The organism is Lacticaseibacillus sp. 22, from assembly GCF_055413445.1.
On record NZ_JBVAYD010000014.1, the window covers coordinates 1 to 57671 of the forward strand.

The following is a 57671-nucleotide window of genomic DNA, read 5'->3' on the forward strand; positions in this document are numbered from 1 at the left end:
TTTAGGTACTTCTTCTGAATTAATCACAACATTCCTCGAATACTAGTTACTTGCAATCCAAGGTTAAGAAAGTTTAATCAAAGTAAATAAAAAGACACCACATAGGGGACTTGTCTGTTGAACAAACTAAACAATATCCAGAAAGAACGCATTCTTTTCCCAAGCTTCTACCGGATAAAAGTTTCGGTGGGTTACCTGTTCTTCAATATATGCGATATACGCAAAAACTAGCAAACAAATGCCACAGTATCGATATTGTTCACTGAATATCAAATTAAGTGTCGACATCTAGGGTAAATTCATTACTCGTCTCTACCTTACTGTATGGTGGCAACATTCGTGAGAAAAAAGGATAAGTGCGGCAGTGGTGACATCCAGTGGCTGGCTTCACTCAGTTTGGAGTTTAGGTTAAACACCGATTTTTTCTAATTTCTCTTCTATGACTAATACAATTAGCGACAGTATCCTAGTCCAACTCCCCGTTTGTCAATTTATTGATTAAGTCATGAACCTCCTGTTCACTCGTAGCCATTCGATAGTAAACACCTGACTCTTTAAGGTGATCAAAGTACTTTTTTTGGATAATACGGATCTCTTCATCACCCAAGCGCATATTTTCAGCTTTTGTTTCAATTACCAGATAGATTGGTTTAGCACCATGCTCAATCTTAAAGATAAAGTCAGGTGTCGTCGTTCCACTGTCAAAGCGAGGGATCTTGATGGCCTTCTTGGGTAATTTACCGAACACACTGATCTTCGGACCATATGAGCGTTGCAAAATCTTTAATTCTGGATCGGCACTATCATAACGAAGCGGTGGGCGATCATATAAATAAGTAGGATCAGAAGTTGAATTAGATTGATAAACGCCAAGTACACTAGCAGGCACTGAGTTAACAAACTCTTTCTTCTCAGCATTATAAATGGATGTAGATGCTGCAAAGTCTAGTGGTTCATAACTATAAGAGGTCTTAATTCTTTCGTTAAACTGATTGTTAAAGCTGCGAACAAGGTTTTCTAACGTCTTTTCATTAATATAGTTAGTGTTGTTTTGCAGGCGCCTGATAGACTTAATCATCAGGTTATTGAGAAGGTTAAGAGGCAAATCAGTCTGCTTAGCTAAGCCCTTGAGAAACTTACCATAATTCATCGTTAGATATTCATTATTATAATCTAACTGAGTTTCTTGAACTGAAGCAATGTTTTTATCAGTGACAACCTCTTGGTGCACCACTTGAGGACGTTGCAAAACAAAGATTTTATTGTCATTATCATTAAAGACATCGCGTGCAACAGCTTCGGCATCCCGATTAACTGAGGGATCAAACTTAACCATTTGTCGTTTAGCAAGTTGTAACCAGAGGTTCTTCAACTGTAACCAATTTTTCTTCCGCAATTTAACAGTTGTGCTATCTTTAGAATACTTATCTCGAACCTTGCCCTTAGCAATTTTCGTTTGTTGTTCTAATTCTGGGTAGAGGCGGCATAATGCATCATAGCCAGTCATGGCCTCACCATCGAGATTAACATCTTGTTTAAACTTATTAGAACGACTAATCACATTATGTCTATCTAAATCATCAAGCAGCTGATCCTCATCAAACTTAGGATCTGTTTTCTGTTTAGCTTTAACGATTAACTTGATCATGTCATCAGTCAACTCTTCTTTGTTCAACTTCACTGGGGAATCTTCATTGATTTCACCCACCAATTTCTGAGCGAAATCCCGTTCATCATAACCAATCAAGAAGGACAGTCGGCTCTGCCATTCATCCTGATTTAAGCGATGCCCCGTTTCATCTACCGGCAGCCGCAAGCCACGGCCAACTTCCTGAATCTTACTAATCTCAGAACCCGAAGTTCGTAATTTAGCAATCGTAAAAACATTTGGATTATCCCAACCTTCACGTAAGGTCCACTTAGAAAAGAGGAAACGCCGGGTTAACCAGTTACCGTCTTCGTCTTTAAAACTAAGTAGTTTTTCCTTGTTGCTTAAAATATCTTCAACTTCGGCCTGGATATCTGCGTTCGAGCTACCTCGGTCTTCACTAAAGTAACCAGCATAAACGTCTTGATGTTCTGATTGCAGGCTCTTTAGGGTGGCCTGCAAGAAAGAACGATATTCTTTTTCGCGATCATCAATGGCCAATTCGTATCGATCAATTAGTTTTGTGAGTTTTTTCTTTAGAATTTCCTCAAAGTGCTTTGCTAGCCAGCCTTTGCTGCTGTTTTCGCCACGGAAACTAGAAATACTATCAATAAAGAATAGGGAAAGGGTCTTAATCTTTGGCGTGTGACTTCCCGAATTCAAGCGCAAAAAGTTTTCCCTTTCAGCCTTAAAGTGACAATCGATTGCTTGGGAGAGTATTTCATCCTGGTAATTTTTTGCAAAAGTCCCAGGGATCAGTTTCATATCTTTTGATACGGCAAGACCATTGGAAAGTTCACGATCAGTTCCACCGACATAGGTGATATTGCCTTCAAAACCAGAGTCCACATCAGCCAAGCTTTCACCTACATTTAATAAGTAGTCCTTGCCATCTTTGAACAGAATTAATTCTTTAGCCTTAACTTGTTTAACCTTGTACAAGTTATTGGCTTGCTCTTTCGACATATCAGGATAATCAATATCGATTCCTTTAACCAAGCCTTGGTTAAAACTATCTACGGCATTGAGGTTAAATTGTGGCTCGCCTCGAAAATAATCGACTTTGGTGACTTTGTTTTTACCGCGACCGGTTGTGGTTTCTGGAAAGGTAGCACCGAAACGTACAATTAATTGCGGCTTCATATCTTCAATATCGTCATAAAACTTCTTGCCTCGTGGAAAGCGTTGTGGTTCATCAATGATCACTACTGGTCGAGTTGCAGCAATAGCCCTAATAGGAGATGTTTCACCTCCTAATAAAGTTTGGTCGTAGTCATCATTGTGCATGGACTTGGAATGCAACATCCCTTGGTTAACCAGCAATACTTCAATTTGGTTAGTATTTTGCCTGGTTGCTTCCACAAATTCAGATAGTTGAGCAGGGAAGTTGCGTCGCCCCGAACGTATAACAAAATCACCCGCGTTAATCACATTTAGCTGAACTCGGGTATTCTCATAAAATTCGCTGAAATGCTGTTTTGCGTAATCACTACTTATAAAACTACGTGTACCTTCCTTAATGCTGGGACTAGGCACAGCAATAACAAACTTAAACAATCCATACTTTTGGTGAAGGTCATACATCATTCTAGTGTAAACATAGGTTTTACCAGTTCCAGTCTCCATCTTAATGTCGATATTTGCTTTATCGTTATACCGATATTTAATCAAAGGATTGGCATAGATATAGTCAGCATTTGGATCATTGCTCGTGGTATCTAAGCCTGGGAAAGCCTTATTAATGGCCGTAAGAGCATCAGTTTGGTGTTGCAAAGTTTCTAGTTTAATCTTCATAACATTAGTACCTCTTGATTAAAGTGACTTTGTTGTCTAACTGCTTCAAACCAATCTCTAATTCGTGCAATGCGGCTAGTTTAAAGGAGTATCCAAAGATAACGACGCTTTGCACTTCTAAATGATGAGTACCAAGCTGATTCAGCAATTCTTTAGTCTGTTTTGCACCCCAGTTTTCCTCAATCAAATAAAGACGGTTATCATCAATAATATATGCTGTATAATTACCAAAATTTACGCCCTGAACACAGGCATCAAAGGGATAACCATCTTTTGCCAGCCAAGTCGTCAAAATAGTCTTTGTACCAGATGCATCTCCAGCCACACCTAAACTCTCACTTGAAAAGCTATCAACCATGTCAGTAAAAAGATTGAGGTTGTTTGGATCGAATCCACCTATTTCTTCTAGTGTCTGTTTAACAGGTTCAACGACCCGATAGTGTTTAAAACTACCATCAAAGTCTTCTGGCAAGGTCAGCTCGTTATCTTCCCTAATTTTCTTGGCAGCACGACGAATGCGCTCACGGGAAACTTCGTCAATAGATTTAAAGCCAGATTCATATGCTGCTTTGCCACCCTTGGTAGGGACCTCCTTACCATTTTTATTGATGTGGTAAGTCTTCTCAGGAAGTTGGGCCATGATGAACTTTCGGTGACCGCCGTCTTCGACATTTAATTGCATAACAGCTTCAGCGGTTGTTGAAGACCCTGCAAAAAAATCAAGTACAGTAGCGTCATCGTCATTTTGTAACTCTAAAAATCTCTTAATTAATTCCACCGGCTTGGGTGTCCCAAAAGGAGAAACACCATCAAACAAGGCTTTCAATAAAGAAGTGGCACTTCTAGTAGTTCCGGCTTCTCCATTCGCCCAAATATTTTCGGGAGTTCTTCCCTTTTGACTTGATAAATAAATTTTTCTGATGATTCCAGAATTATCAGGCTTAAAAACAACTTCTCCAGATTTGATTTTTTCATTAATTGTATCTTTAGACCATCTCCACCCATTTTTAGGTGGAAAAATGGTCTTTCCATTGGGAGCAGTAATATTATATCGTAATGTTGCCCTTAGGTTTGGGCTCCTAACATCTCCTGCTCTCCACGCTCCATTTGAGTCGTTGTCTGGATTTGAATAGTTTATATTATCCTTTGATGTTCTCTTTAAAAAGAACGGGTTCAATTTATTTATGTTCTTAGCATAAGCCAATGTATGGTTATACATTCTAGCAAAGAAAGGCTCATCGTTCTTACTTTGCTGCGTATGCTTCCAAATAACATCAGCCAGAAAATTAATTTCGCCGAATATGTCATCACATAACAACTTTAACTGTGCTTGCTCATTATCATCAATCGAAACATAAATTACTCCGCTATCAGATAACAAACCTTTAGCGAGTATTAACCTTGGGAGCATAAAGGTCAGCCAGGCTGAATGACTAGATTTACCCTGGATACTTTTCAACCGTTCCACCTGATCATCGTCAATATCAAACATTCTTTCCAATTGATCATCACTATATTCAAAAGAATCCGGGTAAACAAAGCCATCACTACCAGTATTATATGGTGGATCGATATATATGACGTCAATCTTATTCTGGTAATTGTTCTGCAAATGCCGCAGTACCTCAAGATTGTCGCCAGTAAAAAAAAGGTTTTTACTGTTCTTACCCTCATTTTTATTTTGCTGTTCATCGGGAACAATCACCGTCCTTGGCATTTCACCGGCCTGACGACGTGCATAGTTCTTACCAATAAAAACTAGCTGATACCCTTCACTGAGTTCATCAACATTCTTGTCTTTTAACTGTCCCACAAATTTTTCCAAATCAAAAGAGCCATCCTTCGTAAAAAACTCTGGCAGTTTATTCTTCAGTTCATTCATAAAGGCAGTATTAGGCTGTGCCTTTTCATTGTACTTTTCATTATCAGTTTGCATTAACTTTCTCCTATTTCGAATTAAGTCGTATGGCTTTACGGATTTTCAAAAGATTGCACACTATGGCTCTGTGAAACCCTCCTCAAAACATCAGTAGCAACATCCGCGCCTTTTTGCGCAAGCAAGTTCTTAAACTCTTGCCAATTAATAGAATCAATTATTATTGATGCTCCGTATTATTTTTTAGGATAATATTATGATTAATCCATCTTCTTTTCGTTAGTTATATATTGTGGTTTTCTTTCCTTCAATGTGATGTATCTTGTTATAGCCATTTTTGTTTAGTTATTATTAGGCGAAAAATCTACTGATTTAATAGAGGCTGCTGAAAAACTAAATCTCGTAAAAACGGGCCCTCCAAATACCTTGATAACAGATCGATTTGCGAGTGGTGTTCCCCACTGGACGGACGATTATTGGAGATAATTGGGATTTGGGATTATCAAATTTACGATTTGGGACTTTTCAGCAACCTCGGTTTAATAACTTCGATCTACACTTGCTGTATCAGTATTTAACGTGACTTCTATCGCATCCATTTTCTGGAATAATTAAATGAAATGCTAACCCACTCAAAGTACTATTCTAATTCATCGTATACTAAAGAAAAAAGGAAACGTAAAATTATACTGATCATGATTATCATATGAGCTTTTTATACTTAAAATCATCCTTAGCCACTGTTATATCAACACTTGTTGGTTATTCTCTCATACTTTCGAGTAATGTCACACTTTCAATATGCTGCGTCTGCGGAAACATATCCACCGGCTGAGTTTCTTTGGCTGTATAACCAAACGCTGCCAGCAACTGCAAGTCACGCGCTAGGGTAGCGGGATTACAGGAAATGTAGACGATCTTTGGCGGCTTCATATACCCCACCGCGTCAATAAAGGTTTTATCCAAGCCTTTGCGCGGCGGATCCACCATTAGGACATCGACAGGTAGATCCGCGTCCTTCCACTTCTGCATGACGTCCTCTGCTTTACCAACCTCAAACGTCACATTTTTGATGTGATTACGCGCCGCATTTGCCTCGGCATCATGCACTGCCGACTCAACGACTTCGACACCATAGACCTGTTTTGCGTGCCGCGCCATGGTTAAGGAAATCGTCCCAATGCCAGAATACGCATCAATCACGGTTTCTTTACCGGTTAACCCCGCTGCTTCAATGGCTTTCGTATAAAGCACCTCAGTTTGAATCGGATTAACCTGATAAAAACTGACTGGCGAAATCTGAAACTCACTACCTAATAGTTTGTCTAAAAGATAGTCGCGACCGTAAATTGTTTTTGACTTACGCCCGAGAATCACATTGGTACGTTTATCATTCAGGTTAACCACCACACTGGTGACTTCCGGAAGAGCCAACGTGATTTCTTTGACAATATCATTCAGATGCGGTACTTGCCATGTGCGCGCCACCAACACGATCATCATCTGGTGCGTTGCCCGCCCACGCCGCACCATGATATTACGAATCACGCCGCGGTTCGTACGTTCATCATAAGGCGGCACCCGGTATTTACGTAACAAGTCGCGAACCACAACGATTGCCTGATCGATTTTAGGATTCTGAATCAGAAAGTCCTCAATCGGCACTAAGTCATGGCTGTGTTTTTTATAAAAACCAGTCTGAAGTTCGCCACGAACCAACCGCACTGGCACTTGCGCTTTATTGCGATAACCTAGTGGATGCTTCATTCCGATTGTCGGCAACACTTTGATCGCCAAGTGGGCCTTTTTATAGAGTTCCTGGATCTGATGTTGTTTGAATTTTAATTGTGCTGGATAAGCCAAAATCGACAACGGGGCAATCCCGGTGCGAATGTAAGTACTATCAGCGCCGGCCACGCGATCGGGCGAGTCGGTCAGTCGCTTCACCACTTTGGCAAAACCGTATTGCTTCTGGGTCTTAAGCACATGTACCTGCATCTTTTCGCCAGGTAGCGCATCTTCGATAAATAGCGGAAAACCCGCGACTTTCGCAACGCCCATGCCTTCATAAGTGAGATCCTCAATCGTAACTTCCAGATCCTGATTCTTGGTAACAGCTGGTTGGGCCAAATTAGTCATCCTTTTCATCTTGTGCGCCGATTTGACCATCGCCATCAATGTCGCGGTGGGAGATCGATTCGACTTCTGCCATGTAGTCTCTTTGCTTCTGGGCATCCGTCCCTAAATTCTTGGTTGGGATCTCGTCTACATTAGCATACATCGCGATATGTTGCTTTAAATTAACAAAAGTCATCGGTGCATCGCCGCCATATTCGCCATCCAGGTTGATCTTAAGCGTGTCTTGGCCGCTGGTTTTGACTTTCAACTTTTTGGTCTTGGTATAGACAATATTGGGATCGTCAACATGGCGTCCACCGTTGAAGACAAGCGCCATCAATTTCAACAAATTGGCCATGTTGGCAGTCTTGACAATAATCAGCGAGAACTTACCGTCACCCAACTCGGCATCCGGCACAATTTGTTCAAACCCACCCACCGAATTGGTCAAACCAAGAAAGAACATGCTGGCTGGCCCGTCATAGACACCACCATCATATTCAAGCTTCATCGGCATCGTCCGGACCGCTGGTAACATTTCGGCGCCCTTAATGACATAAGCAAAATACCCAAAAATGGACTTGACTTCGGATGGGACCGAATAAGTCAATTCGCTTAACAAACCACCTGCTGCGATGTTCATAAAATAATGATGGTTCGCCTGCCCGATGTCCATCGCCAAAGTTTGCCCTTTTAAAATAACCCGTGCCGCTTCAACCGGATCATCACGGGAAATCCGCAGTGCCCGCGCATAATCATTCGTTGTACCGGCAGGGATGATCGCCATTTTAGGCCGTTTTTTGGCTGGCGCAATCCCATTGACAACTTCATTGATCGTCCCATCGCCGCCTGCTGCCACAATGAGCTCAAAGCCGGCTTCGGTTGCCCGCTTTGCTTCTTCACGCGCGGAAAAAGGCTTTGGCGTTGTTTGAAAGGTCGAACTTTCATAGCCTGCCTGTTCCATGATGTTTAAAATGTCAGGAACGAAACGTTTTAATCCTTCGTTCCCGGATGTCGGGTTGTAAATCAAGCGCGCCCGTTTTCTCATGACTCTCTGCTCCTTCAATGCACAAGCCAATTCCAAATCCAACTGACTTGCGGGTTCTTTTCACGTGGTCTAAGGTCATCACATTCTAAGCATGCTTAACCTGACCAATACCCGAAAAACGGCGGCCCAATGGTGTACCACGGACCGCCGTCAATCGGTTGCAATCGTATGTGGTCAATGAATACCGTACCACAATTTTCAATAAATGCCTTTAACGCTTTTTGATTTCTGTCATCAAAATCTGATTGACAACTTTAGGGTTCGCCTGACCATGGGTTTGCTTCATGATCTGCCCGACCAGGAAGCCAATTGCACGATCTTTCCCGGCTTTAAAGTCATCGATACTTTGCTGATTGTTGTCCAATACCGTGGTAATGATCGGGGTCAACTTAGCCGGATCGGAAAGCTGGATCAGCCCTTTTTCGTGAACCCACTGATCCGGATCGGTGTCATGCTGAATGATTTCCTTGAAGACCTTCTTAGCCATTTTACTGGAAATCGTGCCATCGCCAATGAGTTTGATCATGCCGGCTAAGTGTTCCGGTGTCAGCGCAACGTCACCAAGCTCCGTGTGTTTGGCATTGAGGTAACCGGAAACTTCACCCATTAACCAGTTAGACGCTTGCTTGGCGTCCGCACCTTGGGCAACGGTGGCCTCGAAGAAGTCAGACATTTCCTTGGTTTGCGTCAAGACGCCAGCATCATAGGCCGGAATGCCCCAGTCCTTAATGTAGTGCTCACGCCGTTCTGCCGGTGGCTGTGGCAACGTTGCCTGCACTTCATCAATCCACTGCTGGGAAACCGTAACTGGCGGTAAATCCGGTTCCGGGAAATAGCGATAGTCATCGGCGCCTTCTTTAACCCGCATCAAAATGGTCTCTTTAGTATCCGGATCCCAACGCCGCGTTTCCTGACGTACTTCACCGCCGCTAAGTAAAACTGCTTGCTGGCGCTTTTCTTCATATGCCAAACCATCACGAACATGGACAAAGGAGTTTAAATTTTTAATTTCGGTTTTCGTTCCAAAATGCTTTTGTCCGATTGGGCGAACGGATAGGTTGGTGTCGACCCGCATGGAGCCTTCTTCCATCTTGACATCAGAAGCGCCGGTAAACTGCACGATTTGGCGCAGGGTTTCAAGGTAGGCGTATGCTTCTTCCGGGCTTGTGATATCCGGCTTGGAGACGATTTCAACCAACGGCGTGCCTTGCCGGTTTAAGTCGACATAAGAGTAACCATCGTCTTCATGTTGGTTCTTGCCGGCATCTTCTTCAACGTGTAGTTCCGCGATGCCGACCTTTTTCTTCTTACCGCCGACTTCAATTTCAACCCAACCGTTAGTGCCAAGTGGTTTTTCACTTTGCGTAATTTGGTAAGCTTTGGGGTTATCCGGATAGAAGTAGTTTTTACGGTCAAAATGCGTCTGCCGAGTGATATCTGCATGCAACGCTAAGGCCAACATGATGCCAAGTTGGTATGCACCGCGGTTGATGCTTGGCAAAACGCCCGGAAAGCCCCAGTCAATGACATTGGTCTCGGTATTCGGCTCTTGCCCGTAAGTGACTGGCGCTGGTGAGAACATTTTGGATTTGGTTTTTAATTCAACGTGGACTTCAAGCCCGATTGTCGTTTCAAAATTCATCTTACTTGCCTCCCGGGATCTGTGCTAAGTAGTCGTTTTGCGCTTCAAAAGCTGCGGCAACTTGGAAGATCGTACTTTCATCGAAATGTTTGCCAATCAGTTGCAAGCCCACAGGCAAACCATCAACAAATCCAGCCGGAACAGAGGCAGCCGGTAAGCCAGCTAAGTTGACCGGGATCGTCAAAATATCATTCATGTACATGGTAACCGGATCGGTTACTTTTTCCCCAATCTTGAAGGCAACAGTTGGCGTGGTCGGTCCAATGATTAAATCATAATCCTCGAAGACAGCTTCAAAATCCCGAGTGATTAACGTGCGGACCTGACCGGCTTTTTTGAAGTACGCGTCATAAAAACCAGCGGACAAGCTGAAGGTTCCTAACATGATCCGCCGCTTTACTTCGGGTCCAAAGCCTTCGGAACGGGAACGAACATAGACATCTTCAATGTTGTGGACATCTTTGGCGCGGAAGCCGTAACGAATCCCGTCAAAACGTTGTAAGTTGGAACTGGCTTCGGAACTGGCGATGATGTAATAAGACGGTACGGCATATTGGGTGTGTGGCAAGGAAACTTCTGACACGGTTGCGCCTAAAGCTTCAAGTTGCTTAGCTGCAGCTTTGATTTTAGCTGCCACTTCAGGGTCAACCCCTTCACCTAGATATTCTTTAGGCAACGCAATCTTCATGCCTTTGATCGATTGTCCGATTTTGGCCGTGAAGTCTGGTACCGGCGTATCGGCAGTGGTGCTGTCGCGTTCATCATGTCCGGCAATCACATTCAGAATCTGAGCGGCATCTTTAACCCCGCGCGTCAAAGTTCCAATCTGATCCAGACTGGAACTAAACGCGATGAGCCCCCACCGGGAAACCCGACCATACGTTGGTTTAAAGCCGACAATGCCGTTGAAAGCAGCAGGCTGGCGAATCGAACCGCCCGTGTCACTACCCAAAGCGGCAATCACTTCACCGGCCGCCACAGCCGCTGCTGATCCACCTGAAGAGCCACCGGGAACGCGGCTGTGATCCCAAGCATTTTTAGTCGTTTTGAAAGCAGAGTTTTCAGTTGAAGACCCCATCGCAAATTCATCCAGATTGGTTTTACCCACATTAATCGCACCGGCAGCGGCCAGCTTCTGCATCACCGTTGCATCATAAATGGGATTAAAGTTTTCCAGAATTTTCGAAGCGGCGGTTGTCACAACGCCTTTAGTCACGATGTTATCTTTAATCGCGATCGGCACCCCGGATAACGGCTGATCATCGGCAATACCGGCTTCGTCAATTACGGCTGCCTGCTTCTTGGCACCGTCCGCATTTATGGCAAGGAAAGCGGCCACTTCCGGATCGATTTTATCGATACCGGCCAGCGTCTCATCAACCAACTGGCGACTGGTCAGCTTGCCAGAACGTAACTGTTCATGAAGTTGATCAAGATTCGTTTTAAAATAATCCACGCCCTAGTCCTCCTCCTTGTCAATAATCGCCGGCACTTGAATATAGGTTCCTTTTTTAGTCGGAACGTTCTTAAGCAATTCGGCGACTGGTTCGCTCGGCTTAGCAACATCCGGACGCATCACGTTCTCAAGATGAATGCTTTGGGTGGTGACTGGTACATCCTTGGTTGAAACACTTTCCAATTGTTCAACCATATCCAAAATTTCAGAAAGCTGACCGGTATACTTCTCCAAATCGGCTTCGGAAAATTGCAGCTTAGCCAGACTGGCCACGTGTGCCACACTGTCTTTTGAAATCATGCTATCCCCGCTTTCATTTTCATTATCATTCGTAGTTTACCATAGTTTCCTTTAATAACTTCCAAATACATGCGTATAAAAGCCTTTGTCCCCAGAACTTCGCGAGACAAATGCCTGGATGCCTTGGGTACTTTGAATGGTAATTTCAATTGGCACACCGGATGGCAAATACTTATTGGCGGCAGTTGAAATGTACTGCGTGAAACTTTGGATTTCCGTCAAGCCATAGAACTGAGTGTTAACGGTAATCTTCATGCCGCTTAAATTGCCATCTTCATACTGCGCCTGAGCCGTGATCCCTGCTAAAGTCGGGAAGAAGCCTTTTACCTGATTTGTAAAACTCGAAAAGTCATTGGCAACCGTACTGTTAATCGCTTTATGGTCACTGACAACCGGCAGAATTTCATTTTGCTGATTAAGTTTCTTCCAGGAACCGAGATCCGTTCCACTCTTGCTGGTCGCGTGTTCGACATAAACGCCGCCAACCAGACTATCTTGTTCGGCGTTTTTGTAAATACCTACCAAAATCGGTACATCACTCGGCACCTTTTCCATTTTGCGTAGTCGCGCGACAACTTTTGCTGCCATGGCCTCACCTTGTTTCTTCAGCGTTGCTTCGGAAATTTCGGTTTGATATTGCGCACCATATTCGGTCTTGGTGTAGTAATCGACCTGATTCATGCCAAGCGCAATCGCAATCCCGCCTAGTTTCATGCTGTTGCCGTCTTGCACCATGAAGTCCTGTTCCAGAATCTGCTGTAGATACATCGGATTACGGGTATCAGGATCTTTCTTCCCGTTATCAACCGGATTTAAGCCATCGGGATTGCTCTTTGACTCCCGCTTAAGCCAACTTCTTGCTGTTGCCGTGCTCAATAACTGCCCTTCTTCAAACGAATATTTATCCGTTGAAAATTGGGCTTTGGCCAAACTCTCCAAGCCACTTTCCATACTCTTGATGTTAAAAGTATTTTCGCCTTGATCGTTTTGTTGCAGCATCAAACCACGTGCACTGCTGGTCTGATAGCGGCCATTCTTGATCACGCCTTGGTACATACTATTATCAACCGTTCCAGTCGTTTGGTAGCTGCCGGTTTTGGTTCCACCGGTGCTACTGCTGCCGCTGTCAAGATTTAGCTTGCCGCACGCCGCCAACAGCACAATGGCGCCTGTCAGTAAGGTTAACGTAAAAAATTTCTTCATTGATGAAGTTCCTCAATTCTTCAAGTTCGTCAACAACGCTGTCTCATCCATAATTGGAACATTCAAATCCTGTGCTTTGGTCAGTTTGCTACCAGCTGCATCCCCGGCAATGACGAGATCGGTTTTCTTCGACACTGAACCAGTCACTTTTGCACCCAACTGCTCTAAGCGTTTTGTCAATTCCGGACGGGAGAACTCGGCAAACTTGCCGGTGATCACCACGGTCTTGCCAGAAACAAAACTATCGCTTACTGCCGGACGGGTTGGACCGGTATAACGCAGGTTGACACCGGCAGAGCGCAATTGTTCAACCAATTTCTTCACCGTATCCGTTTTAAAATAGGTGACAACCGCTTCAGCAATGGTTGGCCCGATATTCGGAATTGCCGCAACTTGGTCTTGGTCGGCTGCCATGAGCTCATCCAAACTGCCAAAATGCTCGGCCAGAATACGTGCCGCTTTGCCACCGACATGGCGAATGCCCAACCCAAAGATTAGGCGTTCGACAGAATTTTGCCGACTATTATTAATCGCATTTAACAAATTATTAATTGATTTTTCTTTGAACTTATCCAACTTTTCCAAGTCAGTGGCCGTGAGTCGATAAAGATCGGCGACATCCGTCACGAGCTTCTTAGCCTGGAGTTGAGCAATGATTTTCGGACCTAATCCATCAATATTCATTGCATTACGCGAGGCAAAATGGGTCAACTGTTCTTGTACTTGCGCCGGGCACATCGGATTGATGCAGCGTAACGCCACTTCATCATCAAGGTGAACCAGTTTTTGGCCGCATGATGGGCATTTTTCCGGAATCGGCGCTGGTGGGGTATTGGCTGGCCGTTTTTTAACCAGGACGCGTGAAACTTCCGGGATAATATCGCCGGCTTTATGCAACATGACAGTGTCGCCGATGCGGATATCCTTATCCCGAATCATGTCGGCATTGTGCAACGTTGCCCGTGCGACTGTTGTCCCAGCCAACTGAACCGGATCCATCACCGCAGTCGGCGTCACAACCCCAGTTCGACCCACTGTCCACACGATATCGTGAATCACCGTTTTGGCTTCTTCCGGGGGAAACTTATAGGCAATTTCCCACCGCGGTACTTTGACGGTGTTTCCGAGTTGGGCCTGCAAAGCCAAGTCATTGACCTTTAGCACAATCCCATCAATTCCATACGGCAAAGCATCCCGATCGCTGGTGTATTTCGTGATATAGGCATCAATCGCTTGCATATCGCTAGCCACTTCGGAACTTGGATTGGTTGTGAACCCAAGATCCTGCATAAATGCGATCGCCTCATGCTGGGTTTTGACATTAAACCGATCGGCGTCAATTAACGTATAAATAAACGTGTCCAATTCCCGTCCGGCAGTGATTTTAGGATTGAGCTGTCGTAGCGAGCCGGCCGCAGCATTACGCGGGTTGGCAAATGGCGTGTCCCCATCTGCCTCCTTGCGTGCGTTTAATTTGGCAAACGCAGCTTTAGGCATATAGCACTCACCGCGCACTTCAAGCGATAGTGGCCGCTTCAAGGTCTTAGGCACCGAAGCAATGGTTAAAACATTCTTTGTCACATCTTCGCCGACATTACCGTCACCACGAGTGGAGCCTTGCACTAAGCGGCCATTTTCATAAATAAGCGACAAAGCAAGGCCGTCAATCTTCAATTCAACATTGTAATCAACCGCATGCCCCACATTAGCCTGCATCCGCGCATCCCATTCGCTAAGTTCTTCAAATGAAAAGACATCGCCCATTGACAGCATGGGAATCGGGTGCTGAACTTTGGCAAAATCCGAATTAATGACATCGCCAACTTGCTGCGTCGGTGAATCAGGCGTCACCAGTTTTGGAAAAGCGGCTTCTAACGCTTGCAAGTCACGATAATGATCATCATAAACATTATCTGTGACCGTTGGAGCGTCTTTGGTGTAATACTCCAAGCGCCATTGATTTAACTGTTTTCGAAGCTTGGCAATCTCGGCTTCGGCTTCTTCAAGTGTAAATTGAGCAGCTGGTTTACTTAACACGGCGAACCTCCTTATTCACTACGCGGTTAACAACCTTTCATGCATCATTAGGCTTCAACTTTTTTAATCGGGGCAAACGCAGCTAATAACCGTTTAATTCCCATCGCTTTAAAGGCTATATCTAGTTCCTGATCGTCACCGGTGCCGGTTACTTTGACCACGGTACCGATTCCCCATTTACGGTGTTCGACTTTATCGCCGGCTTCCCAGCTTGTCTTGCCGGCACCAGTGGTTGGAGCCGGTTTAACGGTTACCGGCGTCCCAGTGGTTTCAGGATGACGGCTATAAGGCGAACTAAAGGCGCGATCGGTGCGGTTGATGAACGGTATATCACTTTTCGGCTGGGCAGCACCGGAAATATCAAGCAATTCAGGATCAATTTCTTCAATAAAACGGCTCGCCGGATTATTTTGACGCTGGCCATACAACATCCGGGCATAGGCATTGGTCAAATATAACTTTTGTTTTGCTCGGGTGATCCCGACGTAAGCCAACCGCCGCTCTTCCTCAAGCTCGCCTTCATCCATAGCGGCGCGACTCAACGGGAAAAGTCCTTCTTCCATGCCCACCAGAAAGACCACTGGAAATTCCAGCCCTTTAGCCGCATGTAACGTCATCAACGTCACTTCCTGGGCATCTTCTTCAACTTCATCTTGATCAGACAACAGCGCCAATTCAGCTAAAAAGTCGACAAAAATATCACTGTCTTCATTTTCCGGCTGGTAGCGCGCATCAAATCCTTGGGTCACTGACAAAAGTTCTTCAAGGTTTTCCACTCGCGTTTCGGCTTCCAAGGTGTTGGCGGCACGTAACGTCCCTAAATAACCGCTATCATCCAGAATTGCCTGCATCATTTCCGTAACGTTCAAATCTTTCCGCCGCTGACCAAGTCGTTGAATCATTTTACCGAATTTGGCTAGATTGCCGCGGGCTTTGCCTGAAATCGGACTAAGCTCAGCATTTGCCGCTGCTTCCAAGAGTGACCAATCATGCTGATTAGCAAAGGCTTCCAGTTTAGCAACACTTGTATTGCCAATCCCGCGCTTAGGTTCATTAACGATCCGGTTAAAGCTCATATCATCAGCTGGATTGACGACCAACCGGAAATAAGCCAAGGCATCGCGAATTTCCTTACGATCATAGAATTTATGTCCGCCCACCATTTTATAAGGAATGTTGGACTTCACGAACGCTTCTTCAATCGCACGGGATTGGGCGTTTGTCCGATATAAAATCGCAAAATCCCCGTACTTGCGGTGATGTTCTGCCATTTCCGCTTCAATGCGGCGAATCACAAAAATGGCTTCATCGGTTTCGCTTTGAGCCCGATAATAAGTGATTTTGTCGCCGGTGGCATTTTCCGTCCATAGCGTTTTAGCCTGCCGATTCAAGTTGTTTTTAATCACATCATTGGCAGCACTCAGGATTGTCTTGGTTGAGCGATAATTCTGCTCAAGCAAAATGACTTGGGCTTTAGGGTAGTCCTTTTTAAAGTCCAGAATGTTTTGCATATTAGCGCCACGCCAACCGTAAATACTCTGATCGGCATCCCCGACCACGCACAGATTGTGATAACCTTCCGCCAGCATATGCACGAGGCGATATTGGGCTTCGTTCGTATCCTGATACTCATCAACGTGAATATACCGGAATTTACGCTGATAAAAGCCAAGCGTTTCGGGATCCTTTTCAAATAACACAATGGTCTGCATGATGAGATCATCAAAGTCCAATGCTTGATCACTGCGCAGGCGTTTTTGATATTCCGCATAAACTTGGGCCACAGTTTTGGTAAATGGGCTGTTGGCCTGCTCGTCTGAATAAGTTTGCGGGTCGATTAGTTCGTTTTTGGCACCCGAAATCGCGCCAAGAATCGACTTGGGATCATAACGTTTGGGATCCAGATTGAAGTCGGCCAAAATGTGCTTAACCAAAGTGAGTTGTTCGGCTGGATCAGCAATCATAAACGCCCGATTGTAACCGAGTTTGTCAATGTCGCGCCGCAAAATACGAACACACAATGCGTGGAACGTTGAAACCCAAATATCGCGGGCAATCTCAGGATCGACCAGTTTACCTACCCGTTCCCGCATTTCCCGCGCAGCCTTGTTCGTAAACGTAATGGCAAGAATGTTCCATGGATTAACGTTTTTTTCTTCAACTAAATAAGCAATTCGGTGGGTCAAAACCCGCGTCTTGCCAGAACCGGCCCCTGCCATAATCAAAACCGGTCCTTCAGTGGCTAACACCGCCTCTGCCTGCTTATCATTCATACCCTTTAATGCGGCATCCATTACCATTTAACGAATCGTCCTTTCAGAAAAGCCAAGTGAAAAATTCCTTGACCTATTGTACCAAACTTTGGCGTTAAGCGTGAGACAGACAATCACGATAACGCGTTCTCCGGCGCAAGGGCTTGCGTGTAAGTAGGGCTTTTGGTCGCAATGGCCACGCCCAAGGCCACTAGTTCTCCTTTACGCCCATAACGCGCTCCCCGGCGCAGGAGTCTGCGTGTAAGGACCTTGGGCGCAATGACCAAGACCGGGTCATCACGCCCAAGGCCACTAGTTCTCCTTTATGCCCATAACGCGCTCCCCGGCGCAGGAGTCTGCGTGTAAGGACCTTGGGCGCAATGACCAAGACCGGGTCATCACGCCCAAGGCCACTTACACTCCGACTCCTAACCGCGCCGGCTCGCGCTCACTATAGCGCATATTCATTGCGTTGCCCGATGACTCTGATACACTTAAGTAAAGAAGTTGGAGGATGCAACGATTATGGAAATGAGAAATGGACGAAATTCTTTTTTCGATGGCGGCTTATTGGCCTATATTGGCTGGGCGATTCTCGGTGCGGTGATTACGATCGCCACACTGGGCATCTGCTATCCTTGGGCGTTGACTATGTTATATGGCTGGAAGATCAACCATACCGTGATTGAAGGCCATCGGATGCATTTTTACGGTTCCGCTGTCGGTTTATTTGGCAATTGGATTAAGTGGCTGCTGCTATCGATCATCACGCTTGGCATTTACAGTTTCTGGGTCTTTATCAAGCTAGAAGATTGGAAAGCGCGCAATACCCGATTTGTTAGCTAAAGACTATTTATAACCAGCATGTCATCAGTCGATTCAAGAAAGGTATTGGGATGAAAAAGATTTGGTTGGGATTGGGTGTTTTACTATTGTTAGTAGCGGCCGGCTGTGGGGTTTCGCGGCAAGCTGCTAAATCAACAAGCCACCCCTCTGCATCGGCTCGCAGTCGTCAGGCCAGCGCCGCTTCAACGCCGCCGCGCCCGACTCGATTAGCACGATTGAAGGCCAAAAGCAAAGCACAACTGGTTTATGCTCCTTTTGGCGACAGTCTTTCCGTTGGCCTTTTTGCCGATAAAAAAGCCACTCGTTTTACGTCGCTTTTTGCCCGGCAGCTGGCCCGATTAACCGGAAAAACCGTCACCGAAGCCGGCATTGCGGAAGTGGGAAAAACGGCTACTAACTTGGGCGTCCCCGCTTTACCGCAACTCGTTGCCCAGCATCCGGATGTGATCACTATTGAGTTTGGCACCAATGACGCTGTCGGTGGCGCAACCTCAACTGCGCTCGCTGCCTATCAACAAGCACTGACAACCATTGTCACCACGTTGCAAAAAGAAACCTCGGCACAACTGATCCTCATGACAACCTGGTCACCAAATCAAGGGCCCTACGTTAATGCCGACTTGAAATTCGATGCCGTTGTTAAAGCAGTGGGCCAAACCTACCAGGTACCGGTCGTTGACTTGGCAACCATCTGGCAAGGTCATGATGATGTCACCGGACCGGCTGGCACTGTCATTCCGGATTTCACTGCCAATGGCCCCCGGGATACGTTCCACCCTAATCAACGCGGCCATGATCAAATTGCTGCTCAACTCATTAAAACTTTGGAGGAATGATACATGCAAACACCGTTAAAATTCTGTCCTAACTGTGGGCAACCGATTAAACCGAACGATGACTTTTGCCCAAACTGCGGCTTTGATTTACGGTCAGCCCGCCTGCAAGCGCAGCAAACAAGCGAAAACGAAGCGTCCACGCCGCAACCGCCAACGACCCCTGCATCAACAACTGCAGCAGCCCCAGCGCCAACCCGACATACGCCGCACTCACATCGGCGCTGGCCATGGATTGTCGGCATTGTCGTCATCTTAATAGCCGGTTGTGCCTATTTAGCCGGCGCCGCCTATTATAGTCAAGACCGGCAAGTTGCCGAGCTTGCCGAAGAAATGACAAGCGGCGATGCTGATGATATGGCAGAAGTTGCCGTTGCCAGCGATGGAACGCCTTTGCATGAAGATGACCTCAAACCACTGGCCCAACTCATTGAGGATCGCCATTATCGCAGCCTTTTAAATACCTTGATTCGGGCTAAGTCCACTAGCGGTATGGTTCAGGTAGTCAAACAAGGTCAGGAAATGTTGTTTTTCCCGAAGTATAAAGTCAAGCTTGGAACCACCGCGGTAACCGTGAAGACTAACCTTAAAAACGCAGCGTTAACGCTGAATCAAACGCCGGTGCAAGCTGCCAATCATAATGGTCAATACACGATCGCCAATCAACTTCCGGGACGCTATACCCTTAAGCTTAGCGGTACGCATGACGGTGCAACTAAAGATTTCACCCGCGACGTGATCGTTCCCCTGAAAGGCCAAGCCGCTGCACTCACTTTAGACGCAGCAGCTGCCTCGTCCAACACCGCCTCTTCATCGTCACAGGCTTCACAAACAAGTCGTGACACTGATGACGACGATGATGATGACTATGACGACAATGGCGTGACCAAAACCAACCGCACCTACCCATCTGACACCTCAAAACGCAACGATAATCACTCAATCAGCGGTATTGTTGGCCGATGGGAATCCGGCGATCGGGCAACGTTCAATTTCAATAGCGATGGCACATACACAGCAACTAACAACAACACCCCAAGCAACGGTACTTGGGAGGTCGTTTACCGCGATGATAATATTTTAAACATCAAATTCACGAAACCAGATGGCACCAGCGTGGTTGAACCATTTGCACTCGATGATGGCGACTTAATCGAAACCAACCTCAAGATCAAATGGGAGCGTGATTGATTCACCGTTTCGATCATGCTGAACGACGGTGTTGCCTGCAGCTTAACTTGGCTATTAAGTTCATGGTGCTATACTAATGGCAGAAGTTAACATTCAATAGCAGGAGGCGAAGTATGATGTTATCGGAAAAATGGCGGCCTTTAATCGTTACTTTGAGTGTTATCGCAGCAATCTTTACCGCCTTATTCGTTTTAGCATTCGTTACCCACGGCTGGACAGCCATTGCCCCTGATACCATGATGCACGGTTTTACATCTTGGGCTTCATCCTGGCATATGGGTGGCTGCATGCGTTAGTCAGTTAATAGTTTCAACCAATAAACTTTTGATCCACGGTGTCTTTTTCCAGGCAGCGTGGATTTTTTATTTGTGCATTGTCAACGTAAGCAGAAAATAACTTGCCTTTGCAAACATACGTTCGTATAATAGCTACAGAGGTGATTGATATGCGCTATGACTATTCGCATGAACCGCATCGCGTCATTTTTTTGATCGACAACAAGTCCTTCTATGCATCGGTTGAAAGCATCGAGCGTGGACTTGATCCACTCAAAACCGTTCTCGTGGTGATGTCCGAACAGGAAAATACGAACGGCGGTTTAATTTTAGCCACGTCGCCAATGGCCAAAAAAATGTATGGTCTCAAGAGTAACGTCAGCCGGCAACGCGATTTACCTAATGAACCACATTTAATTGTCGTGCCTCCGCGTATGAACCTTTACATTAAGAAGAATCTGGCTATCAATGACATTTTTCGTCAGTTCGTTGCCGATGAAGATTTATGGCCATACTCGATTGACGAATCCATTCTCGATTTAACCCATACTTGGCGACTTTTTGGCAAGACACCACGCGCCGTTGCCAAGTTAATTCAGGCAACGGTTCACCAACAGCTCGGTTTACGCACCACTGTCGGTATGGGTGAGAATCCAGTCCAGGCCAAGATAGCACTGGATGTATACGCCAAGTACAATTCCGATTTACTCGGCGAAATTACATATGCAACCGTGCCTGAAACTATCTGGCGAATCAAGAATATGACGGATGTCTGGAGCATCGGTCACCGTACCGCCGCACATCTAGCACGAATGGGCATCACAAGTATGTATGAACTTGCTCACGCCAATCCGTACGCCTTAAAACAAGAGCTGGGCATTCTTGGCACGCAGCTTTTTGCGACCGCATGGGGCATTGATCGCACCAAGATTAGTCAGCGGATCGTCACGCGCCAGCCAAGTATCGGTAATTCTCAAGTGCTGCCACGCGATTATCGTAATCAGTTCGAAATCGAAATTGTGATTAAGGAAATCGGCGAACAAGTGGCCGCCCGCTTGCGTCATCACCGCAAACGGGCCGGTGAAATCACACTTGGAATTGGCTTTTCATACGCTGAGAGCCAAGCAGACGGTCGCACTGGGTTTTCACAAGCTAAACGAATGCTGCCAACAAATCGCGACTCAGATATCGTGACGACTTTACGCGAAATTTTTCGCGATAACTGGCATGGCGAAGTCGTTCGTAATGTGGCAGTCTACACCTCCCGCTTGGCCCCGGACACCGGCGAACAACTCAATTTTTTTGAACCGATCGATCAGCAAATCAAGGCAACAAACTTGGAACGAACGCTTGATGCGATCCGCAATCGATTCGGCTTTAAAGCACTCGTCTACGCCAAAAGCGCCATGCACGGCGGTACCGCCATTCAGCGCGCATCACTTGTAGGAGGCCATAATGGTGGCAATAGCTATGACTAACGATCTCAAGATTATCATGGAACGATTGACCCCGTTATTTAAACGGCGCCGGAAGACACGGTACTGGATTTCACTTGTCAACCAGACCTACACGCCGGCATTTAACTTCTTTTTTAACATCCAACCAAAAGATCAACGCCTGCGTTCCATCCCCTTGCACAGCCTGCACAACTATGATTTGGCGCAATTAGAGCTTTTTATCGGCTTACTGCGGCAACAGACCCGCCTAACCATTGAATTCATCGGTTTCGAGGAACTGCGCTGGCCGCGAACCAATCGGCTCATTCAACGACGCCCACGTGCAGACGAAACGTGGCCCAATTAAGCGATCCGACACTTTTTATCATGCCGATTGGTAACGGTACCAAGGTTTAGTGCTTCGTTTTACTGGACCCATTAGCTGAAAAAAGACCTTAGCGCAACTGAAATTGTTAAACGCTAAGGCCAATTTTTTAAACATGCTATTTCCGGTTTTGAGAACATCCCAAAACGGTGAACTTACCTTCGATTATTTGTTAATAAGCAATGGTATATGAATGACGTTTATCTAAGACAAAAGCCTCTGCCATCTCCGGACCGTGTTGCGCGAGAATCTGGTCTGCCAGATACGCTTGAAGATCTTCATGAAAATACGTCTCTAAACCAAAACTCCACGCTTGAAAAACATGTTTTCCCTGACGACGCCCAGCTTTGTAATTTTCATAAATAGCATGGTAGATCGCGCGCCCAGTTAAATGAACCCTCACCGGAAGGACTAAGCGTTCACCGCCGCGCTGAAATCGGGCATTAACTGTCCGGAAAGTCATAAATCGAATAATGAGCAGGACACTTGGAATCATAATGCCCAACCCTACCAATGCAACAAAAATAGTGCCCATTACAAAACCAACGGCACTGACTGCCAAAGCACCCGAAATAACAACGCTCAGGCCAATGACAAACAAAATCAATAATAGCGCCGGAAATAAAGCAACTCCGGCTACTAACACCCAGAGCAATAATTTAAATGCGATTTTCATAAAGCCTCCAAAAAAACATGCCGCTTATTCTACCGAAATCAGATGAACATCACTGACGCCGCGAATATCGCCAAGTTTGGTTACTAAATCATCAATGGTCCCTTGCAGTGCCGAAATATCAAATGAGATCACAACACTAGCCCAATTATGGATTGGAATATTCTGGTTAATCGTCACGATGCTGGCCTGTGCATGCGATATGACCGTCAAAACCTCTGACAAAATACCGCGATCGTGATGGAGCATTAATGAAATGACTGCCTTTCGCGATGCCATTTCATGATCAGGCAGGAAAACATAATCTTTGTACTTGTAATAGGTGCCGCGAGAAATACCAACTTGCTTAACTGCCTCGCTGACCTGTTTAACTTCACCATTTTGGAGTAAGGTTCGTGCGGCAATCACTTTGCCAACCACGTCTGGAAGAATTGAACTGTCAACAATATAAAACTGCTTCACGCAAAATCCCCCCAAAATAATTGACAGCCACCACACCTTACGAACTACCTGATAGCCGTTTGAATATGTTCATATTGTAACAGTCATTGTCACTTCTGCAAAGTAATCGTTAAACTGTAACCGACTTGACATGTTGTGATACCTAATAAACCCTGTTGTTTAAAAGATTTCGCCAGGCCATGAATCATCAACCGAATCAATCGTTAAATTGACACATATGCAACGATCATCACAGCAACTCACAGGTAAGGGCTTTAAACTCAAGGATTTTTGCAGTAGGCTGATGGTGACTTTTTATTAAGAAAATATGATGCTATTGACGGGCATAGAAACCTGCGTGTAAAGGTTGGAAAATTTCCACGCGTCAGGACTCCACACCTGCTAGTTTCGAAACACAATCAGTTAGTTAAGACCCAAAAAAGAAGGCTTTTAAATGAAGGCACGGCAACCCTATCATCTGTCATGGCAACTATTGACAGCAGTCATTATCATTGGTTTCGTCATCTTTGTAGAATACTGGCCACATGTCACTGACAACACACTAATGGGCGGTGCTTTGGTCAGTGGCGGCCTGTGTATCGGCACCTTACATAAGGCACATCAATCAGCCCACCACAAAGAAAAGTAATGTTTGAAGGCAACGACCAGCAAAATAAGCTGCAGAGTAACCTGCAACTTATCAACGGATTCAATTAATTTGTCTAGTTCGGCATTTTGGCAAGAAATGGGCGTGCATAATTGACTTTTCCGTGCACACTGGCTAGAACACCGGGCACGAGTTCCTTAATGAGATGATCTTCGGCAACGATTGAAAACGGCGGTTCAAGTTTGTAGGCGGCTGCTTTACGAAATCCGAACCGGCCGAAGAATTGACGATCACCAATCGCACTGACAAAATCACGGCGTAGATCGGTTGCCCGCATATCAAGCTCAGAGACAATGGCCATGCCTAAACCGCTCCCTTGATACGCCGGTGCGACTGCTAACGGCCAAAGTGCTACTCCGTTCATATGCGCATCCGGCGTAATCGTTGCCGCCGTCATGAGCCCATAGCCGACTAAATGTCCATCAATCATGGCAACGACTTCTAAAGCCGCTTCATAATCAGTGGTTCGCCTCAATTCTGCTACGAGCGCTGCTTCGTCATGATAGCCGCGTTTACTGGCGCTAAATGCGGTATGCAATAATGCGTCTACATCAGCAAAATCACTCTGCTGTATTCGTCGGATGGTCATAAGGGTCTCCTTTTTAGTGCTTATTTGTTTGCTTCACACTTCTTGAGGGGCGTTTGGGGATCGGCGCCCAATAAATGTGATTGCTTTTACCTATCAACAATCATATCACCGCCTGTTAACGCTTCACCATCCACCCGCATGTCCAGAAAAGCTACTGTTACTCGGACTTGGGATGGTCGTTTAATGCAGCGTCAGTGTTTTTGGCGGCACCGGCTGTCGATGACGTTGTGCTTGACGATGATTTTGTTGCTGGCTGTTTTTGTTTAGGTGCTGTCGCCTCATCCGGGAAGATTAAGGTGAAGGTCGTTCCTGAACCCAACTTGGAATCCACCTCAATTGTTCCGCCATGTAAGCCCATTAATTGATGAACAATGGCCATACCAAGTCCGGATTCGCCGTATTTCGTATTTTTGCGTGATGGGTCGGCTTTGTAATAGCGTTCCCAGATATTCTTCATTTGATCTTTGGACATGCCGATACCGGTATCACTGACGGTAAATTCGGTTTGGTGATACCCTAATTTACCGCCGATCGTAATCTGCCCGTTTTTGGTGAATTGAACCGCATTTTGGACAATGTTAAACAGAATCTGGACAAAACGATCATGGTCAGCGTAGGTCGGTAATTGGGCTGGCGCTTTAATCGTAATGGTATCGCCTGCTTCTTCGGCCTTTTGCGTTAGCTGCTCGGTAATGTTATCAAGATCTTTACGGGCATTAAACGTGTGCTTGCTTAAAAGAATCTGATTGGTGCGAATCTTTTCGTAATCAAGGTTTTCATTGACCAATCTAATCAGCCGATTCGTTTCATTGCGCATCAATTCGATACTTTTGCCTTTGCTTTCTTCAGGGATCGCATCGTAAGCCAACCCTTCCAACAAACCATTAATCGTTGTCAGCGGGGTGCGCATTTCATGTGCTGCATCCGCCATGAACTGACGCCGGCGATCTTCTTGCCGTTGGATTTCCTGTTGGCTTGCTTTTAACGAGTTCACCATATCGCGAAAATCATCCGCTAATTCGGCCACTTCATCATGGCTGCGGCTTTTCATTTTAACGGTCACGTCATAATTACCTTCCGCAACCTGATGCGTCGCCTGACGTAACTGATTAATGCGACGAACCTGATAAGAAGCAATGAAGTAACTAATGATGAAAGCTGCTAATGTTGATAGCACAAATGCGATTAACAAATTGTGTTCGGTTTTGTTAATCGAACTTTGAATCTGCTCTACCGGCGCAAATGCAGCAATGACAAATAACAGTTTTTCACTTAAGAAAACCGGCTGATAATAAATCGTCATGCTTTGTGCGCTACCGCTAATCGGATTCGTCATCATTTCCGGCACTGCAACTGCTGATCCCTGCTTCAATTTTTTCCAATAACTCGCTTTAATCGCAGTCATCCGGCCCTTTTGCGAAACGGGATATTTTGCAACGTTATTCGCATCATAAATAACAAAATGAACATGCTGGTCACTCAAAATTTCTTCGGCATTCTGAATAAACCGCGCATTGATGACATACGTATTTTCATCAACCGCGTTATTTTTCAAAACATCCGTATACTGTTCAAGTTGTTTGAACCCATTTTCCCAAACCGTATTGGTGGTTGAGCGAATAAACAGAATCGACACGATCACCAGCGTCACCATGATGACCGAAAAAAAGCCGATCAGCTGTTGATAAAGCATTTTCATTGATCAAGCCCCGAATCATCAAACTTATACCCAACGCCCCAGACTGTTTGGATGATTTGTGGACCGACTTTTTCAATTTTTTGACGTAATTTTTTGATATGCGCATCAACGGTTCGTTCATCGCCATAGTATTCATAGTCCCAGACCAGCTGCAGTAGCTGTTCGCGGGAGAAAACCTGTTTGGGACTCTTGGACAAGGTATGCAACAAATCAAATTCTTTGGGCGTTAACCCTTCGATCTGTTTGCCGTTCAAATAGGCTTCCCTAGTCTTTGTGCTGAGTTTAAAGTGATCGGTTTCAACATCAAACCCGTCTGCCTTAGTTTCCGGCGCTGCTTGTTCCGCGCCAGCTTCGGCTCCAACCTCGGCGCGCCGATGCAAAGCCTTAATCCGCGCAATCAATGTAATCGGCGAAAATGGCTTGGTGACATAATCATCAGCGCCGAGCTCTAACCCCAAAACCTGATCGCTTTCGGTATCACGCGCAGTTAGCATAATTAGCGGCACTGTCTCGCTAATTTGCCGAATTTCCTTAGCCACCTGCATCCCGTCCATTTTCGGCAGATTCAGATCAAGCGTAATGATATCAAAGCTGTCAGGTGCCTCTTTGAATTTCGCCAGTCCTTCTTCACCATCATAGGCGTTGACAACTTCCCATTTTTCTTTTTGGAAGAACATGGCCATCATTTCGGCCACACTTGTATTATCTTCAATCATTAATAGTTTCACTGCTGAATCCCTCATTTCACAGATCTTTAAAACCTTTACGGCGTTTAGGCCTTGGCGCATCATCCGGGGCAACATAATCATACGGCAGCGCATCGTGTGCCTCCAAATAATGCTTCAGTCGACTTTCGGTATAAACAAAACCGGGCAAGAATAACAAAACAGCCAGAAAAAGCCAGATAATAAAATAGTTATCCCACGCTAACCGGTGAATTACCCAGCCAGCAAGTCCTTCAACGGCACCTGTGGCAATTAACGCCTGATAAAACCACCTTTGTGCCAACCGAAAACTATCAGCGTTGACACTGGCGAGATACGATGTGTAGCCCCACAGGCCGGTTTGATGACGCGGTCGAAAAATAGCAAGAAGGATGCCCATTAGTAATTGCATGCATCCTGCAACAAGTAAGATCATAGACATGCCCCCATAAAAATAGCTTAAAACCTAAGTGTGCGTCAGTACAATGATAACTGCAAATGTTTTGACAAGTTTAATTATACCGTGGTAATATATCATTTGCACCTTCTTGGGGGTGTAATGGTCTCGACATTGCTTTTCGCGCATGCGGTGCACCTCGGAGGCTCGGCTCCGTCATCAACGGAACAGTTAATATAACTGCAAAGAACGAAAATTCTTACGCTTTAGCTGCTTAATAACCAGCTAGCGTGATCCTTCCGACTTCGCTCAAGGGTCGGGTCTGGGTCTCAAATCATTGAGCTACGGTTGATGTTGCCACCTGAGGCATCAACAAGAGACTAGTAGGTTAGCTGCCTTGTGTTAGCCTTGTCGGTTGGCGCGACATCGCAGCGAATTTTAAATAAATCGGCTATGGGTGTAGAGCCGCATGTAGCAGGGGTGATGGACAGGAGTTCGATTCTCCTCACCTCCATTTTGACCCTTTTTCTTGTTTCTGGTTAGTCCCGAAATGCTGTTAAATCAGCGTTTCGGGGCTTTTTATTTTGGGTTGTTTGGGGGTGTTTTTGAAGTGAAGTGCACAAAAAGTGTCCATTTAGTGTCCGATTTTAGCTGTCGAAATGTCCTATTCAAAGTGAGTTCAGTTCATAAGAATCTCACTTAACGTTACCAAATAAACTTCACCTTTAATCAGTTACATTTGTTAAAATACGGATATTAAACGAAAGGAAGAAATCATTAACCTTCGCCATCGTTTTTACGCCAGCTATGACCCCACCGCAACCCTAGAAAGGAATGTCAAAATTGAAAAAAGCCAACCATTTACCACTCAGTATCATAACAATTATTGCTGGCAGCCTCAGCATCATTGCCGGTGCTATGAATCTTGCTTCAGGCATCTTGCTGCTCGTGAAAAGCCGTCATTCGGCATCATAAGTCGTTGAATGGCGACAATCAAATATCATGAAATGAAAGAAGCCCGTTGCAACGAGCTTTTTTTCGTTACTGTTCAAGTTTCAAACTAGGCGATTAACTAAATCCGAGCCGCGTAGTAACGTCTCAAGCATGTCCGACCTTCTGCTGCTTGCGAATCTCAGGTTGATGCTTGCCGGTTTTGGTTGCTGTTACCCCATCAAAAGTCAATAAGGCCGATTGATAGTCACCGATCAATTGGGCTTGTTGCCGGTTAGCGCCATTGAATTGGATCGGTAAGCGAACGCCAACCCGCTGCAAGACATCACCGGAAACCGGCCCTGTGTGACCGTTCACCCAATAACGTTGGTTTGGCTGGGCAACCGGTATCTTCATATACTGCACGGCGCGACTGTCTGCATCGGCAAGGACGCGGAAGAAGCCTAAAACTAAACGCTTGCGGTAATGATCACTTAGCAGCCATGCTACTTGATTCTGGCTGTTGGATTGACGTGGCAAAAGCAACCGAAAATCACCATTTAAGACTAATGGCTGTAATTCATGATAATAAGCAATTTGGTTTTTGATTGTTGCCAATGCCGCATCATCCAGCTTGGTCAAATCCAATTCATAGCCGAGAATGCCAAATGCTGCCACACGAAATCGCGTAGCCAACGGTGTGGAACGTCCGACTTGTTCATTCGGTATCGCCGTCACGTGATTGCTCATACAACTTAACGGATAAGCCAGTGCGGTTCCGGATTGAATTGCCAACCGTTCGATCGCATCAGAATCATCACTGGTCCAGATTTGCGGACTATAAAAGAGAATCCCCAAATCAAAGCGCCCGCCACCACCAGCACAGCCTTCAATCAGCAGGTGAGGAAAGGCCGTGAGCAGCTTTTGATAGAGGGTATAGACACCTTGTACATAGCAATGGAAGAATTCACCTTGAGGATGCCCAATTTTTGCCAAGTAGGGTGAATAGGCTTCGGTAATACTGCGATTGAGATCCCACTTCACATAATCAAGCTTGGTTTCGGTAATGACGCGTTGCATTTGCGCAAAAATATTATTTACGACCGCTGGATTACTAAAATCCAGAACATATTGATGACGTGTAATCGACATTCGGCCGCGCTTGGGACGGACCACCCAATCCGGATGTTTCTGGAAAAATTGCGATCGAGGCGATACCATTTCCGGTTCAAACCACAGGCCAAACTGAAGGCCGAGGCCATGAATTTCCTCAGCAAAATGCCCTAAGCCATCCGGAAACTTATGCTTATTTGTGAACCAATCCCCCAATGAACTTAAATCATTATCACGGGTACCAAACCAGCCATCATCAAGAACAAAACAGTCAACCCCCACCTGACGTCCCAATTTAGCCAGATGCAACAGCTTTTGTTCATTCAAGTCAAAATAGGTCGCTTCCCAACTGTTCAAAACAACCGGACGCGGCTTTTGGCGCCATTGCGGGTCAATAATATGCCGGGCCACAAAACGCTGATTGACTTGGGATAAACCAGCTAGTCCCGCTGAACTAAAGCTTAAGACCACTTCAGGGGTAGTAAAACTGGTTTTCGGATCTAGTCGCCAGCTAAAATAAGCCGGATGAATGCCAGCCAAAAGCCGCGTCTGATCCCATTCATTAACTTCAATGCTATCCAGAAAGTTCCCCGAATAGACTAAGTTCGCACCGTAAGCATCGCCAACAGCAAATGGTTGTCCGGCTGCGTGCAATGCGACGAACGGATTTTGTTCATGACTCGATGCCCCGCGCAAAGATTCCACTGAAAACGTTCCTTGCGTCAAAGGCTGTGTCTGAATGTGCCGCTCTTTGGCCCAGTTACCTGACAAGTGAACAACATCATAACGGCCTTGGGGTAAATTCAGCGCCCCGCTCAACATCCGCTCAATCATAACCGGCTCAGCACCTTGGTTCGTCAAAGTAGCTGCCCGAACGACCGTGGCACTATCCGAAAAAATCGTATACTGCAGCGTTAATAATAACTGCGCCGTTTCATCTTCAAGGTGAATTGTCAAAACATCAGTCAGGGCTGGATTACCAAAGCTCGTTGGATGATGTAAATTCCGCATCTTGGTGTGACTCACCTGATAATCTTTAAATACAAAATTCGGATACACGGGTGCGTCTGCTTGGGTCACACTTAAACTGCCTTGCCGAAAATCGCCAGTTCCATAAACTGGATACTCTTGTTGCGCATCACCTAATGCAAACGGCTGATCGTCGGAAAAGTTAGCCATCCACGCAAACGGACTGGAACCTTGCGATAGATAGGTCAAATCAGCAGTCGTTAACGATAATCTGGGGCCAAAATAGAGATGGCCCAACTGACCATTTGGCAATAACGCACAAATATAGCTGATCTTTTGATTATATAAATGAAAAGCATGATCGTCAGTAACATCGATCAATTAGGGTCCCCTTTCCGCGATAAACATCACCTTTGTTATAGCATATAAACTGTTTTGATGTACCTTTCTATAAGTGGCATTCTGCCGTCAGCATCGGTGTCACATAAGTACCGTTTTTCGCTAATGCTTGGTTCGACCCATTAAGCAGATCGCGCCAAATGACAAAATAAAAACGAACTTCCCATCGAAAGAAAAGTTCGCCTTTGGTTAGTCTATTCTGTGGCTTGCTGTTTAGGATCCCAACCAGCAATATCCTGCTGCGTAAAAGCATAGGATAACGTTTTGCCATAAGCGGCCATATACGCTTGACATTTTTGGACATAATCACGCTGCATCATGTAAAAACTATTGTCGCGCGCTGAAAGCTTCGGATCCGGATAAATTGGATCAAGAACATGCAAAATATAACGGACTTCGCGCAGTTGCTGATTCTCGCGGACTGGCAGATCACGAATTTCCGTAAAACAGGAGATAATCGGAACGCCCGCCTCGGCAGCATAGAAATAAGCGCCGCGCTTAGGTGGTCGTGGTTTACGATAATTGAACCACATTTCCTGTTCAGGATAGATTAACACCCAGTGATGACCCGCAAACGCAGCATTCAACATTTGTTTAAACGGACCATTTAAGAAACTGGGGCGTCCGGACAGCGGAATCGTATCATCATATTTCATCACAAACCCTAGCAGCCCTTTCATTGCCAAGTTTGTATCCTGACTGACGATATACATGCGGTGCCGACCTGCCAGATGCACGGCTTTACGCACAGCCATATTTTCAAACGGGCTGAAATGATTGCTTGTAATCACACCGCCACTTTTGATGCCCCGAATTTTATCGACCCCGACTACTTCAACATCTTTGGTCACCTGTAACGCATAGGCATTAACGACCAAGCGACAAACCAGTGTCTTGAGCTTAAATAACTTGTCCCGGCGCTGTTGTAAGTAATGTGTCACAATCCGCTGCTCCTCCGACTTGGAAAACACCGGATCATGTTCTTCGACTTTAATATTAAACGCTTTAGCCGCCACCGCACGCCGAATATTGCCAACAACTGCCGCGCGATCCGGACCGACAAACCGGCCCGATTTCATAGCGCCACCTGCTCGCCATGTTTAACGGCATTCAAAATTGTATTCTCCGTGTGGCAAACAGCAATAGCCGTCTGCAACATCCCACTCATACTTTGCCGATCAGCCTGCTGATCCGCCAACGTAAATGCCGCCAACTGCTGCTTCAGTTCCGCTTCAAATCCCGAATCCGGTGCATACCGCCAAAAGCGATCGCCTAATTTAGCATGATGATAATGCCAAGGCTTGCCAAACAAATTATAGTGAATCAACTTTCCACCAGTCTCTGCAGCCGCAGGGACCCCGGTTTGCATATTCCAGAGCTTCGGTAAATATTTGATGCGATGTTGTGCGATGACATTGATATAATCCTGGTCAGCAGCAATCATCGTAAAATGGTAAGTCTTCAACAAGTGCAAGAACCGATCGGAAAAATGCTCCTGACGCATCTGCGCAAGATTCATCAACAAAACACCGGAATTAATATACTTACCTGGCTGAATGCCGAAATCGCGTTGAATGTAAGTCATGGTTTCCGGATAAGTCATCATCACCGGATCAGCCACACCGGCAACCAGGTTATCACCTAAATCCGTTGCAAACAAAGCGGTCAAGTCGCCTTCTGCCACCGTATCCGCATCAATATAAATCGCTTTGTCATACTGTGGAAACATATCCGCGATAAACAAGCGAAAATAAATGGTCAGGGTCACGTAATCACCGCGCAGTTTGTTCGTATCACCACTGATCTGTCGCGTAACCTTATCCATCGTGATAAAGCGGATGTCAAAATTGGATGTCCCTAAAGCAGCCAACCGCTTTTGATTGGCGGGTAATAAGCCATTATTAAGAATATTGATTTCAAAATTGACACGTGGATTTTTATTTGCCCGAATCGAAGTCAAAGCAACGGCCAGACAAGGAACATAGCCATCATCGACGGAAAAGAAAATTGGAACCGTGGTTGGAGTTGGCATTTAGGACACTTCTTTCAATTTAGGTGCTAGCCGGCGATAATCTTTCAGCAAATCATCATATTCATGCAATCCCAGCTGCTGATGAACGGCATGAATCTGCCACGGCTTGACCGTCACAATGCGAAAACGCGGCCAAAAGCGAAACGATGTCGTAAAGTGCTGAAAAACCGTATCCGGCTCAAGCTTATGCTGCTCATTGTATTTTGGCGGCAGAATCCGTTTACACTTGGCCAGCTTATTTAAAGCACTCTGATCCGGCATAAACAGCCACCGCTGCTGTAACAACTGGCGGCAGCGCGCTAATAAACCATCTGCGCGAATTCTAGCAAGATTCATCAGCAAAACGCCGGAATTGAGATAATCAAACCACATCAACCGGTGATGAAACCACCATTTGCCATAGTGGTCCAACGCGCCGGCAATATCAACACCAGTCATGGACTCATGGTAAAACGCAGCAAACGGCCGCCGACAAATAACATCGGTATCCAGATAAAGCATGCGATCCGGTAACTGTGGCACCAAATCGGCGTACAACCGCAACATACAATAAGGCGTAAACATCGTTGTTAGATTAGCGCGCGGCGGATTTGCCTCAAACAAATTCGTTATATCAATTCGCGTGAACTGATGCGCCGGGTTTTCTTTTTGCATCAACTCGGTCATTTGTGCGACGGTCGCAACTGGAAACGGCTTATAACGATGATCGTTAACTGTCAGTGTCGCGGTCAAAACAAAAATATGCAGCGGCTCACGCGTTTGCCGCATTAAGGATAAGGTTGCAAGCAAAACACCATCTGTCATGTTGGCATCACCGCAAAATAAAATATTCATGGTCACGGTTGCGCCTCCTTTTGCTGCTGATAGTGAATATAGGCAACATTGCTCAACTTAGCTCGCTTCATCATTACGGTCCGGACTGTGGTTGCTAACTGTTTTTGGCGCATTTTTAATGGCAGCTGCTGATCCGGCCAATACGGACCATCGACATACAAAACGCGTTTAGGCCGAGGCCACCAGTGTCGCCGTTGATAAGTCATGGTGGTGACAAATACGGGTGCATTTAGTTCAACCGGATAATGAAATGCACCGGACTCAAACGGGCGGATACCAGTATAATATGGCCAAACGTGAGCCTCCGGATAGATCATCACGACTTCTTTAGCCGCAATTAGCCGTTTGATTTCAGCATGAAAGGCGCGTAGTTGGTGCAACTGCTTGGGGACTAATAGACCACCGCCGTATGGAACCAACCGCCCAAGAATCGGGACACTCAAATTTGCCGGTGCCGCTAATGTCGCCACCCGTCGCGCCTGATTAACGCGCATCGGCGTAAAAACATCCCCAAATGGCTGCGTGTGGTTGCCATAAACAAAGTAACCGCGACCGGCTGCCTGGCGTAAAACGCTGCGATGACGCACACGCACCCCGATGCGCCAATACCCCTGAGCAAACAGCCACGCACCGGCATAAACCAGATCGGCTTTGAAGCGAAAACCCAACGTCGGCTTCCAACAGTAATTAGCAGGAAGCCGATCTTTTTGATTAGGGGCAGTCACAATATCATCGGTTAGTCGCTGATAAGTCACAACTTTTACCACGCAAAGCCCCTCTTCCTGTCAACAATGTGCGTTACGCTGCTTTTTCCGCTCGCCGCAGCCGCCGCAATATAAAGAGTGTGGCAATCCACACAATTGCGAAGATCAGCGCCGATAACATTGCACGATCAAACATCATGATTACTGCGGTTAATAGCAGAAAACCCAGCACAAGATAATCAGCAAATGGGTACAATGGCATCCGAAAGTCGGTACTGTGGGGATGCAACTTCTTATACCGCAAATGTGCCAACATGATCATGCCCCAAACAAACAGAAAACTGATCGTTGCCATACTTGAAACCAGCGTGAAAACCGAACCGGGAAGAAAAAGGTTCAAGACAACCGCTACGGCAATGACACCGGTTGAGACCAGAATCGCCCGAGCTGGCACCTGGCGTCGTGAAAGTTTGGCAGTCCACTGCGCTGATTGACTTTTTCCGTTCAACGTTAGCGAAAATAACAAGCGCCCCGTGCTAAAAATAGATGAATTACAAGCCGAGGCCGCCGCGGTTAATACCACAAAGTTAATGATATCGGCCGCAAACGGAATCCCCACATTATTAAAGACTTCAACAAACGGGCTGTTAACCGGGGAGACATGCCGCCATGGATAAATACACATGATGACAAACAAGGCCCCCACATAAAACAGCAAAATCCGCATTGGAATTTCGTTGATCGCTTCCGGAATCACCTTATGTGGATTTTTGGTCTCACTAGCAGTCAAGCCAACCATTTCAATGCCGACAAAACTAAACACAACCATCTGCAGTGACATGAGAAAACCGCCAACGCCTTTAGGGAAAAAGCCGCCATCGTTAACAAGATTGCCAAGACTGGCATGACCAAGTGGCGTTTTAAAGCGAACAATCACCATGAAGATACCTAAAACGATGAGTCCAATGATGGCCACAATTTTAATCAAGGCAAACCAGAATTCTGCTTCTCCGAATAATCCGACACTGACCAGATTCAACAACAACAAGATCGCTAAAGCAATTAAACCGGGTAGCCACTGCGGCACATCAGGCAACCAGAACCGAATATATAATCCAATCGCCGTCACTTCAGCCATCGCAAGTGCTACCCAGCATATCCAGTAAGTCCAGCCAGTCACCCAACCGGCATCCATACCCAGGTATTTTGTGATGAAATCAATAAAAGTATGTGAATCCACATCAGACATCAACAACTCGCCTAATGCACGCATTAGCAAAAAGCAAATGCCACCAGTTATTAAATAAGCAAATAAAATGGACGGTCCTGCCGAGTGAATCGATTGACCAGAGCCCAAAAACAAGCCAGTCCCAATCGTGCCGCCTATTGCAATCAGTTGAACATGGCGACTCTTCAAATGACGTGCTAGTTCAGGCCGATCATCTTTTTCGGCTTGCATACTCATCCTCCTTTAAAAGCATAAAACAGTCTTGAAACTTATTTTTCATCTTGATTCAACGGCACAAACCAAACTTAAAACTAATCATTGTCTGACTATCCTTGCGTCACACTTACTAATGCGGACGGCCAAGGTAGCTGTTGCCGTCTGATTAATAGCATGCGGTATTAGAAAAATTATACACCATTTTCAGAAAACCCCAAATCATTCACACCTAATCGTCAATACTAATGCGGTCAGGCGGCATCTTGTCAGCTAAAAATGCGTTAATGGTCGGCGGATCCTGACGAAACTGCAATTTTAACACCGTCAGATTTCCCGCCTGTGCCAACAAAACCGTTCCTTTAGGCTGCGTTTGTAACACAACCCCGGTCAGATTCTGATACATGCGAATACTACCCAAACCACCAATGATAGCGGGATCAGCTAAACCTTTTTGCCAGCTTGCAAAACAAAGAAACATGACAACAATGAACCCGCCGCTAATCAAGTCGTCAAAGGAACGGCTTTGTTGCAAGGTTAACACCAGACTAAACGCCGCAACTGCCAGATATAAAAGAATACGCCATACTTTCGGACGCGCTCGTATCCGTACCTGCACAATGTCAAAAATCGTGACGCCGACAGCAACAATGGCAATGAGCACGTAAGCAATACTCAATAACGACATAACCAACCTCCTGTTTATAACTATCTATTCTACCTGATTGTTCCCCAAAAAGCAGAAAATGCCCTTTGAAGAATCATCTCGGCAACTTATTTTGAGTCAAAAATAGACGCCAGTTTTCTGACGTCTAACGATTCATTTCTGAAAATCAGCAATAGGCAGGATTGATTTTTCCCTTTAAGAGCCAGTTTAGCGATGATCCCACTCGCCACATTGTTATCGACACATCTGGTGTATTTCCGCAAAGTCTTCAAAGACAAGCCGCCGCGCCCTATTGTGCAATATTGGCGGCAGCCCAGTCTTTAACCTTTGCAATAAAGGCGGCGAATGCCTCACGATCATTCAAATTCGGGAATTGACCAAGTAAGACTTGCTTAGCGCGTTTTACGTCCGCACTTGGCTTTTGAAGAATCAACAGGCTCTTTTCTGCTTGCTTATCGGCAAAAAAGTCATCCGGCAAATTAAGCAAGCCTTGGAAGTAAGTTTTTTCCGCCAGCCATGCGGTTAAACCGGCAGCTTCTTCGGACTGAAAGACCCGACTTGGTACATAAAACATCCCCAATCCGCCTGGCTTCAATACTTTCATGCTTTGTTCAATGAGCAAATGATGCGCATATGAATGACCCTTTTTGGCTGCAGTCGCAAATTTCTTTGCCCGTTCATCTACAGGGTAATACCCCACCGGCAAATCGGAGACCACCACATCAATATCCTTAAATAAAAGCCCATCCAATGCATCTTGATGAAACAGTTCAACGTCCAGGTGTTGCAAGCTGCTGCTCATCCCGGCAACCGCCAACAAGGCCTCGTCATTATCAACACCGTAACCTTTTACCGTAACGTCACGTTCTTTGTGTAGTTGATTCATCACTGCAAACAACAAGTTCCCGCTTCCAACTGCCAAGTCCGCCACTTTGAGTTGGCTCGGCTGCTGCTGATCAAAAACGGTCGCCATAAAGGTTGCAAGACTGGCCATGGCATCCGGTGTGATCTGTTTATTGGGTTCAATCCCATCAACTTTGATCGCTTTAACCAGTACCAGCTGCAAAGCCTGCCGTATCTCTTCCGGTTCATATGTTGCCAACTTCACCTGACCAAACAAAGCTTCCAGTTTCTTCTTAGCTTCATCGTTAGGCAACCCATCTTCTTGCATCACTTCACCAGAAGAAAGATCTTCGCCAGCTTCGGTAATTGCCGCAATATCAGTAGATTTCAACTGCTGATGCAAAATCGTCGTGCTTTCATCCAAAACATGATAAAGCTTCTCAAGGTGTTCATTCGCCACAAAGACAACCCCCTAAATAAAGTGAGCGCGAACCAGCCCGGTTAGAAGTCGGAGTGTAAGCGGCCTTGGGCGTGATGGCCCGGGCTTGGCCATTGCGACCAAGGTCCTTACACGCAGACTTCTGGGCTGGTGAGCGCGTTATGATTGAGCGCGAACCGGCGCGCTTAGAAGTCGGAGTGTAAGCAGCCTTGGGCGTGATGGCCGCACTTTGGTCATTGCGACTGAGGTCCTTACACGCAGACTTCTGGGCTGGTGAGCGCGTTATGATTGAGCGCGAACCGGCCTAACCGAGGCGCGCATCATCATGACCAAATATGGCCAATAAGCATTTTATTGGGAGTCTGCTGCTAACGCGCCCCTTCAACGCTCCGTTTACCAGTGTACCGATTGGAAATACCTTATTCAAGCGGGATCATTCTTTAACCTAGGGCACCGATTTGGTATCTGTCTCACTGACCGTCTTTTCAACCACTGGCATTGACCTCGTTGGACTGACACTTACTTCACTCGCCTGACTAGATTTCAAGCTCGCACTGTCAGCTGTTTCTGACTTATCATGATGGTTGACTCCTTCCGCATTTTGCCGCCACTGCGAATAAGCCGACTTAAACTGGGACTTTTCGACTTGCTTAATAATTTGATAATGCTGCTGCCAGCGGTTAAACTGCTTAAACATCCCAATTGTCATCGTCAAAAATATACCGAATAAAATGATGGTATTAACCAGCACACTTCCACGTAATTTCATTGATTAAGCCGCACCCCGCCTTCAAAAGTCTGGTTAGTACCCAATCTTATCTCATACAAAAAGCCATGAACGGACCCCAAAAATTGGCCGGACTTGATTTGCATAAATAATGGAATATGGCCCCCATCATTGGTTCTAGCGCGAATCATACTGTTGCCATTTTTGGTATAAAACTCAAAAACATAAAATTTCGATTGATGACCATCTTTTCCCTGAAGCCTGACCCGTTTCTGTTTAAGCGACTCGAGTTTCATCCGATGGGTCCGCACATTAGCCTGTAAGTCTGCATCTGCTTGCAGTGCATGCAGTAAATATTGATCTTGATTTGTAAAACGTTGAACGCCTGTCAAAAGCGGCGACCAAAGCAACATCACCGCGACTATGATTCCTAATCCAATCACAACTTCGATCAAGGTGAAGGCGCTAAGGGTTAAAGGTATAGCTGGCCGTCGAGTTATTGGCATCAACCCGAACCTCCTTTGCGCTCATCACTACCTTCCAAACATCAGGGCCAACGCTAACCTGAGTTTCCCCACCACGCGCAGGCACCCGCATTAAAGCAACGCGAGCGGCATAGTAAGCAGTGGTTTCTTGTCGGACAGGTATGACAACTTGCTGATAAGTCCTCATCAATAACGCCAACCAACCCACAGCCATGAGAACCACGCCCAAAGCCGCAAGATGTTCGACTAACAACACCCCACTTAATTTTTGGTCAATATTGCTCGCCCCCATCCCAGCTGGAACGTAATCACCCAAGCAAACTTTTTCTCATTTGAAAAGTTTAAAGTTCCCGCTTGCTTTATTTTCCCATGAGGATTACAACTCATCCAACCCCTCCCACTAAATGTCAGTGATACCGGGAAAGGAAATGTCTTTGTCGTTCCTTGAGTCACGAATCTAACTTCCCTCTCTTCACCATTCACATACATATTGCCATCTGATGGTTCAGCTCTCGCCCGCATTTTTAGCATTTCCCATTCTTCCACCAAGGCCTCCATAAATTCACGTTCGCGGTATTGCGTTAAAACATTTCGGCCAACCGGAACCGCAACGATTGCTAATGCAGTTATGACAAACATGACAGCCACGACTTCAATCAAGGTAAAACCATGTAGCCGTTTCATTTGCTAAATGTCGGTGGTGATCCTGCTGTCAGCTTAAACCCGCCTTTTCTAAGGGTGTCTGCCTGGCTTTGTGAAATCACGTCTTTTTTAACTAATTGATCCGGAGAACTAAAATCAACCCCGCCGTGATCTGGCTCATTGTAAGTCATTTCCAATTGCGTGTTGACCGTCGCCACGGTTGCTTTCAGGTTCTGAGTATCGACACGTTTCATCTGGCCCTGAATGGTCAAAACCAGCGCGAGCGTCAGTAGAATAATGACCCCCAGCGCCGCAACTACTTCAATTAAGGTAAATGCGCGCAACTTTTTTCGTTTCATGCTTAACCCCCTATAGATTGATAAAGTGGTAATAAGATTTGTAAATACACCAGTAAAATCTCTCCGCCGATGATTAGAAACAAAAACGGCTGTACCAAGCTCACCAGTCGTTCCAATTGCTGTTGAAGCCGCGAGAAAAGCTGTTCACCAAAAAGTTTTAACCCGGTTGCGACCAAATGATGCGATTGGCCCATGGTTAGCAAACGGGCAACCTCAGCGGGAATCAACGGCTCTTGAAGCGCCACACTTAATTCGTGTCCCTGTTGAACCTTCGCCTGAATGCGTGTGCCTAATTTCCCCATCGGTCCGTCTAAGGTTGCTAAGTGCTGGCAAAAGTTGGCAATATCTGCACCCGCCAATAAAAATTGAGCTGCTCCTGCTGTAAACTGAAACTGATAATAAGTTCGTAGCAGTTGGCGCATCCCCGGAACCTTCTGTAACACCAGTAGACGTTTGAGCGGCGACATACGATGCCAGTAGCAGTAACCCAAGAGTCCAATCACTGTCACCACGCCCAACCCAATCAATTGAAGCGCGACTAAATTCGACTGTGGTAAAGAAAGTGCAGGAAGAACGCCAAAAACAACGACAATCTGTAAGACCACCAGCATTGCCAATAACAGACACGGATAAACCAGCAACTGTACAATGCGTTGCCGATTGCGAACCCGCAAGTGAAGATAATCCGCCGCAATCGTCAACGCCTTCGCTAAGTCACCATGAACCTGAGCCAACTGCAATTGTTGGAAAAGAATCGGGGCCAGATCCTGGCGTGCAACTGCATCCGAAAAGGCCATGCCGTTAGCCAATTCGTTTTCAATTCCTTGCCAAATCGCGGCGTGTTTAGGCAAACTCACTTGCAAATAGGCGAACACGTCACTCAGATTGAAACCCGCCGTCATTAAGGCTGCACTTTGACGACAAAAACGTTCCTGAACGATCAGAGGCACTTTCACGAAACCACCTCCGTTGCACCGCTTTGATGCGCCGGCTCAAAAACAACCACTTCAGCGACAGGATGAATCGTAGGTCGATACTGCAACGTGATTGCGGCACTGGCTGTTAAGGCGGCAGAAACCAATTCGGCAGGTAAGCCAAAGCTAGTCAGTCTCAGTGGGGTGTCGTTGGCCGAACGTGCATGCACGGTCGCAAGCACAATATGACCGCTAATGGCAGCTTCACAGGCGCTCTGGGCGGTTTGCCGATCGCGGATTTCACCAATCAGCAATACATCCGGGCGATGACGTAAAGCGGCCTTTAACAACTGCGGATAACTCATTTCCGCTTCTGGGTTAACCTGAAGTTGCAGAAACTGGGGCTGGTTAATTTCGACAGGATCCTCAATAGACAGCACCATTTTCGAGGCGGCCAAGCGAGTTGCAAGCTGGTACAGTAACGTTGTTTTACCCGATCCGGTTGGGCCAGCCAATGTCAACATGCCTCGGCGTTGCGTCAAAATACTCATTAACCGATCCAACAACTGACGTGCACCCTGCGCATCGGGAATACCACTGATCAGTCGCACCACCAATGATTCGCGGCCCCGAAAATCCGCAACCGAACTTAAACGCAGAAAGACATTTGAGTCCGGATGATAAAAGGCGCCTAACTGGACGCGGCGATGCTCCGCAACATTCATCCCAGCCATGAACTTCAGATAATTAATCTCTTGCTGACCTATGCGCGTTTCCAGTTGCCCTAAAGTCACTAACCCTGTCGGTAACCGAAGCCGAATCAGATAACCATGCGGATTTGGCAAATAGTAAATATCGCTGGCTCCTTTGGCTAATGCGTTGGTCAATAACGTTTTCACTGACTGCATATTTTTTCCTCCTGCATTAAAAGAATTCGCAGGCAAGGACGAGTTTGTCATTAACATAAAAAATTTACCCGTCATGCTTTTTCGGATGTCATCGTCTGCACATAAGGACGTTGGTCACGGTGATTAAAATACGATCATTATGTCTCAAGATGCGCATACTCTGTCCCTTAGCCGCACTGTTTCCGCCCTAGCTATGCAACGCCATCCATCTAGCCAGAGATTACTCCGCCTTGGTGCTAAAATCGTTAAATGCTATTGATACTAATGTAGAGAATCTAAAAGGCGTACCATTTCTCGTCAAATCCGAGAAATAGTACGCCTTTAGTTTGAAACTGGGAATGATAGCCCAGCCTCTTCACTCATTTATTCAACTCATTAATCGTCCGGCCAGTCGCCAGCTGTGTAGACTTCTTGCACATCATCATCGTCTTCTAGCTGATCGATCATGGCTTGGAATTGTTCGACTTTATCTTTAGGAATCGGGGTCAGATTTTGTGGTACCATCGTCAATTCGTTTTGGACGAATTTATACCCTTTTTCTTCCAAAGCATCACGAACCTGTGCGAATTCTTTGGGATCGGTGTAGATTTCGTAAGCATCGTCTGAAGTTTGCATATCTTCAGCCCCTGCTTCGAGTGCATCTTCTAACATCTGATCTTCATCGACATCATACGCTTCACGTGAGATAACGAGATACCCTTTGCGATCAAACATGTAAGAAACCGCACCGGCTGCCGCCATATTGCCACCATGACGGGTGATGGCAACTCGAACTGAACTGGAGGTTCGATTCCGATTGTCCGTTAACGCTTCAACCAGGATTGCAACGCCACCCGGGCCATAGCCTTCATAGGTAACTTCATCATAATTAGCCGCATCGCGATCACTAGCCTTGTCTAATGCCCGCTTGATATTGTCCTTAGGCATGTTGGCAGCTTTGGCTTTGTCCATGACCAAACGGAGGGATGGGTTACCACTGGGGTCAGGACCACCTTGCTTTGCTGCCATGTATAATTCACGTGATAACTTCTGGAAAATCTTACCACGCTTCGCATCCTGAGCGTTCTTACGGCCCTGAATGTTATGCCATTTGGAATGTCCTGACATGATAAACCCTCTTTTCATAAGTATAGAAGCATATGGATCGTTAAAATTATAGCAAAGAACGCGCGGTTATTCAACGCCGCTTCTGACGCCACAACCATCCCCACATGAAGGTCACCGCAATCGCAGCGGCAACAGTGTCTAGCATCACATCCTGAAACAACGGCGTGCGCCCGCCTGTCAGCATTTGATGAAACTCATCAAATGCTGCAATTCCGGTACAACTCAACACCATCAGCGGCCAATGCAACCACCGATTTTTTTGATACATAAACGTCCCTTGCGTCAAACCCAAGCCCAATAAGAAAAAGATACTAACGTGGGCCCCTTTGCGCACAAAAAATTCAACGAACTTAAAATATCCGACTTTAGCAACTGACTGTGTCTCGCCGGCATAATTAAACTGAATGCTACTTAAGAATGGCTTGAACGGCTCATTATGCAACAACCGTTCCATTAACGGGACGGTTGTTTGTTCCTTATAAGTCATGCTAGAACTGACGAACAAAACAAATAAAATTGCGGCCGTCAACCATAATCCCCAATGCCGTTTAAAAGAATTCACAAATTCAACCTACTTTCACTCATACTTTTCTCATCTACTGTATAATGAACCTATTTGGAAAGGAAGTGCTGTTATGTCTTACCCCATTAATTGGAATCTTGATTCAATCTTCCCAGGTGGCATCGACTCGCCACAACTTACCGCACGGATTCAGACAGTGACCGACGAATTGCCCCAACTTGAAGCCCAAGTAGCAGCGTGGTCGCCTGAAGATGATGCCCCTGAGTTTACCGATTTCAAAACGCTTTGGCAACTTTTTGAAGATATCAGTAAAGGTCTCGGCACCACAGGCAGTTTTGTCGAAATGATTGCCAGCGCCGATACTGCCAACTTAAAAACCGGTCCCCTGCTAGGACAACTTACAACACTAGAAACCCGTTTTCAAAACATTAACAACCCCTTGGCAAAGAAATTAGCCGGCATGCCACAAACTGCTTTCGATCAGTTGACGGCTACTGGTACATTGGCTGAGAGTCGTTTCGGTTTAAGTGAAATTCGTGATCAAGCCAAGGAATTACTTGATGATAAAACCGAAACCATGATCAATGACTTGGCGGTTGATGGATTCGCCGGCTGGAGTAATCACTATACAACGCTCAGTGGCAGTCTTAAGTTCCCGATCACTCAAAATGGCGAAACGACCGAGCTAAGTGCCGGCCAAACGCAAAACAAGTTTGAAGGTGCGCCTGATCCTAAGACGCGCAAGGACGTTTTCAATGTTTGGGAACAAGTTTGGAGCGATCATGCCAGTTTGTTTGGCGAAACCCTCAACCACATTGCCGGGTTCCGCTTGACCAACTATCGCTTACATCAGTATCCGGATTATCTATACAAGCCACTGCAATATAACCGGATGAAGCGTGCCACCTTGGATCAAATGTGGCAAACCATCAGCGCCAATAAAGCGCCCTTCGCTGCCTATCTCACCCGCAAAGCCCAATTAACCGGGCAGTCCACCATGCAATGGCAAGATCAATGGGCACCAGTGGTTGTTGGCGACTTCAAGCCGAAGACCTACACTTTTGACGAAGCTGCAGAATTCATTGTTAATAATTTTGCGAAGTTTTCACCTAAAATGGCCGCCTTTGCGCAACATGCGTTTGAAAATGGCTGGATTGAAGCAGAAGATCGACCGGGCAAACGGGCAGGCGGTTACATGACCAGCGTTCCGGATGTCAAAGAAAGTCGCATTTTCATGACCTTTGACGGTTCGGCGTCTGGTGTATCAACCATTGCTCATGAACTAGGGCATGCTTTCCACAGTTCTATTTTGAAGGATATGCCGGTTTTGCGGCAAAACTATGCCATGAACGTTGCCGAAACTGCCTCAACTTTTGCCGAATTGATTGTTGCCGATGCGACGGTGAAAGCTGCTAGCGAACCGGCAGAAAAGCTCAACTTATTAGACGCAAAAATGGCCAATCCATTAGCGATGCTGCTCAACATTCATGCGCGATTCTTGTTTGAAGACAGTTTCTATCAAGAACGTGAGCATGGTATTGTCAGCGTTCCCCGCCTGAAAGCCTTGATGACCGCGGCTCAGGAGAAGGCTTACGCTGGCGGCTTGAGTTCATTTGATCCGATGTATTGGGCCGATAAGTTGCACTTTTATTTTGACAACCCACCGTTTTATAACTTCCCATATACATTTGGCTACCTGTTTTCTAGCGGTATTTACGCTAAGGCACAGCAAAGCGATCATTTTGAAGATGATTATATTGCCTTATTGCGGGACACCGCCAACATGAGCACGGAAGCACTAGCGAAAAAGCATCTCGGCGTTGACTTGACCCAACCAGAATTTTGGCAGCAAGGAATTGATTTAGCCGCTAAAGATGCCCAACAATTCATGGCATTAAGTGAAGCGTATCTTAAGTAGCCTTCTTTAGATCGCTCGGTAGCCTTCAATAAACAAAAAAACTGTTTGCCACATTCGGCGAACAGTTTTTTTGTTTAATCCCCACTGACATTAAATTTAAATATCAACTTAACTGTCATGGAATTTTTCACGCCATTATGAGCTTAGACCTATTCAACAGTAACCGACTTAGCCAAGTTGCGGGGACGGTCAACGTCATACCCACGATCGGAACTCGTGAAGTAAGCCAGCAGTTGTGCCGGGATGATCGTAACCAGTGGCGCCAGAAGCGGATCAATTTCGTCGACGATAATCTGGTCACCTTTTTGGGCTTGGCTCGCCATGGCAATGTGTAACACTTTGGCTCCGCGCGCCTGCACTTCATCGGCATTGCTGCGGGTCCGAGCAGCGGTCACTGGGTCAGAGATGATGGCAACGACTGGGGTATCCTTTTCAATTAAAGCGATGGTGCCGTGCTTTAATTCGCCAGCCGCAAACCCTTCAGCCTGCACATAACTGATTTCCTTGAGTTTCAATGCGGCTTCAAGACTGGCATAGTAGTCGCCGCCACGGCCAATGTAAAAAGCATTGCGCGTGGTTTTGAACATATCGGTTGCCAATTCATGAATCCGATCCTTTTGATCAATCAGTGCTTGTTGGCCGGTTGCTGCCAAACCTAATTGGTGAATCACATCAAAGTCCTTAGCGTTTTGTAAGCCTTTTGCTTCACCAACGGCTTTGGCTACCAAGGCTTCTACCGCAATTTGCGCGGTGTAAGCCTTGGTTGACGCGACCGCAATTTCCGGCCCGCCATGCAGTAACAAGGTGAAAGTTGCTTCACGGGCAAGGGTTGAGCTGCCAACATTGGTAATCGTCAGTGTCTGATAACCTTGCGCTTTGACTTCAACCAAAACCTGACGAATATCAGCAGTTTCACCACTTTGGGTCAGAAAAATAAACAACGGATGTTTGGAGAGTAATGGCTGATGATAAGCAAATTCCGAAGCAACATGGACTTCGGTTGGAATGCCAGCCAGCTGTTCAAACAAAGGAGCGCCAACCAAGCCGGCATGGTAGCTGGTCCCCGCGGCAACAATGTAAAGCCGATCTGCATTCTGTAAGGCTTTCATTAAGTCTTCAGGAATCACCACATGCTGCTGATCATCGGTATACTTTTCAACCAGTCGCCGCATCACAATTGGCTGCTCATCAATTTCCTTGAGCATGAAGAATGGATAGGTTCCCTTTGAAACTTCACCATCATCAACTTTGACGGTAAACGGCTTGCGATCTTCTACCTTGCCATCAAGGGTCTCGATATGAACTGCATCAGCGGTTAGCGTCACAATTTCCTGGTCTTTCAGTTCAACAAACTGATCAGTTTCACTCAACATCGCCAATGCATCTGAAGCAACGACATTGAAGCCTTCACCGCGACCAATCAATAAAGGACTCTTATTTTTAGCGATATACAAAACTGTCGGATCCAAACGATCAACCATCGAAAAAGCATAGGAACCTTGAATCATTTTCAACGTTTTTCGAAAGGCTTCTTTGGCTGACAATCCTTCCCGAGCGAATAGTGCAATGAGTTGAACCACGACTTCTGTATCAGTATCACTGTGCAATTCAATATCTTGAAGATACTGTTGCTTCAAGTCATTAGCGTTGGTCACAACCCCGTTATGCACGAGATAAAAGCGTTCATCGTTGGAAACTTGCGGATGTGCGTTGGCTTCGGTCGGACCGCCATTGGTCGCCCAACGTGTATGCCCAATCCCCATCACACCTTGAACATCAGGCGTTACTGCTTCTTCCAAGTTCGAAATATGGCCAACCCGCTTAATCAAATGATCATGGCCTGCCTGATCATTAACGTAAATACCTGCTGAGTCGTAACCACGATACTCAAGTTTTTCAAGTCCCTTAAGCAAGATTTGGGTTGCATTTTTCTTACCGATAACACCGACGATTCCACACATAGTCAACATCCTTTTCCGACTGTCTCAAAATTGGTTTAGACAGGTTTATTTATTGGTATTGTTAAAAACAAGGCTAACTATATGTTTTACAAAGCGATATGTCAACACCTATTTTTTAGTGGTATACTTTCGTAAGTAAAACCGGTCTATATCTGATCGCCAAAAGCCGGCATTTCGGTTAATCGTTTCCCTTTATAACAAGGTTTTGCCCAAACGCGCACTTTAGTCTTAAAAAAATTTAAAGAATACGCCTAGCAACGGCCACCGAAAAAAATTGATAGAGGCTGGGTCATAATTCTATTTTAGAATCTGATGCTGATTAAAATCCGAATACTGTGGAGGATAAGTAAGAAAGATAGTTCCGGGCCGTGCCAAACTCCGCAATCTCCGGCCAGATAGTGCTGGAACGCTGTGACGGCGCTTGGAGCCTGCAAGACCGGCAGTCTCCAAGTCGCCTAACAACATCAGCGACAAAGCCCGGTCGCTGTGTTGTTCCACGGCTGAGCCCCATCTGGCCTACGATTGCTCCGCTTTGGCACTGGAATCGTTAAAGTCTATTTATGCTTATGCAAGGAATCTAAAAAATCGAACTATTTCTCGATTGGAACGAGAAATAGTTCGATTTTATTTTGAAGCTGCGAATTATGCCTCAGCCTCGATCCACTTTTGGAAAGATTTATCGAATGCTGATCCACCTTACCATCAAGTTTGAGCTTTGGTTATCTAACTCAAACTAAACGAGCTGGCGATTCCATTCGAAACAGAATTAAGCTTCCGAGCTCCCCATTTCCTGCTTAACAACATCGACAATTTGATCAACATATCGTGACACCAAGTCCTCGGTTTTGGCTTCTGCCATGACCCGCAAAAGTGGTTCAGTACCTGAAGGGCGGACGAGTACCCGTCCATCACCAGCCATTTCTTTTTCCACGGTATCAATGGCTGCTTGGATTTCCGGATAGGCTTGCCAATTTTCTTTGTCCGCCACTTTTACGTTGACAAGTTTTTGCGGGTAGTCCTTAACCGGTGTTGCCAGTTCAGAAAGCTTTTTGCCAGTCTTTTTCATAACATTCAGCAAGTGAATACCCGTGAGCATCCCATCGCCAGTGTTGTGGTAGTCAAACAAAATGATGTGGCCGGATTGCTCGCCACCAATGTTATAGCCGTCTTTGCGCATCGCTTCAACAACATGCCGATCACCGACTGCCGTTTGAACCGACTTCATGCCATTTGCTTCCAACGCCTTATACAAGCCGAGATTGCTCATAACGGTTGTAACGACTGTGTCCTGCTTTAATCGACCTTGAGACTTCATGTAGTTGCCCAGGATGAACATGATCTTATCGCCGTCGACAATATTGCCTTCCTCATCGACCGCGATGCAGCGATCACCGTCACCATCAAAGGCCAAGCCAACATCGGCCCCTTTTTCAACCACGAATTTAGCTAAGGCTTGCGGATGGGTTGAGCCAACATCGGCGTTAATGTTCAAACCATCCGGCGTTGTCGCCATCGTATCAAAGTCGGTTTCAAGATCAGCAAAAATACGGCTGACCAATCCGCTGGTGGCACCATTAGCGCCGTCTAGACAAACATGAATGCCACTCAAATCATCAGCAAGCGTCTGTTCCAAGAACTGCGTATATTTAAGGGCACCTTCAGGATAATCATCGACTGTTCCCAATCCTTCTGCAGCAGGGCGCGGCAACTTGTCTTCCGGTGCATCCAGCAAGGCTTCGATTTCTTCTTCGGTTTCATCGGAGAGTTTATAACCATCGGCGCCGAAGAACTTAATGCCGTTGTCTGCTACCGGATTGTGTGAAGCAGAAATCTGAATTCCGGCATCGGCCCCTTGAATTTTAATCAAATAAGCCACAGCCGGTGTGGTAATAACACCAAGATCCAGCACTTCAATTCCGACCGACAGTAAACCGGCAATCAATGCATCGGCCAACATCTGGCCAGAAATTCGCGTATCGCGAGCAACCAAAACCAATGGGCGGCGACTGGCATCTTCCTTATGCTGCGTTAAAACGTATCCGCCTGTCCGGCCTAACCGAAACGCCATTTCCGGACTCAATTCCTTGTTAGCAATGCCGCGAACACCATCGGTACCAAAATACTTTGTCATCTTAATTCTTCCTCATTTCTTCCAGTCATTAATCTTCACTTGTCGATGTGCTTTCACTTGATGAGCTTGATTGAGAAGCACTGGTGATGAGCTTGATTGAGAAGCACTGGCACTTGTACTAGCAGTCTTTGATGAAGTAGCCGAGCTCTCAGCGCCACTGCTATTATTACCACTATTGTCGTCATCACCGCTACCGGTATTACCAACACTGACAGTCACTTTAATCGTTTCCGGACTAGCGGCAGAAATACCATCGTTTAAATCCGTGACATTAAATGTTCGGGTAGTACTTGATGTTATGTCACTGACATCAACGGGAACGGTCAATTTACTGAGCTTGTCCAAACTCTGTTGATCTCCATATACGGTAACCTGTTTTGTATCTGACGACAAGGCATACGTATGTCCGGAGACGGCATTGCCAGTTTGCTTCAGCTCGACATTTATTTTTTTACTGGGCTGGGAAATTGGCAAGGTGACATGCACTGTTTGCGGTGATAGAACAACATTCATGGTATTGCCATTGTCATCCAGTGCCTGTAATAAGACTTCTTGATCAACCGACTTACGCGTATTATGCGCTAACGAGACATTTGCAACCACTTGCGCAATAGAATCGATAACGGAGCGGGCACCGGTCACTTCAACAGTGCGCGTTGAAAGTTTCGGTTCACCAGCTGCATAGCCAGATGCAATACTTGCCTTATTATACCGAACCTGAATCGGCATCGTCTTGTTATCCCGAACCTGGATGTCAACTTTCACTGACTTTGGCGAAATAGAATAGCTAAGATCCTTATTCAATCCTTCCGCCTTCAGCCGAACCCGGTGTTTCCCGACACCCAAATTGGTTAAATCAGCAATGACGCGAAAATTCTGTGTGTTTGCTGTCATTGTGACTAAAGAAGCCGTGCCCGTCAATGCTACTGAAACTTTTGACGGATATCCGGTAATAAAATACTTGTCGGTATTGGCATTAACCTGAAGCGGCACTTTCACGGTCTGCGTTTTATTAGCGACCAAGGTGGTGTCATCATTGGCACTTTGCCGGGTATTATTAATACTCTCGACATTAACATAGGCAAACAAACCGATTGCAAGAAGCAAGGCTAACAACCGATTGACCCATGGTTTATCCCATAAGCGATTCATTGCTTGCCCTCCTTCTTTTTACGTTGACTAAAAAGACGTGAAAAGAAACTGACAACCGGATTGGGATCAGGTGCTTCTTCTTTAGGTACCAGCTGTGCGGTCAGAAACTTCATGTAGTCTTCACGGGTCAGATTGCGAATCAAGTTGTTGTTATTCGTAATCGTGACTTCCCCGGTTTCTTCTGACACAACAATTGTCAAAGCATCCGTGACCTCACTGATCCCCACTGCCGCCCGATGACGGGTGCCAAGTTCTTTGGGAATGAGGTTGCTATCAGACAATGGCAAATAGGCCGCAGCGACAGCAATCCGATTATCCCGAATAATGACTGCCCCATCATGCAGCGGTGTATTAGGAATAAAAATATTGATCAGTAATTCACCGCTAATATCGGCATCAAGCGGAATCCCCGTCTCGATATAATCTTCAAGGCCGGTATTCTTTTGAATGGTGATCAATGCCCCGATTCGACGCTTGCTCATGTACTGAATTGCTTTATCCAATTCCTTGACCATCCGTGCTTCTGCTTCATGCTGATTATTATTGCTACGGAAAATCAGTGAGCCCCGACCAAGATGTTCCAACCCGCGACGAATTTCAGGCTGAAAAATGATCACCAGCGCCGGAACACTCCATGTAATCACCAAATCCGTTAAATACCCAACTGTTTTCAGCTGCAAGAACCAGGAAATGATCTTGATGGCCGCAATCACAAAAACGCCTTTAAGTAATTGAACCGCCTTTGTACCGCGAACCAGCATAATCAAGCGATAAATGACGTACCAGACGACGAGGATGTCAACCAAATTAATAAGTGTGGACCAAGTTAATAAGTTTGCGAGATAGGTGCGCATCCGCGTCCCTCCATTATTGTTAAAAATCGAACTTCTGAATAATTATACCACGAGAAACCGAACGGGCGAGGACGGAAACAAATGACGAAGCGTGGCACCGCCTTCACAGCCTCCAAGTTCAAACGCAGCATCACAATTAGCCTCATCGCCGCAATTCCTAGGCATCGGTCGAGATACGTAAATCAGTTGCATTTTTTAACAAATAGCTTACAATGCAGGTGAGTGAGTACTCACTATCAAAAAAAGAAGGTGCAAATCAAATGTCAACTCAAACAATCGTCCAGGTTTCCGATCTTCAACAAGGCTACGGTACAAAAACGGTGCTTAGCCACATCAATCTAACGTTGAATCGCGGTCAGATTCTCGCTTTGATCGGTCCTAGTGGCGCTGGTAAAACAACTTTGATCAGCACCATTATGGGGATGATCCGTCCTCGCGCCGGGAAGGTTACCGTTTTTAACCAGCACGTTCCCAATCGATTATTATTAGGCCGCATTGGTTTTATGGCGCAAACCGATGCGTTGTACGAAAGCTTAACCGGAGCCGAAAATCTCACTTTTTTTGCCAAAATGCAAGGCGTTGGCCGTTCCTTACTGACCAAACAGTTAATGTATGCTGCTGACGTTGTTGATTTACAAACTGCCCTTAAACAACCCGTCAAGGATTATTCAGGTGGAATGAAAAGACGTTTATCGTTGGCCATCGCTTTAATTGCCAAACCACAATTGTTGATTTTAGACGAGCCAACGATTGGCATCGATCCTGCGTTACGTCGCCAGATTTGGCAGGAATTGCATCGACTGGCAAAACAAGGCGTGACAATTATTTTAACCACCCATGTGATGGCGGACGCTGAAGAAGCGGATCTGCTCATGATGATTCGCAATGGTCAAGCAATCGCTCAAGGCACACCGAAGCAGTTGCAAGTTGACTATCAAGCAGATTCGATTGAAACGGTATTTCTAGCCGCAGGGAGGCAGCAAGATGCGCACTGAAGCTTTGATGATACGAATTTTCAAGGAAATGTTACGCGACAAACGCACTCTGGCCTTAATGTTTATCGCGCCTTTGTTTATCATGACGTTAATCTTCTTCTTATTTCAATCCAACACAACGACAAAGGTTGATTTGGCCGTGCATGGCGTCCAAACATCCTTAACCAAGACGATGGATACGAAGCATGTAAGATTACATCACGTTGGCACTGAAAAACCTACCCGCATAATCAAACAGCATGATTATGCAGGCGTTTTAACGCAACATGGCGATCAGCTTACGTTAACGCTTGCCAACACCGATCAGGGACAAAGCACGCTGTTGAAGCAAACATTACAGGCTGCCACCGTTAAGTTAAGACTAAAAGCTGCGGCCACCAGCCTTAAAACACAAGCGATTGCCTTAAATAAACTGGCGGGCGCGTTACAACAAGCCACGCACGGTGCGGTACAAGTCCCCATCCCGCAACAACCCAAGCAGACCAATTATCGCATGACAACCCACTATCGCTACGGGTCGGCTGAATCCACTTACTTTGATACTTTGTTACCGATTCTTATTGGCTTTATCGTCTTCTTCTTTGTCTTTTTGATTTCCGGCATTGCCTTACTGCGCGAACGGACAACTGGAACGCTTTATCGCTTGCTGGCGACTCCGATTCGTCGCGGTGAAATCATCAGTGGGTACCTACTTGGTTACGGGATCTTTGCGGTCATTCAAACGGTTTTGATTGTCGGCTATGCCTTGGTGGTCTTTAAGATCCAAATTCTTGGCAGCATTCCGGCCATTTTTCTAATCAATTTACTGCTGGCATTAACAGCACTTGCGCTTGGCTTGCTCATTTCAACCTTTGCCAACAGTGAGTTTCAGATGTTGCAGTTTATTCCTATTATTGTGATCCCCCAGATTTTTTTCACCGGATTGATTCCTGTCAATCAGATGCTTGGATGGCTGCAACCCATTGCGCATTTAATGCCACTTTATTATGGTGCCAATGCGTTAACCGGAATTATTACCAAAGGCCAATCACTAGCAGTTTTATACCCTGATGTCATTGCATTAGTAGGCTTTTTCCTGCTATTTTTAGGCCTGAATCTTTTGACAATGCGCAAATATCGTCAAGTCTGAAATTAATTCAATTTATGAAAGAAGTGTAGCTCGATGAAACCGCATAATATCACCGATTTATTCTCGGCATCACTTGCAGATAGTCAGCTATCAACCAAACAACAAGCCGTACTCAAGGCCAGTTTAAAGCTCTTCTCCGAACAAGGATACGATCGCACCAGTACCCAAGAAATTGCCCGGGTCGCCCAAGTCAGCGAAGGCACTGTCTACAAACAATTTAAAACCAAAGAAGGTATTCTCCGTGCGCTATTGGCTCCGATGATTCAACAGGTCATCCCCAGCGCGATCACAGAGTTTATTCATGAAGTTGGCGAGCATCATCTGCCTGATTTGCATACTTTTTTAACGTTTATTGTCCGCGATCGCATGACATTTGCCATCACCAATCAAGCTCAATTGCGCATTCTTATTGCCACCCTTTTGCGCGATTCATCTTTGAGCAAGACACTAGCAGAACAGTTTCAAACGCAATTTCTGGGTGAAGCCACGCATTTACTAACCGCATACCAGGAAAAAGGCGTTCTCGTTAATTGGCCGGTGATCCGAATTCTGCAGTACGTTTTCGGCACGGTGTTCAGTTATCTGCTTCCGGTCATACTCGATATCCAATCACAATTTGATCTCAACACCGCGGTTAATGAAGCCGTCACCTTTCTTGAGCGCGGCTTACAAGGAGAAGTCGCTTATCCTGCCCCGCCAACTCATGAAAATTAGCACTTTTGGTGTTTTCCATCCCGCAGAACGTTAGAATGGAGTTAAACGTTTTTTCAAAGGAGACGTGCTTGAGTCATGAAGAATGAAAAGGAGACGCGGCGTAAGTTTGCCACTGAATCAATTGCAGATTTAATGACTGATTTACACACAACTTCAACCGGATTGAGTCAACAGGAAGCTTCAACCCGGCTCGCAAAATACGGTGAAAATACGATTACCCGCGAAAAGCAGGCATCACAGTTGTTGATCTTTCTCAAGAACTTTACCAGCGTGATGGCGATCTTACTTTGGGTCAGCGGATTTGTTGCCATTTTGTCCGGCACATTGGAGCTAGGCATCGCAATTTGGTTAGTCAATATTATTAATGGTATTTTCAGCTACTGGCAAGAACATGAAGCTCAAAAAGCGACGAATTCACTTATGAAAATGCTGCCGACCTATACGCAGGTCTATCGTGATGGCAAGTTGCAGCAAGTTAATGCGACCCAAATTGTCCCTGGCGATGTGTTTAATCTGCAAGCCGGTAATGCGGTCCCTGTTGACGCCCGGTTAATCAAAGCTACCTCCGTTCAGGTTGATCAAAGTGCCTTAACCGGTGAATCCGTACCCGAATCCAAAAAAGTTGCTTTTGATGCCGGACAAGGCGAGTTTGCCGAGTCCAACCTTGTTTATGCCGGTACCACTGTTGGCGCCGGTACTGCAACGGCGGTGGCGTTTGCAACGGGGATGCATACGGAATTCGGCCAGATTGCCGCGTTAACCCAGCAACAAAAGCGCAGTCTAAGCCCATTGCAACTGGAACTCAATCGCTTAACCAAACAGATTTCGTTGATTGCGATCAGTTTAGGGGTACTTTTCTTCGTTGCTGCTATTTTCTTTGTCCATTATCCGGTCGCGCAAAGCTTTATTTTTGCGCTAGGCATGATCGTTGCGTTTATTCCGGAAGGGCTTTTACCGACTGTCACGTTGTCGCTGGCACAAGGCGTTCAGCGGATGGCAAAAAAACACGCCTTACTCAAAGATCTAAACAGTGTCGAAACGCTTGGTGAAACCACCGTTATCTGCTCGGATAAAACCGGCACCCTAACACAGAATCAGATGACAGTTGATCACGTCTGGACGCCGGCGCACACTTATACCGTCACTGGCCAAGGCTATGTCAACAACGGCGAGATCCAGCTAAACGGTCAACCGATTCACTATGGCAGCGATCCGGACCTGGATTTACTCATCCGACTGGTCGCGTTTAATAATGATACTGAAGTCGAACCGGCAAAAGGCAAAGCACGACCGAAAATTCTCGGCACTCCAACCGAAGCCTCGCTGGTCATTTTGGCGCAAAAATCAGGCATCGATACGAACGCCTACACCCAGAAGTTCCCGCGACTCAAAGAATTGCCGTTCGACTCGGATCGAAAGCGCATGACCACCATCCACCAACACGATCCCCAGACGCTCTCCATCTGTACCAAAGGCTCATTAAGCGATTTATTACCACATTGCGATACCATTCAAGAAAATGGTAAAGTCCGACCGCTAACGCAAGCTGACAAAGATGCCATCGATGCGGCCAACCGTAAATATGCAGCTTTAGGTTTGCGGTCAATTGCCACGGCATATCGCGAAATCCCGCAAGCAGCTGACAAAGAAAAACAGCTCGATGGTCTGACGATTGAAACGGCTGAAACCAAGCTCACATTCGTTGGCCTTGCGATTATGTCCGATCCGCCACGGCCAGAGATTTACGCGGCTATCAAAAAGTGTCATAACGCCAGTATCAAGATTATTATGGTCACCGGCGATTCATCGTTGACTGCTAAATCCATCGCGGTCAAAATCGGCTTAACCTCTGATAAAGCCCGCGTCGTCACCGGCACCGAACTGGATGCTATGAGTAAAGCCGACCTCAAACAAGCGCTTGCTGGTGAAATCATTTTTGCGCGGGTAGCACCGGAACAAAAATATAAAATTGTCTCAACCCTTCAAGAAATGGGTGAAATTGTTGCTTCCACCGGTGATGGCGTCAATGATGCACCCGCTTTGAAAAAAGCCGATATTGGCGTGGCAATGGGCGTGACAGGAACAGACGTCGCCAAAGATGCAGCCGATATGATTCTCACGGACGACAATTTTGCTTCTATCGTTGCGGCGATTGAAGAAGGCCGAACTGTTTACAGCAACATTCAAAAGTTCCTGATTTATATTTTGAACTCTAACCTGCCTGAAGCTGTGCCATCTGCGCTTTTCCTCTTCTCACGTGGCGCTATTCCCCTACCGTTAACCGTGATGCAAATCTTAACCGTTGACCTCGGAACCGACATGATGCCTGCTTTGGGACTGGGATCTGAAAAAGCCGAGCCCGGGATTATGGACAAACCACCGCGCGCACGTAATGCTCACCTGATGAGCCGAACCGTCTTGTGGAAAGCCTTCGCGTGGTACGGTCTGATTGCTTCAATCATCTCTAGCGGCGCTTACTTCTTCGTCAATCATCTGGACGGCTGGCCGACACACGGTTTAGCCACAAGCGGTTCAACTTATGTCATGGCGACTACCATGACCTTAGCTGCGATTATCTTCTGTCAAATTGCTGCAGCCATGAATTGCCGCACGGAAAATGCCTCAGTCTTCAAAGTCGGTTTGTTTGCCAATCGACTTGTCTGGTTCGGCATTATCTTTGAAATTTTCCTGCTGGCCCTACTCAGTTACACCCCGTTCTTACAGGAACTCTTCCACACGGGCCCACTAGCCCTCACCGATTGGATCTTCCTAGCCATCATCCCGATTCCACTCTTCTTAATCGAAGAAGGACGGAAATGGCTCAATCGTCGGCGCTTAGCCCATGCGAAGGTAAAGCGTGTCGAATAAGCAACACTAAGAAAATGGCCTTGGAATTTGAACTTTCCGAGGCCATTTTTTAGTGTCACTTTTAATTTTTAAAGCCAAATTACCATGCATATCTTTTGATAAACGAAATAAACTTATGCTACACTCGTCGCGAAAATGAAAGCGGGTGCATATCCAGAACTTACCTAGCTGATGCAGATCATTCTGGCCAATCACCAATTTTTAAAAACCGCCACCGTTTCGCCAATCGCACAAAAAGCTAATGCCAACACAATAATGATATATGGCCGATTAATATGAATCACCGTCGCTGCGGCCACCAAACTTCCAACCGCCAGCCATAGACTGATACAACAAACGATATCCAGCCACACGCCTTCACTATGCCGACTATGCTTCTTCATCGCGATCACCTCATCACTAT

Annotated in this window: 51 protein-coding genes and 1 other RNA gene; 13 read left to right on the forward strand and 39 right to left on the reverse strand. The window is 46.0% G+C overall.

Annotation, left to right across the window (positions count from 1 at the left end; all coding sequences use genetic code 11):
* Positions 1 to 126 precede the first annotated feature (126 nt).
* The 11 genes from ACWP87_RS07895 to pcrA all read right to left on the reverse strand — a co-directional run bounded on the left by ACWP87_RS07895 (position 127) and on the right by pcrA (position 17422).
* The gene (locus tag ACWP87_RS07895; RefSeq protein WP_015764900.1) at positions 127 to 288 is read right to left on the reverse strand and encodes a hypothetical protein; all 162 of its coding nucleotides are present in this window, start codon (positions 286 to 288) and stop codon (positions 127 to 129) included.
* A gap of 178 nt (positions 289 to 466) precedes the next feature.
* A complete protein-coding gene (locus tag ACWP87_RS07900; RefSeq protein ID WP_014569424.1) occupies positions 467 to 3442 on the reverse strand; it encodes a type III restriction-modification system endonuclease in 2976 nt (991 codons plus the stop codon).
* A 4-nt stretch (positions 3443 to 3446) separates the two neighbouring features.
* The gene (locus ACWP87_RS07905) at positions 3447 to 5378 is read right to left on the reverse strand and encodes a site-specific DNA-methyltransferase (protein WP_014569423.1); all 1932 of its coding nucleotides are present in this window, start codon (positions 5376 to 5378) and stop codon (positions 3447 to 3449) included.
* 702 nt (positions 5379 to 6080) lie between these two features.
* Positions 6081 to 7457 carry a 23S rRNA (uracil(1939)-C(5))-methyltransferase RlmD gene (gene rlmD, locus ACWP87_RS07910; protein ID WP_301688199.1) on the reverse strand — a complete coding sequence of 459 codons (1377 nt, stop codon included), beginning with the start codon at positions 7455 to 7457 and terminating at the stop codon, positions 6081 to 6083.
* Complete coding sequence (locus tag ACWP87_RS07915; protein WP_005713716.1) at positions 7450 to 8484, reverse strand: diacylglycerol kinase; 1035 nt, start codon at positions 8482 to 8484, stop codon at positions 7450 to 7452. The genes rlmD and ACWP87_RS07915 overlap by 8 nt, the downstream gene beginning before the upstream one ends.
* 211 nt (positions 8485 to 8695) lie before the next feature.
* A complete protein-coding gene (gatB, locus tag ACWP87_RS07920; RefSeq protein ID WP_014569421.1) occupies positions 8696 to 10126 on the reverse strand; it encodes an Asp-tRNA(Asn)/Glu-tRNA(Gln) amidotransferase subunit GatB in 1431 nt (476 codons plus the stop codon).
* A 1-nt stretch (position 10127) separates the two neighbouring features.
* Positions 10128 to 11582 carry an Asp-tRNA(Asn)/Glu-tRNA(Gln) amidotransferase subunit GatA gene (gatA, locus tag ACWP87_RS07925; RefSeq protein WP_014569420.1) on the reverse strand — a complete coding sequence of 485 codons (1455 nt, stop codon included), beginning with the start codon at positions 11580 to 11582 and terminating at the stop codon, positions 10128 to 10130.
* A gap of 3 nt (positions 11583 to 11585) precedes the next feature.
* Positions 11586 to 11882 (reverse strand): Asp-tRNA(Asn)/Glu-tRNA(Gln) amidotransferase subunit GatC, encoded by a 297-nt coding sequence (gene gatC, locus ACWP87_RS07930; protein ID WP_005710356.1) that lies wholly within the window; start codon positions 11880 to 11882, stop codon positions 11586 to 11588.
* A gap of 51 nt (positions 11883 to 11933) precedes the next feature.
* The gene (locus ACWP87_RS07935; RefSeq protein ID WP_029943927.1) at positions 11934 to 13085 is read right to left on the reverse strand and encodes a CamS family sex pheromone protein; all 1152 of its coding nucleotides are present in this window, start codon (positions 13083 to 13085) and stop codon (positions 11934 to 11936) included.
* A gap of 12 nt (positions 13086 to 13097) precedes the next feature.
* Entirely contained in the window at positions 13098 to 15122 is a 2025-nt protein-coding gene (ligA, locus tag ACWP87_RS07940; RefSeq protein WP_014569419.1) for an NAD-dependent DNA ligase LigA, read from the reverse strand.
* Between the two features lie 47 nt (positions 15123 to 15169).
* On the reverse strand, positions 15170 to 17422 hold the full coding sequence (gene pcrA, locus ACWP87_RS07945; RefSeq protein ID WP_014569418.1) for a DNA helicase PcrA: 2253 nt from the start codon (positions 17420 to 17422) through the stop codon (positions 15170 to 15172).
* 477 nt (positions 17423 to 17899) lie between these two features.
* On the opposite strand from pcrA, the gene ACWP87_RS07950 reads away from it, so the two are divergent.
* The 6 genes from ACWP87_RS07950 (at position 17900) to ACWP87_RS07975 (ending at position 22322) form a co-directional block, all read left to right on the forward strand.
* Complete coding sequence (locus ACWP87_RS07950) at positions 17900 to 18220, forward strand: DUF898 family protein (protein WP_005710360.1); 321 nt, start codon at positions 17900 to 17902, stop codon at positions 18218 to 18220.
* Positions 18221 to 18270: 50 nt separating this feature from the next.
* Positions 18271 to 19056, forward strand: a complete 786-nt coding sequence (locus ACWP87_RS07955) for an SGNH/GDSL hydrolase family protein (RefSeq protein ID WP_014569416.1) — start codon at positions 18271 to 18273, stop codon at positions 19054 to 19056.
* A gap of 3 nt (positions 19057 to 19059) precedes the next feature.
* Entirely contained in the window at positions 19060 to 20244 is a 1185-nt protein-coding gene (locus tag ACWP87_RS07960) for a zinc-ribbon domain-containing protein (protein ID WP_014569415.1), read from the forward strand.
* A gap of 113 nt (positions 20245 to 20357) precedes the next feature.
* Complete coding sequence (locus tag ACWP87_RS07965) at positions 20358 to 20540, forward strand: hypothetical protein (RefSeq protein ID WP_014569414.1); 183 nt, start codon at positions 20358 to 20360, stop codon at positions 20538 to 20540.
* 149 nt (positions 20541 to 20689) lie between these two features.
* Complete coding sequence (locus tag ACWP87_RS07970; protein ID WP_014569413.1) at positions 20690 to 21997, forward strand: Y-family DNA polymerase; 1308 nt, start codon at positions 20690 to 20692, stop codon at positions 21995 to 21997.
* Positions 21975 to 22322 carry a hypothetical protein gene (locus tag ACWP87_RS07975; protein WP_005688822.1) on the forward strand — a complete coding sequence of 116 codons (348 nt, stop codon included), beginning with the start codon at positions 21975 to 21977 and terminating at the stop codon, positions 22320 to 22322. Before ACWP87_RS07970 ends, ACWP87_RS07975 begins: the two co-directional genes overlap by 23 nt.
* Positions 22323 to 22512: 190 nt before the next feature.
* Here the strand turns inward: ACWP87_RS07975 and ACWP87_RS07980 are convergent, their stop codons facing one another.
* Together ACWP87_RS07980 and ACWP87_RS07985 are read right to left on the reverse strand one after the other, a co-directional pair.
* Complete coding sequence (locus tag ACWP87_RS07980; protein ID WP_005684614.1) at positions 22513 to 23016, reverse strand: hypothetical protein; 504 nt, start codon at positions 23014 to 23016, stop codon at positions 22513 to 22515.
* 24 nt (positions 23017 to 23040) lie between these two features.
* Positions 23041 to 23475 carry an ACT domain-containing protein gene (locus ACWP87_RS07985; protein WP_005684613.1) on the reverse strand — a complete coding sequence of 145 codons (435 nt, stop codon included), beginning with the start codon at positions 23473 to 23475 and terminating at the stop codon, positions 23041 to 23043.
* Positions 23476 to 23908: 433 nt separating this feature from the next.
* Between ACWP87_RS07985 and ACWP87_RS07990 the strand changes: the two genes are divergently transcribed.
* Entirely contained in the window at positions 23909 to 24103 is a 195-nt protein-coding gene (locus tag ACWP87_RS07990) for a hypothetical protein (RefSeq protein ID WP_005684612.1), read from the forward strand.
* A gap of 73 nt (positions 24104 to 24176) precedes the next feature.
* Here ACWP87_RS07990 and ACWP87_RS07995 read toward each other — a convergent pair whose 3' ends face one another.
* From ACWP87_RS07995 to ACWP87_RS08010, 4 genes are all read right to left on the reverse strand, one after another.
* Positions 24177 to 24710 carry a GNAT family N-acetyltransferase gene (locus ACWP87_RS07995; RefSeq protein WP_005716059.1) on the reverse strand — a complete coding sequence of 178 codons (534 nt, stop codon included), beginning with the start codon at positions 24708 to 24710 and terminating at the stop codon, positions 24177 to 24179.
* 157 nt (positions 24711 to 24867) lie between these two features.
* On the reverse strand, positions 24868 to 26409 hold the full coding sequence (locus ACWP87_RS08000) for a sensor histidine kinase (protein ID WP_014569412.1): 1542 nt from the start codon (positions 26407 to 26409) through the stop codon (positions 24868 to 24870).
* Positions 26406 to 27137 (reverse strand): response regulator transcription factor, encoded by a 732-nt coding sequence (locus ACWP87_RS08005; protein WP_014569411.1) that lies wholly within the window; start codon positions 27135 to 27137, stop codon positions 26406 to 26408. Before ACWP87_RS08005 ends, ACWP87_RS08000 begins: the two co-directional genes overlap by 4 nt.
* Positions 27138 to 27153: 16 nt before the next feature.
* Positions 27154 to 27549 carry a membrane protein gene (locus ACWP87_RS08010; protein ID WP_015764896.1) on the reverse strand — a complete coding sequence of 132 codons (396 nt, stop codon included), beginning with the start codon at positions 27547 to 27549 and terminating at the stop codon, positions 27154 to 27156.
* Between the two features lie 114 nt (positions 27550 to 27663).
* Here ACWP87_RS08010 and ssrA point away from each other — a divergent pair.
* Positions 27664 to 28027, forward strand: a transfer-messenger RNA (tmRNA) gene (gene ssrA / locus ACWP87_RS08015).
* Between the two features lie 581 nt (positions 28028 to 28608).
* Here ssrA and ACWP87_RS08020 read toward each other — a convergent pair.
* The 17 genes from ACWP87_RS08020 to ACWP87_RS08100 form a co-directional block, all read right to left on the reverse strand.
* On the reverse strand, positions 28609 to 30903 hold the full coding sequence (locus ACWP87_RS08020) for an alpha-galactosidase (protein ID WP_014569408.1): 2295 nt from the start codon (positions 30901 to 30903) through the stop codon (positions 28609 to 28611).
* A 212-nt stretch (positions 30904 to 31115) separates the two neighbouring features.
* Complete coding sequence (locus ACWP87_RS08025) at positions 31116 to 32000, reverse strand: lysophospholipid acyltransferase family protein (RefSeq protein WP_014569407.1); 885 nt, start codon at positions 31998 to 32000, stop codon at positions 31116 to 31118.
* Complete coding sequence (locus tag ACWP87_RS08030; RefSeq protein WP_014569406.1) at positions 31997 to 32953, reverse strand: glycosyltransferase family 8 protein; 957 nt, start codon at positions 32951 to 32953, stop codon at positions 31997 to 31999. Before ACWP87_RS08030 ends, ACWP87_RS08025 begins: the two co-directional genes overlap by 4 nt.
* Positions 32954 to 33793, reverse strand: a complete 840-nt coding sequence (locus ACWP87_RS08035; protein WP_014569405.1) for a glycosyltransferase — start codon at positions 33791 to 33793, stop codon at positions 32954 to 32956. It lies immediately after the preceding gene.
* The gene (locus ACWP87_RS08040; RefSeq protein WP_014569404.1) at positions 33790 to 34554 is read right to left on the reverse strand and encodes a lysophospholipid acyltransferase family protein; all 765 of its coding nucleotides are present in this window, start codon (positions 34552 to 34554) and stop codon (positions 33790 to 33792) included. Before ACWP87_RS08040 ends, ACWP87_RS08035 begins: the two co-directional genes overlap by 4 nt.
* Before the next feature lie 31 nt (positions 34555 to 34585).
* Complete coding sequence (locus ACWP87_RS08045) at positions 34586 to 35950, reverse strand: amino acid permease (protein ID WP_014569403.1); 1365 nt, start codon at positions 35948 to 35950, stop codon at positions 34586 to 34588.
* Positions 35951 to 36164: 214 nt separating this feature from the next.
* Positions 36165 to 36620 (reverse strand): hypothetical protein, encoded by a 456-nt coding sequence (locus tag ACWP87_RS08050; RefSeq protein WP_014569402.1) that lies wholly within the window; start codon positions 36618 to 36620, stop codon positions 36165 to 36167.
* Positions 36621 to 36888: 268 nt separating this feature from the next.
* Entirely contained in the window at positions 36889 to 37902 is a 1014-nt protein-coding gene (locus tag ACWP87_RS08055; RefSeq protein WP_014569401.1) for a class I SAM-dependent methyltransferase, read from the reverse strand.
* A 424-nt stretch (positions 37903 to 38326) separates the two neighbouring features.
* Positions 38327 to 38650, reverse strand: coding sequence for a hypothetical protein (locus ACWP87_RS08060; protein ID WP_005688791.1), 324 nt, complete (start codon positions 38648 to 38650; stop codon positions 38327 to 38329).
* A complete protein-coding gene (locus ACWP87_RS08065) occupies positions 38647 to 39114 on the reverse strand; it encodes a hypothetical protein (RefSeq protein WP_014569400.1) in 468 nt (155 codons plus the stop codon). The genes ACWP87_RS08060 and ACWP87_RS08065 overlap by 4 nt, the downstream gene beginning before the upstream one ends.
* Complete coding sequence (locus ACWP87_RS08070) at positions 39074 to 39385, reverse strand: hypothetical protein (protein WP_029943925.1); 312 nt, start codon at positions 39383 to 39385, stop codon at positions 39074 to 39076. Before ACWP87_RS08070 ends, ACWP87_RS08065 begins: the two co-directional genes overlap by 41 nt.
* Positions 39355 to 39777, reverse strand: a complete 423-nt coding sequence (locus tag ACWP87_RS08075; RefSeq protein WP_014569399.1) for a type II secretion system protein — start codon at positions 39775 to 39777, stop codon at positions 39355 to 39357. Before ACWP87_RS08075 ends, ACWP87_RS08070 begins: the two co-directional genes overlap by 31 nt.
* Positions 39774 to 40094, reverse strand: coding sequence for a type II secretion system protein (locus ACWP87_RS08080; protein WP_014569398.1), 321 nt, complete (start codon positions 40092 to 40094; stop codon positions 39774 to 39776). Before ACWP87_RS08080 ends, ACWP87_RS08075 begins: the two co-directional genes overlap by 4 nt.
* Before the next feature lie 2 nt (positions 40095 to 40096).
* Positions 40097 to 41050: a type II secretion system F family protein gene (locus tag ACWP87_RS08085; protein WP_014569397.1), complete on the reverse strand. Its 954-nt coding sequence runs from the start codon at positions 41048 to 41050 to the stop codon at positions 40097 to 40099.
* Positions 41047 to 41916 carry an ATPase, T2SS/T4P/T4SS family gene (locus tag ACWP87_RS08090; RefSeq protein ID WP_014569396.1) on the reverse strand — a complete coding sequence of 290 codons (870 nt, stop codon included), beginning with the start codon at positions 41914 to 41916 and terminating at the stop codon, positions 41047 to 41049. Before ACWP87_RS08090 ends, ACWP87_RS08085 begins: the two co-directional genes overlap by 4 nt.
* Before the next feature lie 375 nt (positions 41917 to 42291).
* Entirely contained in the window at positions 42292 to 43023 is a 732-nt protein-coding gene (locus ACWP87_RS08095; RefSeq protein WP_005684587.1) for a YebC/PmpR family DNA-binding transcriptional regulator, read from the reverse strand.
* Between the two features lie 70 nt (positions 43024 to 43093).
* A complete protein-coding gene (locus ACWP87_RS08100) occupies positions 43094 to 43585 on the reverse strand; it encodes a VanZ family protein (protein WP_005716007.1) in 492 nt (163 codons plus the stop codon).
* A 73-nt stretch (positions 43586 to 43658) separates the two neighbouring features.
* On the opposite strand from ACWP87_RS08100, the gene ACWP87_RS08105 reads away from it, so the two are divergent.
* Entirely contained in the window at positions 43659 to 45464 is a 1806-nt protein-coding gene (locus ACWP87_RS08105) for a M3 family oligoendopeptidase (protein ID WP_014569395.1), read from the forward strand.
* Positions 45465 to 45613: 149 nt separating this feature from the next.
* Here ACWP87_RS08105 and glmS read toward each other — a convergent pair whose 3' ends face one another.
* From glmS to cdaA, 4 genes are all read right to left on the reverse strand, one after another.
* Entirely contained in the window at positions 45614 to 47425 is a 1812-nt protein-coding gene (gene glmS / locus ACWP87_RS08110; RefSeq protein ID WP_005716005.1) for a glutamine--fructose-6-phosphate transaminase (isomerizing), read from the reverse strand.
* Positions 47426 to 48191: 766 nt separating this feature from the next.
* The gene (glmM, locus tag ACWP87_RS08115) at positions 48192 to 49556 is read right to left on the reverse strand and encodes a phosphoglucosamine mutase (protein WP_014569394.1); all 1365 of its coding nucleotides are present in this window, start codon (positions 49554 to 49556) and stop codon (positions 48192 to 48194) included.
* 12 nt (positions 49557 to 49568) lie between these two features.
* The gene (locus ACWP87_RS08120) at positions 49569 to 50708 is read right to left on the reverse strand and encodes a CdaR family protein (protein ID WP_014569393.1); all 1140 of its coding nucleotides are present in this window, start codon (positions 50706 to 50708) and stop codon (positions 49569 to 49571) included.
* Entirely contained in the window at positions 50705 to 51562 is an 858-nt protein-coding gene (cdaA, locus tag ACWP87_RS08125) for a diadenylate cyclase CdaA (protein ID WP_005684581.1), read from the reverse strand. The genes ACWP87_RS08120 and cdaA overlap by 4 nt, the downstream gene beginning before the upstream one ends.
* Positions 51563 to 51822: 260 nt before the next feature.
* On the opposite strand from cdaA, the gene ACWP87_RS08130 reads away from it, so the two are divergent.
* From ACWP87_RS08130 to ACWP87_RS08145, 4 genes are all read left to right on the forward strand, one after another.
* A complete protein-coding gene (locus ACWP87_RS08130) occupies positions 51823 to 52557 on the forward strand; it encodes an ABC transporter ATP-binding protein (RefSeq protein ID WP_014569392.1) in 735 nt (244 codons plus the stop codon).
* Complete coding sequence (locus tag ACWP87_RS08135; RefSeq protein WP_014569391.1) at positions 52547 to 53686, forward strand: ABC transporter permease; 1140 nt, start codon at positions 52547 to 52549, stop codon at positions 53684 to 53686. Before ACWP87_RS08130 ends, ACWP87_RS08135 begins: the two co-directional genes overlap by 11 nt.
* 33 nt (positions 53687 to 53719) lie before the next feature.
* On the forward strand, positions 53720 to 54400 hold the full coding sequence (locus tag ACWP87_RS08140; protein ID WP_014569390.1) for a TetR/AcrR family transcriptional regulator: 681 nt from the start codon (positions 53720 to 53722) through the stop codon (positions 54398 to 54400).
* Between the two features lie 75 nt (positions 54401 to 54475).
* Entirely contained in the window at positions 54476 to 57268 is a 2793-nt protein-coding gene (locus tag ACWP87_RS08145; protein WP_014569389.1) for a cation-translocating P-type ATPase, read from the forward strand.
* A 191-nt stretch (positions 57269 to 57459) separates the two neighbouring features.
* Here the strand turns inward: ACWP87_RS08145 and ACWP87_RS08150 are convergent, their stop codons facing one another.
* On the reverse strand, positions 57460 to 57651 hold the full coding sequence (locus ACWP87_RS08150; protein ID WP_014569388.1) for a hypothetical protein: 192 nt from the start codon (positions 57649 to 57651) through the stop codon (positions 57460 to 57462).
* Positions 57652 to 57671: the final 20 nt, after the last annotated feature.

Bases quoted from the DNA above. Each gene is read 5' to 3' on its own strand.
- ACWP87_RS07895 (WP_015764900.1), bottom strand. From the start codon at position 288: ATGTCGACACTTAATTTGATATTCAGTGAACAATATCGATACTGTGGC.
- ACWP87_RS07900 (WP_014569424.1), bottom strand. From the start codon at position 3,442: ATGAAGATTAAACTAGAAACTTTGCAACACCAAACTGATGCTCTTACG.
- ACWP87_RS07905 (WP_014569423.1), bottom strand. From the start codon at position 5,378: ATGCAAACTGATAATGAAAAGTACAATGAAAAGGCACAGCCTAATACT.
- rlmD (WP_301688199.1), bottom strand. From the start codon at position 7,457: ATGACTAATTTGGCCCAACCAGCTGTTACCAAGAATCAGGATCTGGAA.
- ACWP87_RS07915 (WP_005713716.1), bottom strand. From the start codon at position 8,484: ATGAGAAAACGGGCGCGCTTGATTTACAACCCGACATCCGGGAACGAA.
- gatB (WP_014569421.1), bottom strand. From the start codon at position 10,126: ATGAATTTTGAAACGACAATCGGGCTTGAAGTCCACGTTGAATTAAAA.
- gatC (WP_005710356.1), bottom strand. From the start codon at position 11,882: ATGATTTCAAAAGACAGTGTGGCACACGTGGCCAGTCTGGCTAAGCTG.
- ACWP87_RS07935 (WP_029943927.1), bottom strand. From the start codon at position 13,085: ATGAAGAAATTTTTTACGTTAACCTTACTGACAGGCGCCATTGTGCTG.
- pcrA (WP_014569418.1), bottom strand. From the start codon at position 17,422: ATGGTAATGGATGCCGCATTAAAGGGTATGAATGATAAGCAGGCAGAG.
- ACWP87_RS07950 (WP_005710360.1), top strand. From the start codon at position 17,900: ATGGAAATGAGAAATGGACGAAATTCTTTTTTCGATGGCGGCTTATTG.
- ACWP87_RS07955 (WP_014569416.1), top strand. From the start codon at position 18,271: ATGAAAAAGATTTGGTTGGGATTGGGTGTTTTACTATTGTTAGTAGCG.
- ACWP87_RS07960 (WP_014569415.1), top strand. From the start codon at position 19,060: ATGCAAACACCGTTAAAATTCTGTCCTAACTGTGGGCAACCGATTAAA.
- ACWP87_RS07965 (WP_014569414.1), top strand. From the start codon at position 20,358: ATGATGTTATCGGAAAAATGGCGGCCTTTAATCGTTACTTTGAGTGTT.
- ACWP87_RS07970 (WP_014569413.1), top strand. From the start codon at position 20,690: ATGCGCTATGACTATTCGCATGAACCGCATCGCGTCATTTTTTTGATC.
- ACWP87_RS07975 (WP_005688822.1), top strand. From the start codon at position 21,975: ATGGTGGCAATAGCTATGACTAACGATCTCAAGATTATCATGGAACGA.
- ACWP87_RS07980 (WP_005684614.1), bottom strand. From the start codon at position 23,016: ATGAAAATCGCATTTAAATTATTGCTCTGGGTGTTAGTAGCCGGAGTT.
- ACWP87_RS07990 (WP_005684612.1), top strand. From the start codon at position 23,909: ATGAAGGCACGGCAACCCTATCATCTGTCATGGCAACTATTGACAGCA.
- ACWP87_RS07995 (WP_005716059.1), bottom strand. From the start codon at position 24,710: ATGACCATCCGACGAATACAGCAGAGTGATTTTGCTGATGTAGACGCA.
- ACWP87_RS08000 (WP_014569412.1), bottom strand. From the start codon at position 26,409: ATGAAAATGCTTTATCAACAGCTGATCGGCTTTTTTTCGGTCATCATG.
- ACWP87_RS08010 (WP_015764896.1), bottom strand. From the start codon at position 27,549: ATGATCTTACTTGTTGCAGGATGCATGCAATTACTAATGGGCATCCTT.
- ACWP87_RS08025 (WP_014569407.1), bottom strand. From the start codon at position 32,000: ATGAAATCGGGCCGGTTTGTCGGTCCGGATCGCGCGGCAGTTGTTGGC.
- ACWP87_RS08030 (WP_014569406.1), bottom strand. From the start codon at position 32,953: ATGCCAACTCCAACCACGGTTCCAATTTTCTTTTCCGTCGATGATGGC.
- ACWP87_RS08045 (WP_014569403.1), bottom strand. From the start codon at position 35,950: ATGCAAGCCGAAAAAGATGATCGGCCTGAACTAGCACGTCATTTGAAG.
- ACWP87_RS08050 (WP_014569402.1), bottom strand. From the start codon at position 36,620: ATGTCGTTATTGAGTATTGCTTACGTGCTCATTGCCATTGTTGCTGTC.
- ACWP87_RS08060 (WP_005688791.1), bottom strand. From the start codon at position 38,650: ATGAAATTACGTGGAAGTGTGCTGGTTAATACCATCATTTTATTCGGT.
- ACWP87_RS08065 (WP_014569400.1), bottom strand. From the start codon at position 39,114: ATGCCAATAACTCGACGGCCAGCTATACCTTTAACCCTTAGCGCCTTC.
- ACWP87_RS08070 (WP_029943925.1), bottom strand. From the start codon at position 39,385: ATGGGGGCGAGCAATATTGACCAAAAATTAAGTGGGGTGTTGTTAGTC.
- ACWP87_RS08075 (WP_014569399.1), bottom strand. From the start codon at position 39,777: ATGAAACGGCTACATGGTTTTACCTTGATTGAAGTCGTGGCTGTCATG.
- ACWP87_RS08080 (WP_014569398.1), bottom strand. From the start codon at position 40,094: ATGAAACGAAAAAAGTTGCGCGCATTTACCTTAATTGAAGTAGTTGCG.
- ACWP87_RS08090 (WP_014569396.1), bottom strand. From the start codon at position 41,916: ATGCAGTCAGTGAAAACGTTATTGACCAACGCATTAGCCAAAGGAGCC.
- ACWP87_RS08095 (WP_005684587.1), bottom strand. From the start codon at position 43,023: ATGTCAGGACATTCCAAATGGCATAACATTCAGGGCCGTAAGAACGCT.
- ACWP87_RS08105 (WP_014569395.1), top strand. From the start codon at position 43,659: ATGTCTTACCCCATTAATTGGAATCTTGATTCAATCTTCCCAGGTGGC.
- glmS (WP_005716005.1), bottom strand. From the start codon at position 47,425: ATGTGTGGAATCGTCGGTGTTATCGGTAAGAAAAATGCAACCCAAATC.
- glmM (WP_014569394.1), bottom strand. From the start codon at position 49,556: ATGACAAAGTATTTTGGTACCGATGGTGTTCGCGGCATTGCTAACAAG.
- ACWP87_RS08120 (WP_014569393.1), bottom strand. From the start codon at position 50,708: ATGAATCGCTTATGGGATAAACCATGGGTCAATCGGTTGTTAGCCTTG.
- cdaA (WP_005684581.1), bottom strand. From the start codon at position 51,562: ATGCGCACCTATCTCGCAAACTTATTAACTTGGTCCACACTTATTAAT.
- ACWP87_RS08130 (WP_014569392.1), top strand. From the start codon at position 51,823: ATGTCAACTCAAACAATCGTCCAGGTTTCCGATCTTCAACAAGGCTAC.
- ACWP87_RS08135 (WP_014569391.1), top strand. From the start codon at position 52,547: ATGCGCACTGAAGCTTTGATGATACGAATTTTCAAGGAAATGTTACGC.
- ACWP87_RS08140 (WP_014569390.1), top strand. From the start codon at position 53,720: ATGAAACCGCATAATATCACCGATTTATTCTCGGCATCACTTGCAGAT.
- ACWP87_RS08145 (WP_014569389.1), top strand. From the start codon at position 54,476: ATGAAGAATGAAAAGGAGACGCGGCGTAAGTTTGCCACTGAATCAATT.
- ACWP87_RS08150 (WP_014569388.1), bottom strand. From the start codon at position 57,651: ATGAAGAAGCATAGTCGGCATAGTGAAGGCGTGTGGCTGGATATCGTT.